The 52751-nt window shown below is 64.8% G+C and carries 65 protein-coding genes and 1 pseudogene (1 of these 66 cut by a window edge); 35 read left to right on the top strand and 31 right to left on the bottom strand.

The window, feature by feature from the left end; translation table 11 throughout:
• Positions 1-434: 434 nt before the first annotated feature.
• The 6 genes from AC1DNG_RS02185 to AC1DNG_RS02160 all read right to left on the bottom strand — a co-directional run bounded on the left by AC1DNG_RS02185 (position 435) and on the right by AC1DNG_RS02160 (position 4276).
• Entirely contained in the window at positions 435-773 is a 339-nt protein-coding gene (locus AC1DNG_RS02185) for a YciI family protein (RefSeq protein ID WP_476849201.1), read from the bottom strand.
• A 48-nt stretch (positions 774-821) separates the two neighbouring features.
• Positions 822-1802, bottom strand: coding sequence for a TIGR03086 family metal-binding protein (locus tag AC1DNG_RS02180; protein ID WP_476886513.1), 981 nt, complete (start codon positions 1800-1802; stop codon positions 822-824).
• Complete coding sequence (locus tag AC1DNG_RS02175) at positions 1799-2170, bottom strand: ArsR/SmtB family transcription factor (RefSeq protein ID WP_476858495.1); 372 nt, start codon at positions 2168-2170, stop codon at positions 1799-1801. Before AC1DNG_RS02175 ends, AC1DNG_RS02180 begins: the two co-directional genes overlap by 4 nt.
• A 214-nt stretch (positions 2171-2384) precedes the next feature.
• Complete coding sequence (locus AC1DNG_RS02170) at positions 2385-3002, bottom strand: TetR/AcrR family transcriptional regulator (RefSeq protein WP_018772833.1); 618 nt, start codon at positions 3000-3002, stop codon at positions 2385-2387.
• 145 nt (positions 3003-3147) lie between these two features.
• A complete protein-coding gene (locus AC1DNG_RS02165; RefSeq protein ID WP_476849203.1) occupies positions 3148-3825 on the bottom strand; it encodes a PAS and ANTAR domain-containing protein in 678 nt (225 codons plus the stop codon).
• A 64-nt stretch (positions 3826-3889) separates the two neighbouring features.
• Positions 3890-4276, bottom strand: coding sequence for a hypothetical protein (locus AC1DNG_RS02160; protein WP_476858762.1), 387 nt, complete (start codon positions 4274-4276; stop codon positions 3890-3892).
• A gap of 420 nt (positions 4277-4696) precedes the next feature.
• On the opposite strand from AC1DNG_RS02160, the gene AC1DNG_RS02155 reads away from it, so the two are divergent.
• From AC1DNG_RS02155 to AC1DNG_RS02125, 7 genes and pseudogenes are all read left to right on the top strand, one after another.
• Positions 4697-5059 (top strand): ArsR/SmtB family transcription factor, encoded by a 363-nt coding sequence (locus tag AC1DNG_RS02155; protein ID WP_476886512.1) that lies wholly within the window; start codon positions 4697-4699, stop codon positions 5057-5059.
• An 81-nt stretch (positions 5060-5140) separates the two neighbouring features.
• On the top strand, positions 5141-5575 hold the full coding sequence (locus tag AC1DNG_RS02150; protein ID WP_223916232.1) for an SRPBCC family protein: 435 nt from the start codon (positions 5141-5143) through the stop codon (positions 5573-5575).
• A gap of 105 nt (positions 5576-5680) precedes the next feature.
• The gene (locus AC1DNG_RS02145) at positions 5681-6448 is read left to right on the top strand and encodes an SDR family NAD(P)-dependent oxidoreductase (RefSeq protein ID WP_476849206.1); all 768 of its coding nucleotides are present in this window, start codon (positions 5681-5683) and stop codon (positions 6446-6448) included.
• Positions 6449-6659: 211 nt separating this feature from the next.
• Positions 6660-7595 carry a polyphosphate kinase 2 gene (gene ppk2, locus AC1DNG_RS02140; RefSeq protein ID WP_028276283.1) on the top strand — a complete coding sequence of 312 codons (936 nt, stop codon included), beginning with the start codon at positions 6660-6662 and terminating at the stop codon, positions 7593-7595.
• Between the two features lies 1 nt (position 7596).
• Positions 7597-7686: pseudogene (locus tag AC1DNG_RS02135) on the top strand (hypothetical protein); the annotation flags it as partial.
• Entirely contained in the window at positions 7683-8210 is a 528-nt protein-coding gene (locus tag AC1DNG_RS02130; RefSeq protein ID WP_476886511.1) for a DUF427 domain-containing protein, read from the top strand. The pseudogene AC1DNG_RS02135 and the gene AC1DNG_RS02130, both read left to right, overlap by 4 nt.
• A 256-nt stretch (positions 8211-8466) precedes the next feature.
• Complete coding sequence (locus tag AC1DNG_RS02125; protein WP_476886510.1) at positions 8467-9480, top strand: patatin-like phospholipase family protein; 1014 nt, start codon at positions 8467-8469, stop codon at positions 9478-9480.
• A gap of 27 nt (positions 9481-9507) precedes the next feature.
• On the opposite strand, the gene AC1DNG_RS02120 is transcribed toward AC1DNG_RS02125, so the two are convergent.
• Entirely contained in the window at positions 9508-10572 is a 1065-nt protein-coding gene (locus AC1DNG_RS02120; protein ID WP_476886509.1) for a hypothetical protein, read from the bottom strand.
• 97 nt (positions 10573-10669) lie between these two features.
• On the opposite strand from AC1DNG_RS02120, the gene AC1DNG_RS02115 reads away from it, so the two are divergent.
• Together AC1DNG_RS02115 and AC1DNG_RS02110 are read left to right on the top strand one after the other, a co-directional pair.
• A complete protein-coding gene (locus tag AC1DNG_RS02115; RefSeq protein ID WP_476872476.1) occupies positions 10670-11488 on the top strand; it encodes an alpha/beta fold hydrolase in 819 nt (272 codons plus the stop codon).
• Between the two features lie 167 nt (positions 11489-11655).
• A complete protein-coding gene (locus tag AC1DNG_RS02110; RefSeq protein ID WP_476849211.1) occupies positions 11656-12291 on the top strand; it encodes a LysE family translocator in 636 nt (211 codons plus the stop codon).
• Positions 12292-12481: 190 nt separating this feature from the next.
• Here the strand turns inward: AC1DNG_RS02110 and AC1DNG_RS02105 are convergent, their stop codons facing one another.
• The 5 genes from AC1DNG_RS02105 to AC1DNG_RS02085 all read right to left on the bottom strand — a co-directional run bounded on the left by AC1DNG_RS02105 (position 12482) and on the right by AC1DNG_RS02085 (position 15862).
• Positions 12482-12634 (bottom strand): LPXTG cell wall anchor domain-containing protein, encoded by a 153-nt coding sequence (locus AC1DNG_RS02105; protein WP_028276278.1) that lies wholly within the window; start codon positions 12632-12634, stop codon positions 12482-12484.
• 40 nt (positions 12635-12674) lie between these two features.
• Positions 12675-13280, bottom strand: coding sequence for a cation efflux transmembrane domain-containing protein (locus tag AC1DNG_RS02100; protein ID WP_476886508.1), 606 nt, complete (start codon positions 13278-13280; stop codon positions 12675-12677).
• Positions 13270-13734 (bottom strand): DUF1232 domain-containing protein, encoded by a 465-nt coding sequence (locus AC1DNG_RS02095; protein WP_476886507.1) that lies wholly within the window; start codon positions 13732-13734, stop codon positions 13270-13272. The genes AC1DNG_RS02100 and AC1DNG_RS02095 overlap by 11 nt, the downstream gene beginning before the upstream one ends.
• A 5-nt stretch (positions 13735-13739) precedes the next feature.
• Positions 13740-14300, bottom strand: a complete 561-nt coding sequence (locus tag AC1DNG_RS02090) for a Chromate resistance protein ChrB (RefSeq protein WP_476849213.1) — start codon at positions 14298-14300, stop codon at positions 13740-13742.
• Between the two features lie 125 nt (positions 14301-14425).
• Positions 14426-15862 carry an MFS transporter gene (locus AC1DNG_RS02085; protein ID WP_476886506.1) on the bottom strand — a complete coding sequence of 479 codons (1437 nt, stop codon included), beginning with the start codon at positions 15860-15862 and terminating at the stop codon, positions 14426-14428.
• Positions 15863-16183: 321 nt separating this feature from the next.
• Here AC1DNG_RS02085 and AC1DNG_RS02080 point away from each other — a divergent pair, with 321 nt between their 5' ends.
• The 4 genes from AC1DNG_RS02080 (at position 16184) to AC1DNG_RS02065 (ending at position 18732) form a co-directional block, all read left to right on the top strand.
• Positions 16184-16777 (top strand): sulfite oxidase-like oxidoreductase, encoded by a 594-nt coding sequence (locus AC1DNG_RS02080; RefSeq protein ID WP_476849338.1) that lies wholly within the window; start codon positions 16184-16186, stop codon positions 16775-16777.
• 10 nt (positions 16778-16787) lie between these two features.
• Positions 16788-17525: an FAD-binding oxidoreductase gene (locus AC1DNG_RS02075; RefSeq protein ID WP_476872470.1), complete on the top strand. Its 738-nt coding sequence runs from the start codon at positions 16788-16790 to the stop codon at positions 17523-17525.
• Complete coding sequence (locus tag AC1DNG_RS02070; protein ID WP_243177459.1) at positions 17522-17869, top strand: DUF6510 family protein; 348 nt, start codon at positions 17522-17524, stop codon at positions 17867-17869. The genes AC1DNG_RS02075 and AC1DNG_RS02070 overlap by 4 nt, the downstream gene beginning before the upstream one ends.
• A 215-nt stretch (positions 17870-18084) precedes the next feature.
• Positions 18085-18732: a CG0192-related protein gene (locus AC1DNG_RS02065; RefSeq protein WP_476886505.1), complete on the top strand. Its 648-nt coding sequence runs from the start codon at positions 18085-18087 to the stop codon at positions 18730-18732.
• Here the strand turns inward: AC1DNG_RS02065 and AC1DNG_RS02060 are convergent.
• From AC1DNG_RS02060 to AC1DNG_RS02045, 4 genes are all read right to left on the bottom strand, one after another.
• Positions 18729-19886 carry a YihY/virulence factor BrkB family protein gene (locus AC1DNG_RS02060; protein ID WP_476849218.1) on the bottom strand — a complete coding sequence of 386 codons (1158 nt, stop codon included), beginning with the start codon at positions 19884-19886 and terminating at the stop codon, positions 18729-18731. The genes AC1DNG_RS02065 and AC1DNG_RS02060 overlap by 4 nt on opposite strands.
• Before the next feature lie 82 nt (positions 19887-19968).
• Positions 19969-20577 carry a DUF3618 domain-containing protein gene (locus tag AC1DNG_RS02055; protein WP_476870861.1) on the bottom strand — a complete coding sequence of 203 codons (609 nt, stop codon included), beginning with the start codon at positions 20575-20577 and terminating at the stop codon, positions 19969-19971.
• An 18-nt stretch (positions 20578-20595) separates the two neighbouring features.
• Positions 20596-20997, bottom strand: coding sequence for a phage holin family protein (locus AC1DNG_RS02050; RefSeq protein ID WP_043435594.1), 402 nt, complete (start codon positions 20995-20997; stop codon positions 20596-20598).
• Between the two features lie 8 nt (positions 20998-21005).
• The gene (locus tag AC1DNG_RS02045) at positions 21006-21845 is read right to left on the bottom strand and encodes an ATP synthase subunit B family protein (protein ID WP_476870862.1); all 840 of its coding nucleotides are present in this window, start codon (positions 21843-21845) and stop codon (positions 21006-21008) included.
• 316 nt (positions 21846-22161) lie between these two features.
• On the opposite strand from AC1DNG_RS02045, the gene AC1DNG_RS02040 reads away from it, so the two are divergent.
• The 8 genes from AC1DNG_RS02040 (at position 22162) to AC1DNG_RS02005 (ending at position 30103) form a co-directional block, all read left to right on the top strand.
• Entirely contained in the window at positions 22162-22665 is a 504-nt protein-coding gene (locus AC1DNG_RS02040) for a MarR family winged helix-turn-helix transcriptional regulator (RefSeq protein WP_476855806.1), read from the top strand.
• Positions 22666-22867: 202 nt separating this feature from the next.
• On the top strand, positions 22868-23134 hold the full coding sequence (locus AC1DNG_RS02035; RefSeq protein ID WP_028276267.1) for a GlsB/YeaQ/YmgE family stress response membrane protein: 267 nt from the start codon (positions 22868-22870) through the stop codon (positions 23132-23134).
• A 326-nt stretch (positions 23135-23460) separates the two neighbouring features.
• On the top strand, positions 23461-23907 hold the full coding sequence (locus AC1DNG_RS02030; protein WP_476849222.1) for an Hsp20/alpha crystallin family protein: 447 nt from the start codon (positions 23461-23463) through the stop codon (positions 23905-23907).
• A 159-nt stretch (positions 23908-24066) separates the two neighbouring features.
• Positions 24067-24414, top strand: coding sequence for a hypothetical protein (locus tag AC1DNG_RS02025; RefSeq protein ID WP_476858480.1), 348 nt, complete (start codon positions 24067-24069; stop codon positions 24412-24414).
• Between the two features lie 604 nt (positions 24415-25018).
• Entirely contained in the window at positions 25019-25978 is a 960-nt protein-coding gene (locus AC1DNG_RS02020) for a PRC and DUF2382 domain-containing protein (protein ID WP_476886504.1), read from the top strand.
• 239 nt (positions 25979-26217) lie between these two features.
• Positions 26218-28863: a PEP/pyruvate-binding domain-containing protein gene (locus AC1DNG_RS02015; protein WP_476886503.1), complete on the top strand. Its 2646-nt coding sequence runs from the start codon at positions 26218-26220 to the stop codon at positions 28861-28863.
• A gap of 215 nt (positions 28864-29078) precedes the next feature.
• On the top strand, positions 29079-29531 hold the full coding sequence (locus tag AC1DNG_RS02010) for a hypothetical protein (protein WP_476872465.1): 453 nt from the start codon (positions 29079-29081) through the stop codon (positions 29529-29531).
• A gap of 32 nt (positions 29532-29563) precedes the next feature.
• Positions 29564-30103: a dihydrofolate reductase family protein gene (locus AC1DNG_RS02005; protein ID WP_476855802.1), complete on the top strand. Its 540-nt coding sequence runs from the start codon at positions 29564-29566 to the stop codon at positions 30101-30103.
• 23 nt (positions 30104-30126) lie between these two features.
• Here the strand turns inward: AC1DNG_RS02005 and AC1DNG_RS02000 are convergent, their stop codons facing one another.
• Positions 30127-30717, bottom strand: coding sequence for a helix-turn-helix domain-containing protein (locus AC1DNG_RS02000; RefSeq protein ID WP_459384676.1), 591 nt, complete (start codon positions 30715-30717; stop codon positions 30127-30129).
• A 96-nt stretch (positions 30718-30813) separates the two neighbouring features.
• Here AC1DNG_RS02000 and AC1DNG_RS01995 point away from each other — a divergent pair, with 96 nt between their 5' ends.
• Positions 30814-31509: a class I SAM-dependent methyltransferase gene (locus AC1DNG_RS01995; protein WP_476872464.1), complete on the top strand. Its 696-nt coding sequence runs from the start codon at positions 30814-30816 to the stop codon at positions 31507-31509.
• Between the two features lie 37 nt (positions 31510-31546).
• On the opposite strand, the gene AC1DNG_RS01990 is transcribed toward AC1DNG_RS01995, so the two are convergent.
• Entirely contained in the window at positions 31547-31876 is a 330-nt protein-coding gene (locus tag AC1DNG_RS01990; RefSeq protein WP_476872463.1) for a hypothetical protein, read from the bottom strand.
• A 191-nt stretch (positions 31877-32067) separates the two neighbouring features.
• Between AC1DNG_RS01990 and AC1DNG_RS01985 the strand changes: the two genes are divergently transcribed.
• Entirely contained in the window at positions 32068-32493 is a 426-nt protein-coding gene (locus AC1DNG_RS01985; protein WP_476855800.1) for a GNAT family N-acetyltransferase, read from the top strand.
• Between the two features lie 123 nt (positions 32494-32616).
• Positions 32617-33339 (top strand): AAA family ATPase, encoded by a 723-nt coding sequence (locus tag AC1DNG_RS01980; protein WP_476872462.1) that lies wholly within the window; start codon positions 32617-32619, stop codon positions 33337-33339.
• A 101-nt stretch (positions 33340-33440) separates the two neighbouring features.
• Here AC1DNG_RS01980 and AC1DNG_RS01975 read toward each other — a convergent pair whose 3' ends face one another.
• Positions 33441-34235 carry an MBL fold metallo-hydrolase gene (locus AC1DNG_RS01975; protein ID WP_476872461.1) on the bottom strand — a complete coding sequence of 265 codons (795 nt, stop codon included), beginning with the start codon at positions 34233-34235 and terminating at the stop codon, positions 33441-33443.
• Between the two features lie 441 nt (positions 34236-34676).
• On the opposite strand from AC1DNG_RS01975, the gene AC1DNG_RS01970 reads away from it, so the two are divergent.
• Positions 34677-35351 (top strand): ScbR family autoregulator-binding transcription factor, encoded by a 675-nt coding sequence (locus AC1DNG_RS01970; RefSeq protein ID WP_476870871.1) that lies wholly within the window; start codon positions 34677-34679, stop codon positions 35349-35351.
• Between the two features lie 451 nt (positions 35352-35802).
• Here AC1DNG_RS01970 and AC1DNG_RS01965 read toward each other — a convergent pair whose 3' ends face one another.
• From AC1DNG_RS01965 to AC1DNG_RS01955, 3 genes are all read right to left on the bottom strand, one after another.
• Positions 35803-36291 (bottom strand): GNAT family N-acetyltransferase, encoded by a 489-nt coding sequence (locus AC1DNG_RS01965; RefSeq protein ID WP_476849240.1) that lies wholly within the window; start codon positions 36289-36291, stop codon positions 35803-35805.
• Between the two features lie 202 nt (positions 36292-36493).
• Positions 36494-36814 (bottom strand): hypothetical protein, encoded by a 321-nt coding sequence (locus AC1DNG_RS01960; protein WP_476886502.1) that lies wholly within the window; start codon positions 36812-36814, stop codon positions 36494-36496.
• A 78-nt stretch (positions 36815-36892) separates the two neighbouring features.
• Entirely contained in the window at positions 36893-37225 is a 333-nt protein-coding gene (locus AC1DNG_RS01955; protein ID WP_476849242.1) for a hypothetical protein, read from the bottom strand.
• Positions 37226-37365: 140 nt separating this feature from the next.
• Here AC1DNG_RS01955 and AC1DNG_RS01950 point away from each other — a divergent pair, with 140 nt between their 5' ends.
• Complete coding sequence (locus AC1DNG_RS01950) at positions 37366-38418, top strand: S66 family peptidase (RefSeq protein ID WP_476849243.1); 1053 nt, start codon at positions 37366-37368, stop codon at positions 38416-38418.
• A 46-nt stretch (positions 38419-38464) separates the two neighbouring features.
• Here the strand turns inward: AC1DNG_RS01950 and AC1DNG_RS01945 are convergent, their stop codons facing one another.
• The 5 genes from AC1DNG_RS01945 to AC1DNG_RS01925 all read right to left on the bottom strand — a co-directional run bounded on the left by AC1DNG_RS01945 (position 38465) and on the right by AC1DNG_RS01925 (position 43039).
• Positions 38465-39838, bottom strand: coding sequence for an FAD-binding oxidoreductase (locus AC1DNG_RS01945; protein ID WP_476886501.1), 1374 nt, complete (start codon positions 39836-39838; stop codon positions 38465-38467).
• Positions 39839-39898: 60 nt separating this feature from the next.
• Positions 39899-40348 carry a cupredoxin domain-containing protein gene (locus AC1DNG_RS01940; protein ID WP_230009278.1) on the bottom strand — a complete coding sequence of 150 codons (450 nt, stop codon included), beginning with the start codon at positions 40346-40348 and terminating at the stop codon, positions 39899-39901.
• 115 nt (positions 40349-40463) lie between these two features.
• Positions 40464-41225, bottom strand: coding sequence for a MerR family transcriptional regulator (locus tag AC1DNG_RS01935; protein ID WP_476886500.1), 762 nt, complete (start codon positions 41223-41225; stop codon positions 40464-40466).
• Positions 41226-41335: 110 nt separating this feature from the next.
• Positions 41336-42526 (bottom strand): Fic family protein, encoded by a 1191-nt coding sequence (locus AC1DNG_RS01930; RefSeq protein ID WP_476855790.1) that lies wholly within the window; start codon positions 42524-42526, stop codon positions 41336-41338.
• Positions 42527-42649: 123 nt separating this feature from the next.
• Positions 42650-43039: a VOC family protein gene (locus AC1DNG_RS01925; RefSeq protein ID WP_476855789.1), complete on the bottom strand. Its 390-nt coding sequence runs from the start codon at positions 43037-43039 to the stop codon at positions 42650-42652.
• Between the two features lie 361 nt (positions 43040-43400).
• On the opposite strand from AC1DNG_RS01925, the gene AC1DNG_RS01920 reads away from it, so the two are divergent.
• The 4 genes from AC1DNG_RS01920 (at position 43401) to AC1DNG_RS01905 (ending at position 47248) form a co-directional block, all read left to right on the top strand.
• Positions 43401-44690 carry a DJ-1/PfpI family protein gene (locus tag AC1DNG_RS01920; RefSeq protein ID WP_476886666.1) on the top strand — a complete coding sequence of 430 codons (1290 nt, stop codon included), beginning with the start codon at positions 43401-43403 and terminating at the stop codon, positions 44688-44690.
• Positions 44691-44808: 118 nt separating this feature from the next.
• Positions 44809-45195: a hypothetical protein gene (locus AC1DNG_RS01915; RefSeq protein WP_476857036.1), complete on the top strand. Its 387-nt coding sequence runs from the start codon at positions 44809-44811 to the stop codon at positions 45193-45195.
• A gap of 230 nt (positions 45196-45425) precedes the next feature.
• Positions 45426-46562: a sensor histidine kinase gene (locus AC1DNG_RS01910; protein ID WP_476886499.1), complete on the top strand. Its 1137-nt coding sequence runs from the start codon at positions 45426-45428 to the stop codon at positions 46560-46562.
• A 71-nt stretch (positions 46563-46633) separates the two neighbouring features.
• Positions 46634-47248: a response regulator gene (locus AC1DNG_RS01905; RefSeq protein WP_476857092.1), complete on the top strand. Its 615-nt coding sequence runs from the start codon at positions 46634-46636 to the stop codon at positions 47246-47248.
• Positions 47249-47296: 48 nt separating this feature from the next.
• On the opposite strand, the gene AC1DNG_RS01900 is transcribed toward AC1DNG_RS01905, so the two are convergent.
• The 3 genes from AC1DNG_RS01900 to AC1DNG_RS01890 form a co-directional block, all read right to left on the bottom strand.
• On the bottom strand, positions 47297-47689 hold the full coding sequence (locus AC1DNG_RS01900; protein WP_476886498.1) for an SHOCT domain-containing protein: 393 nt from the start codon (positions 47687-47689) through the stop codon (positions 47297-47299).
• A 171-nt stretch (positions 47690-47860) separates the two neighbouring features.
• The gene (locus AC1DNG_RS01895; protein ID WP_156945122.1) at positions 47861-48016 is read right to left on the bottom strand and encodes a hypothetical protein; all 156 of its coding nucleotides are present in this window, start codon (positions 48014-48016) and stop codon (positions 47861-47863) included.
• A 94-nt stretch (positions 48017-48110) separates the two neighbouring features.
• Positions 48111-48644 carry a VOC family protein gene (locus AC1DNG_RS01890; protein WP_476886497.1) on the bottom strand — a complete coding sequence of 178 codons (534 nt, stop codon included), beginning with the start codon at positions 48642-48644 and terminating at the stop codon, positions 48111-48113.
• Between the two features lie 82 nt (positions 48645-48726).
• Between AC1DNG_RS01890 and AC1DNG_RS01885 the strand changes: the two genes are divergently transcribed.
• On the top strand, positions 48727-49170 hold the full coding sequence (locus tag AC1DNG_RS01885) for a DUF3054 domain-containing protein (protein ID WP_476886496.1): 444 nt from the start codon (positions 48727-48729) through the stop codon (positions 49168-49170).
• Positions 49171-49258: 88 nt separating this feature from the next.
• Complete coding sequence (locus AC1DNG_RS01880; protein WP_028276733.1) at positions 49259-49540, top strand: Lrp/AsnC family transcriptional regulator; 282 nt, start codon at positions 49259-49261, stop codon at positions 49538-49540.
• 74 nt (positions 49541-49614) lie between these two features.
• On the opposite strand, the gene trpD is transcribed toward AC1DNG_RS01880, so the two are convergent.
• Positions 49615-50676, bottom strand: a complete 1062-nt coding sequence (trpD, locus tag AC1DNG_RS01875) for an anthranilate phosphoribosyltransferase (RefSeq protein ID WP_476858457.1) — start codon at positions 50674-50676, stop codon at positions 49615-49617.
• A 148-nt stretch (positions 50677-50824) separates the two neighbouring features.
• Between trpD and ctaE the strand changes: the two genes are divergently transcribed.
• The 3 genes from ctaE to qcrA all read left to right on the top strand — a co-directional run.
• Positions 50825-51463, top strand: a complete 639-nt coding sequence (ctaE, locus tag AC1DNG_RS01870) for an aa3-type cytochrome oxidase subunit III (RefSeq protein WP_230009034.1) — start codon at positions 50825-50827, stop codon at positions 51461-51463.
• 85 nt (positions 51464-51548) lie between these two features.
• Positions 51549-52337, top strand: coding sequence for a cytochrome bc1 complex diheme cytochrome c subunit (gene qcrC, locus AC1DNG_RS01865; protein WP_476849256.1), 789 nt, complete (start codon positions 51549-51551; stop codon positions 52335-52337).
• A gap of 100 nt (positions 52338-52437) precedes the next feature.
• A protein-coding gene (gene qcrA, locus AC1DNG_RS01860) for a cytochrome bc1 complex Rieske iron-sulfur subunit (protein WP_028276730.1) crosses the window boundary here: on the top strand, positions 52438-52751 show its 5' portion. 760 nt of this gene lie beyond the right edge of the window; 314 of the gene's 1074 nt are visible here — the first part of the coding sequence; it begins with the start codon at positions 52438-52440; its stop codon lies beyond the right edge, outside the window.

Here is a 52751-nt window from a genome sequence, read left to right as displayed (position 1 = left end):
GTGCCCACCATCAGAGCAGAGTCGAATCCGTTCCGCAGGTGCCTCGACACCCGAGGAAACCGCGCGTAATCCGGCGACGGAAACAGCCATGGACGCACCCCCGGTACCCGATCGGACGCAGCGCGAAGCAGTCCGTAACAGGGCAAGACTCACGCGGTCATTTGCGCCCATCCTGGGACACACCCGTGCCACACCGGCCCGGCACTGTGAAGTCTTGGTGACGCCCGGCGACGGCGCGTGAAGGGGCCGGCGCCGCGCCACTGTCGTGCATGGGACGAAAGATTGCTGGAGATGTGGCCGAATGTTGCGCGCCGGCGCGGTACCGGCGGTCAGGGCCCAGCACGACCAGGCGCACAACAGGACGAATAAAGGCGTGTCCGCCGCTGCTCTTAAGCAGCGGCGAACACGCCTTGAGCATCGGGCCGAGCCGCTGCTTACATTCCGGGGATCTGCTGCGCCTCGTGAACCTCGATTTCGCAGCCGCCGGGCATGTTCAGGTGCGGGTGCACCTTGGCCAGTTCCACGGCCGCCTCAAGGCTGTCGGCCTCGATGATGCTGTATCCGGCGACTTCACGCTGGCTTGGCGCAGTGGCTCCGCCCGCGGAAACGCGGACACCGTTGGCCAGCGGCGTTCCGAAGTCGATCAGGCCGTTGCCGACCTTGGCGGCCCAGTTGTTCCACTGTTCCATGGCGGCTGCCATGTCATCCGGCGCGGGCGGCGCGGCCTCGGCGGGGGTCATCGGGGCGTGATAGAGGAAGACGAACTTGGTCATGTTGCTCCTGCTTTCCTGGCGGTCTTGACGGGCTTAGGTTGGAAAACTTCAGACGGCGACGGTCCGGCCGGTGAACGCGATCAGGCGCTCCAGGCTGCTCGCAGTCTCCGCGACCGGCTGGACAGCGGCGAAGCTGCCGCTGGCGCGGACCTGGTCCGAGATGGTCACCAAGGCCAGGGCCTCAACGTGATCCGTGACGACGTCGGAAACTACAAGTTCCTGGCCGGTGGCCTTCGCGAAGTCCCACGCGTGGACGAGCAGCTCGAGGTTGACGATCCCGGCGACGACTGTCGCGGGCAGCTCGGCGAAGCCCATGTCGATGGTGCCTTCGAAGCCGCGGCGGCTGAACGCCTCCAGGGTGGCCTGCGCGAGTCCGGCGATTCGAACTTCCGGGCCTGCCCCGGCGTTGTCGCTTACGTCCGCGCCCAGCGCCCCGCCGATCTGCTTCAGCGAACCGGCCAGGTGCTCCAGCAACTCGTGGGCCGTGAAATTTTCGCAGGGAGTGGCTTTCTCACGGTCCTCCGGGGTGAGCTTGCGCAGCACGCCCAGGAGCACGGCGAGCGAAGCCTCGGCCGAGCTGAGGTGATCGATCGGGTCCGGGGCAGCCGACCATGCGTCCGGACCGGCGCCGTCCGGGGAGGAGGTCTCGGCGATCAGGCGGCCCAGGTAGTGGTTCCAGCCTTCGGCATGTGCTGCGGCCTGTTCGGCGTTGAGGCCGGCATGGACCAGGCGGAGCGTGGTGCCCCCGGCGTCGGGCTCCAGCGTGATGGTCACGGTGGACGCGCCCGGCGCCAGGTCCATTCCGGACTCCCAGCCCCAGGTGAAGACGATGCGCTTGCCCGGCTCGATCTCCTGGAATGTGCCGGCGGCGTGGTGGCCGGGAGTGACGGTCCAGCGGTATTCGCCGCCTATCCGAAGGTCAACGCGGGCCGCCACCGTTTGCCAGCGGCGCAGACGTTCCGGCTCGGTGATGAGCGCAAAGGCCTCGTCGGCGCTGACGGGCAGGTGAATGGTTTTATCGAACGTCATGAGAGTGGTCCCTTGTCTTGAGGCGAAGCATCGGAAGTGGTCGTGTGATGTTGAGGGGGCCGGTGACGCTGGGCGGCAAGTGCGGCCGCATCTGATGCCAGCAGGTCCAGTTCGTAGGTCCAGAACTGTTCGACAAGGTCACGCAGCCGGCCCATGCCGCCTGGGTCGAGTCGGTAGTACCTGTTCCGGCCCTCTTTGCGGGCAGATACCAGGCCGGCCTGCTCCAGGAGCAGCAGGTGCTGGGACACCGCGGAGCGGCTGACCGTGAAATGGGCGGCCAGCTCCCCGACAGCCTGTTCGTGGCTGGCGAGAAGATGCAGCAGGCGTCGCCGGTTCGGCTCCGCAGCAATCTCCAAGGCATCCAACACAACTAATACGTTAGTGATCACTAACGTATTCCGCAAGTGCCCAGCAGTCAGAGGGATCAGGGAACGCAGGCCGGCACCCTTGCGGATCGCGGCCCGGGCATGGCGCAGCTGTTATCGGAGCGGTTTGTCAGGGCGCTATGGCGCGTGCCGGGTTACCGCGTCCCGGGTTAAAGAGATGCCGGTAACCGGGACGGGGAATCCCCGGGCGCAGCGGCTAGAGGCCCCGGTGGTGCTCGATGAGCCATCGCGCCATCTGCTGGGCGCGCTTGGAGGCCAGCGCGTCCCCTTCGGTGGCGGAAATGATGGAGCCTTTCATCAGGATGTGCCAGGACCGGGCAAATTCCTCGGGGCGGTCCAGCCCGGCTTCTTCGGCCAGCGCCTGGATATGCCCGCGGATGCGGCTGAGGTAATCGATGCTCGCCTTGCCCAGCGGGTGCCCGGCGCCCATTTCCAGCAGCACATTGATAAACGAGCACGCCTCGAAATCCTCGCGCTGGAACCAGTCACCGAACACGTCAAAGACGGCGAGCAGCCTCTCCTCGGGGGTGTTGCCCCGCCGGCTGGCCTCGGCCACGATCAGGTCCACGGTCCACACCTGGTCGCGGAGTTCCAGGAAGGCCAGCACCAGGGCGTCCTTGGACGGAAAGTGCCGGTAGAAGGTTGCCTTGGATACCCCTGAACTGCTGATCAGCTCATTGACCCCTACGTCGCGGATGCCGCGGCGGGAGAATAACTCGTAAGCAGTGGCGAGGATACGGTCCACCGGCTCGTCGCGTCCGGCCATGGCTGTGGCGGGCAGCAGCGTAGGACCCTCGGCGTCGTTGACAGTCATGATAAAAAAATTTTACACCGGACCGAGGCGTACAGACCGGTCTGCCTCGGAGTGTGCTATCAGTCTCCGCCGGATTCCACCGGCGCTGTCGGCCAGCACGACGCCGGCGGGCCGGCCGAGGACCCGCCCGGCGCCTTACCCCCACCTAGGGATGCAGAACCCGGTCGCCATCGCGGCGTTGTGAGAAACGACCGTCCAGTGCGTGGACGAAGCTGCGGAGGGTCGCGGATTCGTGCGTGCTGTTGGCCAGCCGGACGATGGCCGAAGCCGTGTGGGCCAACTTGATGTTGTGGTGCTGGCTGTAGGCGGAAAGCCGTTCGAAGGCGTCGTCGGAACCGATGTGGAGTATTCCCATCAGGATGCCCTTGGCCTGTTCGATAAGGCCTCGGGTGCCGATGGCTCCGGCGACGGCCTCGCGGGCGGACCGGTCCGTTTCAAGTTGAACTGTTCTGGTGAGGTCCAGGATGAACCCGTCGACGAACAGCAGCTTCCCGTCACTGTCCAGCACGCCCTCCCCCGCCGTCAGGACGCGGCGTTCACGCCGGCGTGCGTCGAAGAGACGATGATAATTGGCGAAAAAACCTCCGCCACGGCACACATCCTCAAAGATTTCCCTGCACGGCTTCCGGTCGTCAGGATGCACGTGCTGCATAAGAACACCCACCGTGGGCACCACCTCGCCGCGGTGATAGCCGTGGATCTGGTACATCTGCTCGGACCACTGCAGCTCCCCCGAGGCAGCATCGTAGCGAAACGTCCCGGCGAGGCAGCCCTCGGTGGCCAGCGCGCTGGAATAGGCCTGCAACGCCTTCAACTCCGTCATGGCCGGGCCTGCCTGCCCGGCCCGCCGGCGGCGGCGGCGGCGGACGCCCTGTCCCGGGACACGGTCAGCACGAACTGAGCCCAACCTGCGCAGTCCGCGTCTCCAATGCCTGCCGCCACCGCACGATCAGCTGCTGGTTCCGGGTCCCTGCGAGTCGGCCCAAGAAGCGCGCTGCGGACGGGATGCGGAGGCGCGGCGGCCCTTCAGGAGACCTGGGCGCCCAGCCGCGGGCCGGTCTCGCCCGGGCGCGCTGGCCCTTCACGTGCGCTTCGTGAACTCCGCGCCTCTGAGCGCTGGGTTCCACGGGAATGCCCTCGGCTACGGACTGGAGCAGCGCGTCATCTCGCGGTGCCGAAATTTCCGAGACCAGCCCCATGCCGGCATACTCCCGTACTGCTGCGATCCCGGCCACCGCCGCCGGCAGGTCTGGAAAGGGCCTGGAGAGGGCCATGACGGTCCCGTCCGGGGCCGTAAGTCGAAATCGGTAGGACGTGTCGGAATCGGTGAACAGTTCGAACATGCCTGTCATAGAACCCTCCTGGAAGCCGGGACCCGATTGTTCCCGGCGACGCCGTTGTCACCGGGAACAGCCTGAATCCACCCGAACGATGCCAGTCACTCGTACCGGCCGGATCGAATTGATGAATTCATGAAAGTCTGAACTATGCAACTCACCTGCGCAAGAGGTACCACCCTGTCCGGCGGCGGCGACGACACTGCAGCGGTCCGGCGCTACGATATGTAAGCGGGCTGACCAATTGATGGGTGTGCAAGACAGACTTTTCTGTCTTGCACGTGCTAGTTTTCCTGTCGCCGGGGTCTGCACAGACGCACGGTTCAGAATAGTTGAATGTGAAGGAGGGAGGCACCGATGCCGGATGATCTTCCTGCAAGTCCGGTCCAGACCGATGTGAAGGCAGAACTGTTCAAGGCCATGGGCCACCCTGCCCGAATCCAGTTGCTGGAAATGCTCGCCGACGGACCAGTTGCCGTAAGCCGACTGCGCGACAACACGGGCCTTGAGCCGTCGAACCTCTCCCAACATTTGAGCATTCTCCGCCGCCAGCGCCTGATTGTCCCCTCACGGCGCGAGGGCAGGTTGTTCTATGAACTGACCAGCCCTGAGGTTAATGTGCTGCTCGCGGCCGCCCGATCCCTGCTCGGATCTCTCCTGGTCACCACCCGGATGACCCTGAGCCCCATGGCTGAAGAGCCTGAAGAAGCAATCCGCTAAATGCCGGCGCACGCCGGACTGTATGGACAACATCGATCGACCGGCCTGAACGCGTCCGGACTAAAACCAGCAGGGGTAGCAATGGCTCACGCCGAGAACGAGACCACCATCAACCGATCACCGGAGGACGTCTATGCGTTCCTCGCGGATGGGCTGAATAACCGCGCATGGCGCTCCGGGGTTCAGGACATAGCACTGAAGAGTGGAACACCCGGGGACCTCGGTGCCGTGTACAGCCAGACCCTCTCGGGCCCCGGCGGCCGGCCGATCGTCGGGGACTATGAAATCACCGCGGCGGACCCCGGAAAGCTCCTGGGCTTCCAGGTGGTGGCCGGTCCGGCCCGTCCGGCCGGTGCGTACCGGCTCAGTGAAGCGCCGGGCGGAACGACCGTTCGTTTCAGCCTGGACCTGGAGCCCAAGGGACTCATGAAGCTCGTGGGCCCGGTGATTGTCCGCACCATGAATGCCGAGGTCGCTCAGTTGACCAATCTCAAGAACGTTCTCGAATCCGCCTAGATGAGGGCGCAGGGCGTTCATTCTTGAGTGTGACCCGTCCCAGCTAAGGCCATCAAGTGGCAAGCAGCAACCTTCATAGGTAACGGTGAAGAAAGGACCATCCTCATGGCTCGGATTTTCATCACAGGCTCCACCGACGGACTTGGCCTCGCCACCGCCCGGACGCTCCTGAACGGCGGCGACGAGGTCCTGCTGCACGCCCGCTCCAGGGAACGCGCCGCCACCCTCGAAGAACTCGCGCCGCTTGCCATCGGCATCGTGATCGGTGACCTCAGCAGGGCCTCCGAAACCCGGGAACTGGCCGCGCAGGTGAACGCTCACGGGCGGATGGACGCCGTCATCCATAACGCGGGCGTCTACCTCTCGCCGGGGCGCGTCGCGACCCCGGAGGGACACTCCCGCACCCTGGCCATCAACGTTCTGGCCCCTTACATTCTCACCGCGCTGATCGAGCGGCCGCACCGCCTGATCTACCTCGGCAGCGGGATGCACCGCGCGGCCGGCGGAAACCTTCAGGACATCGATTGGACCCGACGGCGCTGGGACGCCAGCGCCGCCTACTCCGAGAGCAAGCTCTACGTTTCCGCGCTCTCCGCTGCCGTCGCCCGGCAGTGGACCAACGTGCTCAGCAACTCCGTTGACCCCGGCTGGGTGCCCACCAAGATGGGCGGCGCCGGCGCCCCCGACGACCTCGCCCTGGGCCAGGACACCCAGGGCTGGCTCGCCGTCAGCCCTGACCCGGTCGCCCAGGTCTCCGGAATGTACTGGCACCACCGCCGGCCGCGGAAACCGGCCCCGGAGGTCACCGACGCTGATTTCCAGGACAATCTCACCGACAAACTGGCCGAACTCACCGGCATCACGCTCTTCTGAAGCGAACCATCGACCCGGCCCGACCGGCACGCAAGGGTAGGTAGTCCCTGCCGGCAGGTCAGGTGGCGGAAAGTATCCCCCAGCCCGTCCCTATCGTGAGCTCCACTTGTCGGCTTAGGCTGGTCGCATTCTATGAACGCAGTTGAGCATCGAACACCGCCGGCATCTGGAAGGCCGGCAGCTGGTTCGAGGGGGCCGGAAGGGGGCCGGGATGACGCCGGCGGACAGGACATGGACACCCGAGGACCAGGGCTGGCTCCGGGAAAACCTGCGTGAGGCCATCGACCACCTGGTGGAGATGGGGTACACGGTGCGCGGGGGGCAAGGCGAAGATCCGGAACTGATTCACCCCGGCGGCTCGGCCGTCCAGACGTGGCGGGAAGACTACCCCTACGAGCAACGGATGTCCCGCGAAGAGTACGAGCTGGAGAAATACCGACTGCAGGTTGAACTGCTGAAGTTCCAGTACTGGGGCCAGGACCAGGAGCTCAGGCACGTGATCGTCTTCGAGGGCCGGGATGCGGCCGGCAAGGGCGGAACAATCAAGCGCTTCACCGAGCACCTGAATCCCCGCTCGGCCCGGGCAGTGGCATTGAGTAAACCCTCTGACCGTGAACTGGGCCAGTGGTATTTCCAGCGCTACATCCAGCACCTGCCGACGGCCGGGGAGATCGTGATGTTCGACCGCTCCTGGTACAACCGGGCAAATGTGGAGCGGGTCATGGGCTTCTGCACGGAGCAGGAGTTCGACACCTTTATGGTTCAGGCCCCGCTCTTCGAGCGGATGCTGGTGGATTCCGGGATCCACCTGACCAAGTTCTGGTTCTCGGTGACCCGCCACGAGCAGCGCACCCGTTTTGCGATCCGGCAGATCGACCCGGTGCGGCGCTGGAAACTCTCGCCCATCGATCTCGCCTCCCTGGACCGGTGGGAGGAGTACACGGCCGCCAAGGAGGAGACGTTCCTGCGAACCGACACGGACCATGCGCCGTGGATCACCATCAAGTTCAACGACAAGAAGCGGGGTCGGATCAACGCCATGCGCTACTTCCTCAACCAGTTCGACTACGAGGACAAGGACACGTCAGTGGTCCACAGCCCCGACCGGCTGATCGTGCGCCGCGGCCGCGAAGCCGCCGGCGACTAGCGGCTGGCTCGCGGTCGGCGTATTCGCTGTCGCACGGCTGCGTCGCGCTCACGGTGGGATCCCAGCAGAAGATGGCACCATGGGGACATGACTCCTGCACACGGTTCTTCCGGCCTTTTCCGGCGGCCCCAGCCCATCAAACCCAAGGCGGGCCAGGAATCGGTGTGGGACTATCCGCGGCCGCCGAGGGTCGAGCCCCGATCCGAACGGGATATCGTGCGGCTTGGCGGGCAGGTGATTGCCGACACCACCGATGCGGTGCGCGTCCTGGAGAAAAGTCACCCGCCTGTCTACTACTTGCCATTGGACTCATTTCCTGCCGGTGTACTCGTCCCGGTAGGGGGCACCAGCTTCTGCGAGTTCAAGGGAGAAGCGCACTACTTCGACGTCGTTGCCGGCGGAGTCGTCGTTCCCCGTGGCGGGTGGACCTACCCCGAACCCACCCGGGGTTTCGGGGCGCTTAGCTCCCGAGTGGCCCTCTACCCGGCTCACATGGACTCCTGCCAAGTCGACGGCGAGCAGGTGACCTTCCAGGAAGGTGACTTCTACGGCGGTTGGATCACCACGCAGATCGTTGGTCCTTTCAAGGGCGGCCCGGGCACGGCCGGGTGGTGAGCACATCGCGCTTACGCCGGCAAGACTTGCTGGCGGTGCGTGTGGCGACTCAGCCGGTGCTCGCTCTGGCGGCTTGAAGCCCGTTGTGCCCCGCCTTGCCGGCGTGATAGCTTTCCGGTGATCGTGATCAATCTTCAGGAGGTGAGACCCATGAACGCAGTTTCCGTAATGGGCGCTCCCCCGAAGTCCACGGTCGCGCGACTGAAGTAGTCGTCTCCGGGAGTGCCGCAAGGCAAATTCGCGAAAGGCGACTCCCATGAACACAACATCTTCTTCAACTCCGCGCATCCGTTCGACGACCGCATCCGGTGCCGTTGCAGTGACGCGGACACCACAGCCCGGAAATTGGCCCGTTCCCGGCCAACAGAACGGCGCCGCACGACGGACCGGCAACACACACACGCGGGCCTTGGTGCTCGCCGGCGCCGGAGCGGCAGGCAATGCGTGGGAACTCGGTCTCATCGCCGGCCTGTCCGATGCCGGCATCGATGTCACCGAGGCCGATCTCATCATCGGGACATCGGCAGGATCGACAGTGGCTGCCCAGATCACCAGCGGGACACGGCCGGCCGAACTGTACGCCGCCATCCTCGCCGAGGTGCCTCGGCCACAAGCCGGCCACTCCGGACCGGACAGGGGACGCGCTCCGAATTTCTCGGGGCAGACCTATCTGGAGTGGTCCAACGGAATCATTGGTTCTGCTGCGGATGCCACCGACATGCGCCGCAGGATGGGCGCCGCGGCACTCGAGATGGAAGCTTCGGACGGCTCTGCCCAGATGCGCTGGCGCGACATCGTCGCGGCCCGGCTTCCCAGCCGGCACTGGCCGCAACAGCCCGTGCTGATCGCGGCTGTTGATGCGGATACCGGGGAACCGGTCGTGTTCGACCGCCACAGCGGAATCGATCTGGTGGACGCCGTCGCCGCCAGCACCAGCAACGGCTACCGCATCGGCGGGAGCCCGTACATCAACGGCGGCTATCGACGCAGTGAGAACGCCGACCTGGCGGCGGGATACGGGCTTGTGCTGGTGCTGTCACCCTTCGGCGGCAGGTCGCGGATGCCGCTCGAGTGGGGCATGGATCTCGCCACCCAAGTCGACGAACTGCGCGCCGGGGGCAGCAGGGTCCAAACTATCTTCCCGGATAGCGCCGCGGAGCACATGTTCGGCGCCAATGCGATGGATCTGTCCTTGCGTCCGCCTGCGGCTCGAGCTGGTTACAGCCAGGGCAGAGCCCTCGCGGAGCTGGTCGCCGAAATCTGGCGGTGACGGCCGAAACCTGTCGGTGTTCGACTGTTACGGCGCGAGAGTCCAGGGGTCGCCGTGCGAGGCGCGGTGCCATGCCTGCCGCGGGCCACCCGATTCGTGCGCGACATCTGTCAGCCAGATCGTGCTGTCCGGGGCCCATCCGGCGATGACCGTCGCCGTTTCGGCGTCGACCTGTAGTGGGCGCGTCGCGCCGTCGAGGTAACCCAGGACGGAGAGGTGCGCGGCGTCCCACTCCCCTGCCACTTGTTCCCAATCCGGGATGACCCACCGGCCGTCGCGTCCAGTCAGGCGGAACCAGTCGTGTCGCCGGGATGCAGTGACCTCCATTGGGAACCTGCGGCACAGCGTTATCCAGTCTTTTGCTGTGCCGATCTCAAGTGTCCGGCCCGCTCCCTGAACTGGAACCGTGGTCGCCTGCTCCCAGCCCAGGGAATCTTCCACGAGGCTCAGTGCGGCCGGGACCTGCCCGACGGTGTGGACTAGCCCGTGCGGTATCGACCACCAGGTTCCTGACCAGTTGGCGCGAGGGTCGCCCGGGCGTTCGCGCGCGGCCCGCAATTCACCGGCTCGTTCGTCTCGGCCCCACCCAGCCAGTGTTTGTCGCGGATTCTTCGGCAGCAGTGCCTGGCCGTCTGTCGATCGCCAGTCGATGGCCCACTGCTCCGCCCGGCGAGGCTGCCAGAACCACTGGATGTCGGGCAGCGCCATGACCTGTTCCGCGACGGGCGACAGGGCCGCCGTCACACCCGGGAGATCCGCGAGCACGTCCTCTCCATCGGGTGCCTGCCAGTACCTTGCAGCGTCCACGGACCGCTCGAGGGCCGCCTGGACCAGGTCGCTGTCAAGGTCGGTAAAATCCAGTGAGGCGAGCCTGGCAGCCAGCTGTTCTGGTGACGCGGCAAAGGCCGGCGTCGCGGTCTCCCCGGAGGCAGCAGCGCTCAGCAGGATCCGCGAGGTCCCCGGTCCACTATCAAGTTCGTATCCCAACCAGAAGGCCGCCGTTTTGACCTCCGGATCCAGCTGCATCGCCAGTTCGAGGCACAGACGGCGCCCCCGGGGCCCCCGCAGAAATACGTCCACACTTGGCGTCATCAGATCATCCTCCCACCACAGCGCAGCTTTATCTGGAGCGGTCTCAGGTGCCGTCGATGATGGCGGGTATCGTCGCAACGCGTTTTACCATAGCGTGATGGAGACCACGGTTAGCGGAGTTTCTGTGCATTACGCCGAGTACGGCAGTGGCACGCCGGTTCTCGCTCTGCACGGCGCCGGTGTGGATCATCGCGAGATCGCCGGTGCCCTTGAACCGATTTTCGACGACGTGCCTGGCTACCGGCGCCTGTATCCGGACCTGCCCGGGATGGGCCGGACCCCGGCGCCTGAGACGATCACGAGCAATGACGACGTCGTGGACATTCTGCTCGGCCTTATCGCCAGCACTATTGGTGATGAACCGTTTCTTATCGTGGGTCAGTCCTACGGCGGCTACCTGGCCCGTGCGATTGCGAGTCTGCGACCTGATCAGGCCGTCGGGCTGGCGCTAATCTGCCCTGTTGGCCAACAGACGCGCGACGTGCCTCAGCACGAGGTCCTTGTTTCGTCGGTCGATCTGACCGGTGCACTCGGCTCGGATCTCGAGGCTACTTACCGCAGCTACTTCGTTGTGCAGACGCCTGAAACGCTGCGTCGGTTCCAGGCGTATGTGGCTCCCGCAACGTCCCTGGCTGACGAGTCGAGCCTGATGCGGATCTTTTCGCACTGGGAGTTGCGGGATCGGCCGGAAGCCGCGAAAGCCTATCCTCATCCGGTGTTGGTCGTTGCCGGGCGACAGGATGCCACCGCCGGGCACACAGGACCGTCGGAGCTGATCCTGCACTACCCACGCGCTACGTTGGCCGTACTCGACCGCGCCGGCCACGCCTTGATCCATGAGCAACCCAACCTCGTGCGAGCCCTTGCCGCCGACTGGCTCATGCGCGTGCGTGAGGCGTCAGACGACAAAAGCTAGCGGGCAGTGGCGCCCGCATGCGGACGGAATCCCTGTGTCATGGCTCCGCCGAAGAAGGGCAAGGCGATGCGTCCGCGGCGTCCAACCGGCGTCATGCAATGCCCGGTAAGCAGCAAACCATCGCGACGGATTGCAGTCGGGCGGCCAGCGAAAGGACAATGGTGCCCATGACCGCCGTGACCCTCCTGGCCTTTGCCGGGCTGTGCCTGCTGCTTTCCGTTACCCCCGGCCCGGATACCTTCCTGGTGCTGAGGATCTCGCTGCAAAGTGCCGGGGCCGGCCTGGCGGCGGCGCTGGGCTCAGCTCTGGCATCCCTGGTCTGGGCCGCGCTGGTGGGAGTGGGGCTCGCCGCCGTGCTGGAGGACTCGGCGGAAGTGTTCCGTTGGCTGAAGATCGCAGGCGGGTTGTACTTGCTGTATCTGGGAATCTCGTCGCTGATCCGGGCGCGCCGCACAACTGCATCCCCGGCGGCCGGGCACGCTCCCCGCCGGAGCTACAGCCGAAGGACCGGCTTCGGCGCCGGCGCGTTCTCCACACTGCTCAACCCCAAGGTCGGCCTGTTCTACCTCGCCGTCGTGCCGCAGTTCATTCCACACGGCGGCAACACGCTGGATACAGCCATGGTGCTCGGTGCCATCGAAAGCGCCATTGGATTCCTCTACCTGGCGGCTGTAGCCGTCGCGGCAGCGAAGGCGATGGCCTGGCTGCAGCGCCCCCGGGTGAGCAGTTGGCTCGAACGCGGCAGCAGCGGCATCATCGCCGCGCTCGGCCTGGGTGTACTGGCATCCAGCACCAGCTCGTAGCGGCGCGCCGGACCTCGACGGACAGGTGCAGTTCCCTATCCGGTAGAACGCCAACCCGCTCAAGAGCCGAGCTGGCTATCCGTCTTCCTCCTCTGGACATTCAGTTGGCTCATTGACTCCGCGAATTTCACGAAAACGGCGGCCGGTCCTGAAGAGGACCGGCCGCCGCCGAATGAAGATCAGGGTTGCGTCAGGCCTTGGCCTTGCGCTTCACCCAGCCCCATACAGCCGTAGCCACCAGGAGCACCAGTCCGATGATGGCCAACCAGAGCAGACCCTTCACAGCGAAGCCAAGGATCGAAAGAATAAGCCAAATGATAAGCAGTGTGATTATTAGTCCCATACGGAAAGCCTAAGCCACCCAGGTGGCTGCTTCCGAACGATCAGTGATCGTGGCGGAAGATGGCCACGGCTTCGCGGACCGCGTAGTAGACGATGACCATACCGGCCACGGGGTCGGCCCACCACCAACCGGCAAAGGTGTCCAGCAAGATACCGGCCAGCACGGCGGCCGCCAGAAGACCGTCGATAAACGTCACCTTGCCCTCTGCTATCAGAACGGGATTGCCCAGCGCCATGCCCGTGCGGGCCTTTCCGGCTGAGAGGGCGAACATGACCACTGCCGTGACAGCCGTCCAGATAATTCCGGCGGGGCTCGGCCGTGCGTGGTGCCCGGCCGCCAAGGCAAGTCCGGACTGGATGAGCAGATAGAGGGCCAGGGCAACGAACGCCCCGGCGATCAGCCTCAACGCAAACCGTTGACGCCGTTCCCCGGTCCCGGAGAGTTCCCAGATCACCACGGTGCTGGCACCGATCTCGATCAGGCTGTCCAGGCCGAAGCCGGCCAGCGCCACCGATCCGGCCGTGATGGAAGTGACGGCAAGAACTGCCACTCCGACGACGTTCCAGCCCAACGTGATGCCCTCAAGGATGAACCCGCGACGTCTCAGGCGCGCCATCTCAGGGCGCTTCAAAATTTCAGGCAGCATCTGTGCTCTCTTTCCCGGCGCCCCCGGCGTTTCCGGCGATGGGTGCCGGCAGGCCGGCCAGCCGTTGGATGACGGCAAGCCCGGCCGGGGTGCCCGGCCAATGCCGCCGCAAAGACTCCGGACCCGCGGAGCGGATCACGGAACGAAGGACCAGGGCCATGATGATCACGTCATCGGCATAGCCAATCAGCGGGAGGAAGTCCGGGACAAGATCCAGCGGCAAGAGCAGATATCCCAGCAAAAGCAACAGCTTGATCCGGGCGCCGCGGGATACCGCCGGGTCGGCCGCCAAACGCCTCAGCACGCGCAACACATCCGGCAGCAGCCGCAACGCGTCCCGCATACCCACCGTCTCCGGATGGGACCTCGCATAGACCCACAACCCCAGCAGAAGAACCGCGTAGACGCCAACGAGCCCGGCCAGGATACCCAGCGCCGTCTGCCACCACTGCACGGCCCCTACTCCCCGGCCTCAGGCAGGCCATGGCCTGCCGGGGCATGCAGAGTCGCGTAGACCTTCTCGGCGTACTCGTCGAATACAGCGGAGCACTCGCGCAACCGCTCGTCGGCGGCCTGCGCTTCCGGCAGTTCCAGAACGTCACGGCTTTTCAGATCACGGTACCAGCGCCGCAAGCGGTCCAGGCTCTGCTCTTCCTCTTCCAGCTCCGCCAGAGTGAACTTGCCGCTTCGGGTTTCCTTGGCGATTTCGGCCTCGAACGCCCCGCAATCGCCGGAGAATTCCTTCCACTCATCCAACCTGAGCTCCTCGAATGCCGAGCGCAGGCCTTCCACTCCCGCATCGCCGCTGCCCGGCGTGGGCAGGACAAGGACGCTGCCGGTTCCGCGGCCGGCCAGCTCCACGACCCTCGGCACGGCTTCCGAGAAGAACGGCGTGTCCGGAACGGTCCACACCCCTGAGGCCACTGGCGCAGCACCGATCCTCCGGAGCTCCCGCCACACACCGACCCTCGTCCGTGAGGCCTCACCAGTCAACCGGACAACAAGAACCAACCAATCCATGCGCCAATCATATACTGCTACAACAAGGTAAGTAACAGCTGTTACATCACCCACTGCCCTGGACGGCACAGATACCCGAGGGCCTCGGCCGGTACGTTCGGTCGGTCCGATGGAATCCCTTAGCCCTATCGGCCCGGTCTGAAAATACGGTAGCTCCGGGTGCCTTGGGATGGGACTTTCTGCCTGGCCCGAAGTGCAGGCCGCTTAGGCGGGTTCTGGATACCGACGGCGGAAACGATGCCCCCGAGGATGAGCAACACCGCCGTCACGGTCACCACCCGGTGAAATCCGTCGAGATCAAGTTTGCCGCCCATGACGAGGCCCACCAGCGCGATGCCGATCAGACCGGCAACCCTGCTGACGGCGTTATTCGCTGCCGAGCCGATGCCGGCCTGCTGTTCCGAGACCGAACCGAGAATGGCGGCGGTGAGCGGTGCGACTGTCGCCGATAGCCCGACTGCGAACAGGAGGATCCCGGGCATCAGCTGGGTCCAGTAGTTGACCGGGATTTCCGACGCGAGCATTAGGAGGTAGCCGCCCCCGGCGAGGGCAGGTCCGAATGCCATGAACCACCGCGGGCCGAACCGCCCGGCCAGTGAGCCAAACCATGACGCCAGGAGGATGTTGACGAGGCTGACGGGAAGCAAGGCCAGAGCGGCCGACGTCGCCGGAAAACCGGCAACCTGCTGCAGGAAAAGCACGATGATGAACCCGCCGATCGACAGCGCGGCGTAGACGAAGGCCGTAGCCACGTTGCCTACGGCAAAGTTTCGGACGGAGAAGAGGCTGAGCGGCAGGAGCGGGTACTTCGCGGTCTTTTCCCGCCAAATGAACCCGGCGAGGCACAGGATGCCGAGGGCGAGGGGCATCAGAATGAGCGGATTCCCCCAGCCGTAGTTGCCTTGTTCGATCAGCGCGTAGACCGGCCCCGCCAACCCGAGCACACAGAGCACGGCACCCGGGTAGTCGATGCGCACGCCCTCCTTGCGAACGTCCTTGACCCGCAACACGGCTAGCAGGTACAAGGTCACGGCAATGGGCAGGACGTTGATTCCGAAGATCCAACGCCAGCCCACCGAATCAACGAGCACTCCGCCGAGCAGGGGTCCCGCGATGAAAGCCACGGTTGTACCGGCAGTCCACTGGCCGATTGCCTTCGCCCGGGGCGCTTCGTCGAAGTTTGATGTGATCAGAGCCAGGGAACTGGGCACCAGCAGGGCGCCTGCGACGCCTTGAAGCGCCCTGGCCAGGACCAGCCAGTCCGCTGTCGGTGCCAGCGCACACATCACTGATGTCGCGCCGAACCCGATCAGGCCTGCCCGGAGAACGACAACCCGGCCCAGCAAATCAGAGAGCGAACCGGCGACAAGGACCAGTGACCCCAGGGTGATCAGGTAGGCATCGACAACCCATTGCTGCGTTGTCAGTCCGCCGCCCAGTTCACGGGAAATGGCTGGCAGCGCTACGTTGATGACGCTGCCGTCGAGAAACGACACAAAGGACGCGAGAATCGCGATCCACAGCACGAGCCTCTGCGTACGCGCCGACGGTAGGGAACTCATCCTTCAAGCTACACCCGCCCCGGCGGTTGCCGGACTCACCTATGGAAGGACGTTCAGCCCGTCGCTCTGGCGACAGACGACGCCGTCGGCTCCGTTTACGTACTCGGCGTATCCTGGCGGCTCCGCGTACGCGTAGGACTAGAAGGCCCCTCCTCCCCACGTCTGGCCACAACCGTCCGACCAATGATTCAACCGCGGAGTGAGCGCCAGACCGATGCGGCACCGGAGTATATTTTTATGTCTGGTCTCTGTCCCGCCGTTGCCCTATCGTTGGGGCACCGATTACATTCGACCGGCGGAGTTCCGCTTCGGAGGTACATGATGGGAATCATCTCGTCTGGTTTTCATGGAAAACGGCGCACCGGCAATCCAGCGTTACCACCCGGCCAATACGAGACGCCAAGCTTTCCCGTACTGACGGCGGGCCCTGCACCTTATATCGCCCGGGCTGACTGGGAATTCTTTATTACAACGGAAACTGGGCAGCGCCGCGCCTGGTCCTGGGATGAGCTCTTGGCGCTACCGCAGATTGATATCCGGACCGATATTCATTGCGTGACCAGCTGGTCCAAGCTGGGCACCTCGTGGCGCGGGGTGTCCCTGGACACCTTGTTCGCGGATGTGGAAACAACCTCCGAGTTCACTACCGCTCACTCCTACGGCGGCTATTCGACCAATGTCCCGTTGCAGGACCTGCTGGACGGCCAGGCATGGGTGGCGTGGCAATTCGACGGTGAACCACTGGAACGGGCCCACGGTGGCCCCGCCCGCCTGCTGATACCCCACTTGTACTTTTGGAAGAGTGCGAAGTGGATCAATGGCATCGAGCTGATGCCGCACGATGTTCCCGGCTTCTGGGAATCGAACGGGTACCACATCTACGGCGACCCGTGGCGCGAGGAGCGTTACTCATGAGGCAGGACAGATGAGCACCCTGTGGCGCGTCGCCGAGGTGATTCGTGGCGTTCCAGAAACGGAATCCTCCAGAACCATCGGCCTGCGCGTGGACGGGCTGAACGGCAACCTTGCCGGCCAGCACATCGATATCCGGCTCACGGCGGACGACGGATACACGGCAGTGCGGTCCTACTCAGTTGCCACAGCCGGCATGGACGAACTCCTGGAGATCACGGTCGACGAACTGGCCAACGGAGAGGTCTCCCCCTACCTGGTCAGAGACCTGATGGTCGGGGACCAGTTGGAGATCCGGGGGCCTGTCGGCGGCTGGTTCGTCTGGCTTCCGACCGACCCCAACCCGGTTCAGCTGATCGCCGGGGGATCCGGCATTGTCCCGCTCATGTCCATGATCCGCGCCCACGAGGCATCCGGGAATCCTTCACAGTTCCGGTTGCTGTACTCACTGAAATCGCCCGAGGCAGGGTTCTATCGGGAGGAGCTGCTCACCTTGAACCAGGGATCTCCCAAGCTGACGGTCGACTATGTCTACACACGCAAAGTTCCGGAGGGCTGGCCAATGGCCCCGAAGCGACTCACCGCTGAAACACTGTTGGCAAGCATCCTGCCGGCGGACATGGCACCCGACATCTTCATCTGCGGTCAGACGATGTTTGTCGAAACGGTCACAGAGTGGATGGTGCAGGCGGGCTACCCGGCCTCCTCGATCAAGACCGAACGCTTTGGCGGAACGGGAGGAATACGGTGACTGGCAACAACGGCTCCGCTTCCCCTGGTGCTGAGGACCCGCGCCTCGAGGACCAGGACATTGCCGGGACCGCAGGCAATCCGATACCTCATCTTGACGGGAACGCGGCAGCGGGACCCTTGTGGGAACTGTTCCGCATCGACATCATTGCAGCGATCGGTCGATGCAAGAATTGTGGCGCTGTCAGGGTCTTCGGGGAAGCAGCGGTCTATGCCGATGCCCCGGGAATGGTTGTGCGCTGCAGTTCCTGCGGGGGCGTCCTGCTGCGTCTCGTAGAGACTCCGACCAAATTCTGGCTCGATGTCAGCGGACTCAGCTACCTGCAGATCGACCGGGAGACCTAACGCGCTGCTCTGCTATCCGCACCCCGCCGTGCTCAAGACCGCAGGGGGCGTGAAGAGGTAGTCTGCGACGATGCTGAACACCCTCAACGCTTCATCATGGGCGCCAGTGGATCTGGAACAACGACACTCGGCCGGGCGATCGCCAACCAGTGGTCAGTGCCTTTCCTCTAGTTATTTGATCAACGTGTCGCCAGTGCACGGTTAGGCTTGCAGTCATGGCGATCATCCACCAGGCAGAACTGCAGCCGACGAAACTTGAACTTCTCGCAGAGTGGCTGCCCTGCCAGCCGTGGTTCACGCAACCCGGCACGGCAGCGCTGCACAAAGTAGGCTCCTACCGGTTCGACGACCCCGCCGGCGAGGTCGGCATAGAAACCATCATCGTGTCGGTGGGCAACTCCACTTTTCAAGTCCCACTCACGTACAGGGCCCAGCCCTTGGCCGGAGCGGAATCCTGGTTGGTCGGAACCATGCAGCACTCGGTTCTCGGCCCGAGGTGGGTTTACGATGCCTGCGCCGATCCAATCTACGTGGCAGCGCTGGCGGCGAGCATCATGCTGGGCCGGCCGCAGGCAGAGCAATACCTCCAAAAGGGGGAAAATCTGGAACTTCTGGCCCAGACGGTCTTCGTGCGAAGCACCGGACCGAAACTCGAGGCAGTCCCTGACGTCTCTTCAGCGGCACCGCGCGCCACCGACGCCGGCACCGCCATCGAGACTGCTGACCTTCACTTGCTTGTTATCCGGCGGCTGGACCTGGATGAGCAACCGGTCGGCCCGCTCGCTCTGACCGGCACCTGGGAAGGTCAGAAGGACAACGTCAAACTCGCCGCCTTAGTGATGCCTGACAGTTCCGCGGGTTAGGGGCGCCCCACTCCGTCCGTGTTCCGGGGTTGGGTATTGCCTTCCTGCCGTTCAGGCTGGATCCCGTGCTGTTCCCGCAGTTCGCGCCCGCGGCGAATGTCCTCTTCTTCGCGGGCCTGGAGCTTGTCGCTCTGTTTCGTGTCCCGTGGCGGCAATTGGATGGTCTCTTCGGCCTCAATGCCGGCCTGGAGTTGGCGTCCACGCTCCATCTCGGCGTCGAACTCGGCACCGAACAGCAACGACATGTTCAGGATCCAGAGCCACAGCAGCGAGATGATGACGCCGCCGATCGCACCATAGGTCTTCTCGTAGCTATTGAAGTTGGCCACATAGAAAGCGAAGGCCAGGGACGCCAGCAGGAAGATGACCAAGGCGATAGCGGAACCCAGGCTCATCCAGCGGAACTTGGGCTGCTTCACGTTCGGCGTAGCGTAGTAAAGGATGGCGATCGCCAGAATCACGAGCAACAGAATCACCGGCCACTTGAGAATGTTCCACGCCGTCAGGACGGCCCCGCCCAAGCCGATCGCATTGCCGACGGCCTCGGCCACCGGCCCGCTCAGCACCAGCATGGCCGAAAGCACAAGAACGATCAGCACGGTGGCAATGGTGACGGCGAGCATCGTGCCCCGAAGTTTGATGAACGGCCGCCCCTCGTCGATTTCGTAGATTCGGTTCATGGCCCGGCCAAAGGCTCCGACATAGCCGGAGGCGGACCAGAGGGCGGTGAGGATGCCGAGTACCAGGGTGAGTCCGGCAGCGGAGGAACTGCTGAGCTGCTCGACTGGTTGTTTGATCGCCTGCACAGTTTCAGCAGGCGCGAAACCCTGGACGACCTCCAGAAGCGCGGACGTGGTCTTCTCTGCCTGCCCGAAAATGCCCAGCAAAGACACGAGTGCCAACAGCGCCGGGAAAATTGAGAGAACCGAATAATAGGTCAGGGCTGCGGCGAGATCCGGGCACTGGTCCTTGGTGAACTCACGCAGGGTCTTCTTGGCGATGTACTTCCACGAGGGCTTAGTGACGTCGGCCGGACTGTCCGGTTTACGGGAGTCGTCCGGGGCAGGTGCCGTGCGGGCCTTGGCGGTGCTGCTCTCGTCCGTTTCGGCGTCGGTCATGGATTCATTTTCTGCCTTGGTTGGGTTCTTGGCCATGGAAATTCCTTCGGGGGGTTAAGGGAAATGACCGGCCGCCCAGCGCATCAGCGAGGGCAGCCGGCCGTATTCAGACGCGGCCTCAGGCCTGCTGAACGTTGTCCTTGGCTTCTGCAGTCCGATCCTTGACGTCCTCCACAGCGGCCTGCCCGTCTGCCTTGAGGTGATCGGTTGCGTCCGCGGCAGTGGCCTTGACGTTCTCCATGGCTTCCTGGGCGGGCGCCTTGAGGCCTTCGGCCACGTGCTTGGCGGCGTCCGTCAGTTCCGTGGTGAGTGGCTCGGCCGCCGATTTGAGGGCATCAGCGGCTTCACGCTCCTTCTGGCTGGCCGGGATCAGGGAGGAAACGAGCAGGCCGGCACCGAAGGCGATCAGGCCGGCAGCCAGTGGGTTCCCCTGTGTGCTGTTCTTCAGCTGGCCCGGCGCGCCCGCAACTGCGGAGCCGGCGTCGCTCACATGCGAGCCGACGCTTCCGGTGGTGGAGTGGACGTGGTCGGCGGTGTGGTCTGCGGCTCCCATGACTTTATCCTTCACTCCGAAGACGGCGTCTTTGACGTTCTCTTTGACTCTGTCCGTCTGCCGCTGGACGATATGCGACGGCGTGACTTTGTCAGCGACGGCGTCCACGTTTGTGCCCAGGCGGGCACGGGTTGCTTCAATATCTGCTCGGATGACATCCGGGTTTTCACTCATCGTGTTTCCTCGCTGAATCTAGGAGTTGGGTTTTAGGGTGGGCGGGATTTCCTGGAGGGTTTCAGCCGTCCTCGGCATGCCCTTGATCGCGTTCAGTTCCTTGCGGCCCATGGCTGCCAGAACGGCGGCCACAACTGCCCAGATGACGGCGACAACAACGCCGGACCAGCCCAGTCCCATTACGATCCCCAGCGCCCACCAGAGCGCCAAAGACAGGAACAGGAGCACGAAATGGCCAGCGACGCCGGCGCCGGCGAGCATGCCGGTGCCTTTGCCTGCCCGGGTGGCGGACTGCTTAAGTTCGACCTTGGCCAGTTCCACTTCCTGTCGCATCAGGGTGGACATGTCCCGTGTGACCTCACCGAGGAGGTCACCCAGGGAAGTCGATTCAGCCTTTGCCTGCGCGGCTGTGGGGGGCATTTCGCTGCTCATCGACGGCCACCGTCAAAGGGGTCATCGCGCAGCGGATCAGCCTGCTGCAAGGGCTCACCGGCCACGGACTCTGAGGACCGGCGGCCCTGCCCGGCGTCGCGGAGCGGATCGGGGGTTCCCAAATCGGAGTCCAGCGGATTCGGCGGGTAGGTGTCGGCTAGGCCCGCCGTCGTGGTTTGCGGAGCGGGCATCTGTACCGGCGGCGGCGGAACCGCTACCCCGGTATCGGGGATCCGGCCGCCATTGGACGTGCCCGTAGCGGTAGCGCCCGTCGCTTCGGGGGCGCCGGCGCTCAAGCTGCGGCTGAGACGCCCGGCCAGAACACCGGCTCCGGCCGCGAGCAGGAGGAAGGTTCCCGGGCGCTGGCGGGCAAAGGACTTAACCTCGGTCAGCAGCGAACCCGGATCCCGGCCATCGAGCCAGGACGCAACAGCGGAGGACCGCTCGGCAGCTTGGCGGACAAGGTCGGTGGCCACGCCGGGCTGGTCGGAGGCGGCAGCCATGGAATGCAGTTCGCCGGCGACGGACCGCAGACCTTCGGCGACCTTCTGCTGCTGGGTTCCTGCCTGCTCGGTGAGATCGGACTTGGCCTGGTGAAGCAGGTCCCGGGCATTGGTCTTGACCTCGGCGGCAACGTTGACTGCCTCCGTCTTAGCCGTCTCGGCGACGTTCTGGGCAGCATCTGCCGCGTGCCGCGTTACGTCCGCAGCTTCGTCCTTGGCCGCTTCCTGTTTAGAGTCAGCGCGTCCCGTGCCTTGTGGGGGCACAACTCCAACGCCGGCGTACCGGTCCGGGGAAGCTTCGGGTGCTGCCTGGGCCCATGGGTTCTGTGTCATCGTTGCTCTCTTTCAGGAATGGTCCGCTTGGGATCGTGACTAGCGCTACCGGATGAAATTAGTAAGCACGGTTACTAACTAAATACTAAGCACACTTGCTATATGTCGCGCAAGGCCTCGATCGAAAATCGGACGGGCCGCCTCCCGCCCGCCTGGTGACGCGCGGCGCGCACTGCAAGCCGCGCGTGAAAAATAGTAAGCATACTTGCCAAAAAGGAGTCCGGCATGCATATGGTGGGGGTCCAGCGTCGGCGCTTTGTGCCGCCGTCGCAGGTAGCGTGACTTTCGTTGCCACCCAATCAGGAAGGTCGTCTTCGTGATCCTCGCCCGCGAGCCCCACGCCCGGGACGTTTACCGGCTTCTAACCGCAGCGGCCCGTTTAGTGCAACGCCTCCACGACGATGCCCTGGCGCCACTGGGATTGACGCGTGCCGCCGTCATCGCACTGGAAGCCGTGGCTCCCCGCCCCATGTACCAGGAACAGCTCGCCGCAAGAGTTCATGTCCAAAGCCAAACGCTCGGCCGCGTCCTTGCCCGGCTCGAGGACGCGGGTCTGGTCACCAGGACGCGCAACCCGGACGATCGGCGCCAATTTCAGGTCGAGATTACCGACGCCGGCACAGCCGCACTGCAAGCAGCCTCCCAGGCTGAGCGCGCAGCCGTTCCTGCCGACTTCGACGGGTGGGAGGCCCTGTCTGAGCAACTCGCCCGGTTTGTGGATTTCTTCCAGGCTCCACGGCCCGGCACCCAAGGCTCCACGACCGGGAACTCCAGGCTCGACGTGCCCTCCCCTGCCCAAGACGGCCTCCGGCGCCAATGAACTAGCCGCCCGCGGCTGGGTGCCTCTGGGCCTCCCCCGCCCGGCGCCCACGGGCAGTCGGCGCTTCCATTGCAGTTCGGACCGGCAAGGGGCGAGCAAGACAGAAGGCCCATGAGCCGGGTATTGCGCGTTACTATGCATGCTGATTAAATCGCCGTTACGGCCGCATTCCACGACCGGTCTACCGAAAGGAAGTACAAAGATGGGAATTCTCGCTTTTCTCATTCTCGGCCTTATCGCTGGAGCTATCGCCAAGGCGGTCCTTCCCGGCCGTCAAGGAGGCGGCTGGCTGATTACACTCGTTGTTGGCGTCGTGGGCGCAATCCTCGGAGGTTGGATCGGCTCGTTGATCTTCGGCGGAGGGCTCGCTGACTTCTTTGACCTGCGGACCTGGCTCCTCTCCATCCTCGGGGCCGTTATTGTGCTCCTGATCTATGGGGCTCTTGCCGGTCGGAGGACCAGGGCGTAGCAGCCTCGATCCTCCGGATGCAGGGCTGCCACTGAGGACGCCCTGCGACTTCTGTTAGACGGCTGCGGGCCGCTGCTGAAACACCCCGGGAGGAACCACCCGGCGTTTCTCGGCCCGCGCCGCCGAGTCCAACGGCATGACGGTTGACCTCATGCCGGGCGCCCGCCCGCAACGCTTCGTCGAGAACAAGCTTTGAAAGCCTCCGGGCGCAGCCCCGGCGGCCGGTTCCGCTGTCGTAAGTAGTAATCGCCAAAGCGGCAGAAGTCATTGCTCCGCGCGCATCCGACACCATGCGACCAGAGATGCTAAACAGCAAGGAGATAGACATGGACAACCTATTCCGCCGCACAGGCATCGACGTGCCCGAACCAGTCCGGCGCTTCCTGCAAGGCGAGACGGACACCTGGCTCAGGGTCGAGGAATACCGGGACGGAAACACCTTGGTGGTCAGAACCGATATCCCCGGCATCGACCCGGACAAGGACATCGATATCACCGTCACCGAGGGCAACTTGAATATCGCTGCCCGGCGCACCGAGCCCGCGCACAAGGATCAACCGGGTTACCGAAGCGAAGTGCGGTACGGCGAATATTCGCGAAGCGTCCCGCTGCCCCGCGGCGCGGACCCCGACACCGTCGAGGCCAGCTACATCGACGGTGTCTTGGAAATCCGCGCCCAGATCCCGGAGCAGTCCGGACCGTCCGCCACGAAAGTCCATGTCTCCCGCGGTGGAAACCAGTCACCGGAAGCACCAGAGAACTTCGTGACCTGAACGGCATTTTCGGCACTTGACTCGCCCGGCACCGACCAGCGACCACGGGCTCCTTCTGGCATGGCGTAGGGGGCCATCGGTATTCTTTCCGGTGCCCTGCGTCGCCACGGCCTCCGCAGCCCCCGCCTCCGAAAATTGCCACAGAGCGGAAACCATCTCATGACTATCAAGATCAACGACGCGGCGCTGCGTCATGCTCGGCAGCTCATCAAGGACTCGAGGTTTGCCCGGGATACCCGTGACGATTGGAGCGAGCACGCGCCCGACGCTGAGACAGAAAATGCATTCATCGACAAGCACGGGTACAAGGAGTACGGCACGTGGCATCTGGGCGAAGACGCCGAGAAGACGCACGACACGAAGGGGCGCTACAGCTTTCCCTTCGGTGATTTCCGCCGGCTGCATCGCTGCGCGATTCTCGCCATCGAGAGCCGGGCCGCCCAGAATAACCACGACGACGTCGCCGCCGCAGCGAAGTCCCTACTCGACGAACTGGACCAAGACTAGACCTGGGCCAGCACAATTCTCTTTCCGCCATCGCCTCGCGCAAGGCCCCACCTGTACGGCCCGGAATGCCCGCCGCGGGTGTCCTCACCGGGCCGTCTCCTGGGCGCCCGGGCTTCCCCCGTGTGCCCTCCGGCGGAGCCCAACCACCGGGAGATCACCTATTCATAAGGGGGCTTCCTAATCTAACCGGGCTCGTGATATAACACGAAAAACGGCGCAGGAGAACTCCCTGCGCAACGGGACCGGTCCCAGCCTCCTGATCGAATGGCGGCGCATTCCATTGGACATTTCCCACCGGCTCCAAGCCGGACTGGCGGTGGCGACAACGTTCATCCCCAGTCTGCGCTCCCTTTCGACTTCAGGCCCCCGCTCGCGAAGGTCTCGCGCAGGACCCCAACCTTGCCAGAACTGCGGGTCGGCCTCGGAAAACCTCAGCTGAGCGCACTGCCGACTAATCATCGCCCCCTCCCGTGGTTCGCATTGCCGCGTACGCTTCCCAAGCACCGGACAGCACCAAAGCGACCTGTCCGGTACCGGTCGGGCGACCCATCAAGGGCTCCCGATCGGACCCACTATTTCAACCTAAGAGATCCAAGGAGACGTCATGCTCACCACCGAACAAATTAACCGTCTGCTCAGCCAAGGCGCAAATGTCCTGTCGGGAGACGGAGAAAAGATCGGCTCCATCGGCCAGGTGTTCGTAGACAACGAAGCCGGCCAGCCCAGCTGGGTAACCGTCCGTACGGGCCTGTTCGGGATGTCCGAATCATTTGTTCCCCTCGAGGGTGCTCGGCTGGAGGGCAATGACATCGTCGTCCCGTACAACAAAAATCAGGTCAAGGACGCGCCAAGGATCGACGCCGATCGGCCTCTGGAGCCTGCCGAGGAAGACCGGCTCTACCAGCATTACCGGATGGACAGCGGACGCGCCTACACCGACGCGGATACAGCTGACGAAGCATCCGCCACACGACAGGACGCCTCCAGAACGGACCGCGCCGAGACCCGCGACGCCACCAGCCCAGCGGGATACGGCACAGCGTCACCCACCACCGACGCCGCAACGCCACCCACGACACGGCAGGAAACCCCCGAAACCGACCGCGCCGAAACCCGCGACGCCGCCGGCACAGCCGGATACGGCACCACCACGCCGGCCACCGACACCGCCCCTACCCCAGCCACACCACAGGACACCGATAAGGACCGCGCCGAAACCCGCGACGCCACGGGCCGGGGGCGCCTGCGCAAATACGTCACGACGGAAACCGTCACCAGGACGGTGCCAGTGCAGCGCGAAGAGGTTCGTATCGAGCGGGAACCGATTGCCGAGGAAGACCGCGACGAGGTCTCGAACCGTCCGGCCAGCGACGACGAGGTAATCCTTCACGAAGAGCGAGTCATAGTGACCAAGGAGACCGTCCCGGTTGAACGGGTCCGCATCGTTACTGAAACGGTCGCAGATGAAGTCACCATCCGTGAGAAGGTCCACAAGGAACACTTTGACGGCGAGGACAGCGAGGGATCAGAGGGCTCCGAGGGAACCGACGCCAGCCGCGGCTGAACATGCGGATTGTTTTAGATGCCCGGGGCAAGGGCTGCGACCCATAGCCCCGGGCATTTTGTTGTCGGAACGGGGGTGCGAGCGATTGGTGGCCCCCCGGCCACACCCCTCGGCCGGTTGGATTAACTGGATCCCCTGCCCACCGGTACGGCTATGGCCTCTCGCCTGCGGCAGTGCCAGTATGTTGGGAATCAGGCTGAACCACGGAGCCTGGCTCCGGGCGGAAAGGACTCGAGGTCATGACCTACATCAACAACTTCGGCGATGTGGGGCGCGGCGACGTCGCCGTGGCAGGCGGCAAGGGCGTCGGACTGGGCGGCCTCAGCCAGGGAGGGCTCCCGGTCCCGCCGGGGTTCGTGCTGAACACCGCAGCCTACGCGGACTATGTGACTGCCAACCATCTCGAGGCCGGCATCCATGAACTTGCCGTACTGTCGCCACACGCGGCACCACAGGACTACGAGGAAGCCTCGAACCGGATCCGCGCCCTTTTCACCAGCGGCACCATGCCGCACGCCATCGCGGCGGAGCTCGGCGCCGCCTACGGCAGGCTCGGCGACGGAGGCACAGCCGTGGCGGTGCGCTCCTCCGCCACGGCCGAGGACCTCGCCTCAGCCAGCTTCGCCGGGCAACAGGAAACCTACCTCAACGTCCGGGGGACGGAGGCTGTGGCCGCGGCCGTGACCGAGTGCTGGGCCTCCCTGTGGACGGCGCGTGCCATGGCCTACCGCGCCCGTGAAGGCATCGACCCGGACACGGTGCGCCTCGCCGTCGTGGTCCAACAGATGGTCGACGCCGAGGCCGCCGGGGTGATGTTCACCGCCAATCCGGCCAACGGGCGCCGCGACCAGACGGTGATCAGTGCCGCGTGGGGCCTGGGCGAGTCCGTTGTCAGCGGATCGGTCACCACGGACGACGTCGTCGTGGAAGCGGGGACGGGCCGTGTGCTGTCGCGCCGGACAGCTGACAAGGAGGTCATGACCGTCTACGCGGAGCGCGGCACCCTGGAGCAGCCGGTGACGGCGACGCGCCGCCGGCAGGCCGTATTGGACGACCCGGCGGCGGCTGAGCTGGCCGGCTACGGAACACGGATCGCGGAGCATTTCGGGACGCCGCAGGACATCGAGTGGGCACGCGCCGGTGGCGAGTTCTTCATCCTGCAATCCCGGCCCATCACCGCTCTGCCCGAACCGGCAGCCGACATCCCGGACACCTGGCCGGTGCCCTACCGGCACGGGCTCTACTTCCGGGCAAGCATCGTTGAACAGCTGCCCGATCCGCTCTCACCGCTGTTCGCCGACCTCATTGACGGCTCGGTGTCACGGTCGCTGAGGGCCCTGATGGCCGGCGCCGTCGGCAAGGAGGTCATCCGCGAGGACGACGTCGGGCTGCCCACTATCAACGGCTACGCCTATTACTACTACCGCAACTCGGGAATGTGGCGGGTGATGGGCAAGTCGCTGACGGCGATGCGTGCGCTGGCCCGTGGCAAGGCGCATATGGGAGTGGCCGGCTGGCGGGAATTTTCGCATCCCCGCTACGAGCAGGTGATCAAGGACTGGTCCGCGAAGCCCGTCGGGGATCTCTCCGGAGAGGAACTGCTGGCGGGTGTTCAGACGCTGCTTGACGCCGGCACGGTGTACTACACGGCCGTGCAGTCCATCATTCCGATCGCCGCAACAAGCGAAATCTCCTTCCGGGCCTACTACGACAAGTTCGTTCGGCGCGACGGCGATCCCCCCGCCCAGACCTTCCTCCTTGGTTACGACAGCGAACCCATCCGCGCAGAGAAGTCGCTATACGACCTCGCAGCCTGGGCCCGGGACGTCCCGGGGCTGGCCCCGGCGATCCTCAACGCCCCCACCGCTGCGCTGGCCGGGCCGCAACGCACCGGGTCCACGCCTGCCGGAGTGGACCCGGCACCCTGGCAGCAATGGCAGGCCCGCTTCCAGGAGCACCTCGGCCGGTTCGGCCATGCGGTCTATAACCTGGACTTCGTCAGTCCGGTGCCTGCTGACGATCCCTCGCCGCTGCTGGAGACCGTGAAGTTTTACCTGCGGGGACATGGCAATGACCCATACGAGCGCCAGCGGCTCTCGGCCGCCCGCCGCGAAGATGAAACCAGCCAAATCATCGCCCGGCTCGGGCCGCGGCGCCGGGCCGCATTCCTCCGGCTGCTTCGGTGGGCGCAAAATGCGGCTCCGATCCGCGAGGACGCCCTTGCCGACGTCGGACTGGCGTGGCCGCTGCTGCGGCGGATGCTGTTCGAGCTCGGACGACGGCTCGTCGGCTCCGCTGTCATCGCCGAGCCCGCCGACGTGTTCTGGCTGCGCCACCGAGAGTTGCGCAGCGCCGTCGAGTTCGGCCTTGCCGGGTCGGGCACACCGGCAGCCGTGGCAATTACCGGGGCAGACCGGCCCGTCCGCGCCGGCGCCGTCGAGGGGCGCAAGATGCTGTGGCGGGGCCAGGCCAAGGCCGCTGCCCCGCAGCTGTTGCCGGAGAGCCGGTGGATGGAGCGGGCCTTCGGCTCAATGATGCCGGCAGGCCCACAGGACCAGCTCGGCGACGCCATCAAGGGCGTCGGCGCCAGCGCCGGCCGGGTCACCGCCCCGGCCCGCGTCCTGAGGGGCCCGCAGGATTTCGGTCTGATGGAGCCCGGGGACGTCCTGGTAGCCCGCATCACCACCCCGGCCTGGACCTCGCTGTTCGCGATGGCCTCCGCCGTGGTGACCGACGTCGGCGGGCCGTTGAGCCACAGCTCGATCGTGGCCCGCGAGTACGGCATCCCGGCCGTGCTTGGCACCGGTGTGGCCACCCAGCGGCTCACCAGCGGCCAACGGATCCGCGTTGACGGCGACGCCGGCACCGTCACGGTCGCAGACTGACCGCGTTCTCAGGACAGTTCCCCGAGTTCCGCCGACCACGGAGGCCAGCCAGAATTTCAGCAGAACTGACGGCAACAGCGCGGGGTTCTGCACTCTCCGCCCCGGGGCGCGCGAGCTGGTCACCATGGCCCGGCGGTGGGCATCGGCGGTAGATTGTGGGCATGGGACAGGCTTCCTCGGGCCGCCGGGATTTATTCGCTGATCGGATCTTGGGCGTGGCGGAGTTCAGTCACGCGCATTGGTTTTTCGGCAATCTATATGAGGTCCTCGTCAAAATCCCGCACCGCGTCGCGGCGGCGGAAGCAAGCCGTGAACTGCCCCGCTCGCCCTTTGGGGCGGGAAGCCCGGGCCGTTATTACGCACCGATTGCACCGATCAATGCGCCGGCGGCAATCGGTGCCCTCGTGGCAGGCTGGAATCATGCCGACAACAGGCCATGGCTGCTAGTCGCTGCGGCCAGCTCGACGACGGGTGCGGCCGCGACCGCCTATCTGCTCCGGTCCATCAACCCCGACCTGTTCTTCAGCCCGCAACCGCTCAGTGAGACGCGCCGCAACCCCCTGCTGAAGCGGTGGTACAGGGTCCACGCCCTCAGGCTCGCCGCCAGCGCAGTTGCCCTGGCCGCCATCCACGAGGCCCGAACACTCCGGCTCCGAAACCGCGGATAATAGCCAGGCGCCGCAACCTGAAGGAGATCTTCATGGGCAAGCTGACAGTGACGGCTTTTTCCACTCTGGACAACGTCGCCGAGGAGCCCCAGCTCTGGTCGGGCCCGTTCTTCAGCGACGCCACCGTGGCCTACAACGAACAAGTTCTGGCCGGGGCGGATTCGATGCTGCTCGGCCGGGTCACCTATGACGGCTTCGCCGCCTCCTGGCCGTCGCGGTCGGGCGACTTCACCGCCGACACTTTCAACGCGATGCCGAAGTATGTCGTGTCGACCACACTGGACCACGCCGGCTGGAACAACAGCACGATTATCGCCGACGACATACCCGGCCAGGTCCGCGAGCTTCGCGAGCGGGAGAACGTGCTCGTGTGGGGAAGCCCGACGCTGACCAAGACGCTCATGGAGGAGAACCTCGTGGACGAGTACGTCCTGCTGGTCTCCCCCATCGTGCTCGGGCGTGGCAAGAAAATGCTGCCGGAGGACGGAACCCGGCACACATTGCGGATCGTCGAACTTGAACTCCTCGAAGGCGGGATGCTGGCCCTCCGAATGGCGCCGGCAGGGTCCTAAGGAGAGCACATCAGAGGATGCGCCTAGCTATCGCGCTTGGGTGCCGCCCGGACATGGGTGCGCTGACCTTGTTTGCCGATAAGGCTGAGGAATTCGACCGGACCGGCGCTGGTTGCGCCGAACCAGTGCGGGGTTCGGGTGTCGAACTCCACGGCTTCGCCGGGCCTCAGGATCAGGTCATGTTCACCGAGGACCAGGCGCAAGGTGCCATTGAGGACATAGGCCCAGTCGTAGCCTTCGTGGGTACGCAGCTGAGGCTCCTGCCCATCCCTGCCCTTGGGGAGGATGAACTTGTAGGCCTGAATGCCGCCCGGGCGGCGCGTGAGAGGCAAGATCGTCGACCCGTCCGGACCGGCGACGGGACGCAGATTGAGCCGGGGGTCGCCGGTCGGCGGCGCATCGACGAGTTCGTCGAGGGTTACCCCGTGCACGCGGGCCAGCGGGAGCAGCTGCTCGAGAGTGGGCCGCCGCAGGCCTGCTTCGAGTCTGGAGAGTGTGCTGGCGGAGATGCCTGTCTGCTCGGCGAGGTCTGCGAGGGTGACGTCCCGGCGGAGTCGCAGGCGCTTGAGGCGCGGCCCGACGGCGCTGAGTGTGTGGTCGAGATCGTCATTCATGAGGCTATTTTGCCATTCGGCAATACCGCTTGCACATCCACCTGCCGGCCCGGGAGCATGGAATCTGAAGGCACATCAGATCGCAAGGGGTTCCACATGGCCGGGACGGCAAAGACATCGCCAGGGGAAGCAGCGGGCGGACGCGACGGTGACGCGATGACGCACAGCTTCGACAAGGACTACTGGCAACAGCACTGGGAGCATGCCCACGATCCCGCCCAGGCAGATTCGGGAGGGGCTGCCCCGAACCCGCATCTCATCCGCGAAACCAGCGGAATCGCACCGGGAACGGCGCTGGATGCCGGGTGCGGGACAGGGGCAGAGGCGACCTGGCTCGCCGCGCACGGCTGGCAGGTCACCGGCGCCGACATCTCCGGCGCTGCCCTCGCCCAAGCGGCCGAGCGTGCCGAAGGGCAGTCTGTGTCCGGCGCGGTGACCTGGGTCGAGGCGGACCTGACGTCATGGGCACCGGGTGATCGGTTCGACCTTGTGACCACCCACTACGCTCACCCGGCGATGCCGCAACTTGCCTTCTACGAACGCATTTCGGATTGGGTAGCCCCCGGCGGCACGCTGTTGATCGTCGGGCACCTGCACGCTCCCGCCTCCCCGGGGCACGGGCACCGCCCTCCCCCGGAAGCGACTGTCACCCTCGCGGACATCACCGGGGGTCTCAACGCTGCCGTATGGAGCATCACGAGTGCCGAGGAGATCACGCGGACACTCCCCGGACCCGGTGACCGTGCGTTGCCGCTGCACGACGTCGTCGTGCGTGCCACCCGGCGCGGGTGACCTCACAGTTTCCGCCGCGCTGCACCCCCGGTGTTGCTCAGTCCGGCCGGCTGGCATCTACCGGGTAGGTCATGAACGCCGGCGTCTCGTACGGATGAACGGACAACGCGGCATTGACGACGGCGTTACGCCGGGAGCGGGGGAAAATGGCCTCGATCCGGGTTTCCGGCACCTCCTCGGGGGAACCGACGACGCCGACGGACGGGTTCGCGCCGGGCAACGGGGTAAAACGCCCGGTGCCGTCGAGGCTGAACGAGCAGTGGGAGTAATTGCCCAGCCTGCCCGCCCCGGCGTCGCCAATGGCCTGCCGGACCGCGGGCGCAGAGTTGGTGGGGACGTAAATGACCAGACAATCCATGGGCTCCATGGCAGAAAGTCTGCCACCGGGTGCCTCTCAGCGCCGAGGGTTCCAGCTAATCAGAATGTGGATGCTCCGGACCCGCCGAGCGGGTCCTCGCGCTCGATCTGGGCGACCTTCGGATCGTTCTCGTCGGCGCCGTAATCGGAGTTGCGCACGGTGTCCATGAACAAATGGCAAGGCCATGCAACACTGGTCGGATGCCGGCGTTCAGCATCCTCACATCCAACGAGTTTTCCGATGCCGAGGTTCTCTCGTTGTACGAATCTGTGGGGTGGGCCGCCTATACCCGGGATCCGGAACTGCTCGCCAGAGCGATCCGAAGTTCCTCGTTTGTCGTGACGGCCCGGACTGCGGATGGTGAGCTTGTTGGCCTCGCGAGGGTTGTGTCCGACGATGCGACCATCTGCTATCTGCAGGACATCCTTGTACGGCCGCCTTTCCAAGGCACGGGCGTAGGCCGGGCTCTGGTCGAGCACGTCACGGCACGATACGCGCATGTCCGGCAAACAGTACTCATCACTGACAATGAACCGGGGCAACGCGCCTTCTACGAAGCCATGGGTTTTACGGAGGGGTCGAACTTCGCTCCGGAACCCGTGCGTGTCTTCGCTCTATTTCGGTAGTCCCGGAGTTTCAGTTCGAAATGACTGGTATGTTCCAGGACCTTTCGTAATGAGCCGCTGCGAACTCCCCAGTGACCCTGCCCGGTGGGGCAGGACCGCGAGAGGTGCCTGTAAGAATGGGGCATGCCCCCGCCTAGCTTTCCGATCAGACGGTTGGCCGAAGACCCGGCCCACGTCCTCGACCGCCGTCGGTGGCCAGGCAACCTGCTCCCTGTCGCACAGGTTCTGGACCAAGGGCTCGACCTGACCCCGGCCACAATCTTCGTAGGCGAAAATGGGTCGGGAAAATCCACTCTCGTGGAAGCCATCGCACTGGCTTATGGCTTGTCTCCAGAAGGCGGATCTACAGGCGCCCGCCACAGCACCCGATCCACGGAGTCCATACTTGCCGATCACCTGCAGCTTGTCCGCACCGCCGGCGCCACAAGACGCGGCTACTTCCTGCGCGCGGAAACCATGCACGGCTTCTTCACCTACCTCGAGAAGAACCCGAGCACCGCGGGTCCGGACATCTCGTTCCACGACATGTCACACGGTGAATCGTTCCTGGAACTGGCCGTGGATCGTTTCCGGGGACCCGGATTGTGGGTGCTCGATGAACCGGAATCAGCGCTGTCCTTCGCGGGATGCCTCAGCCTCCTTGCGGTCTTGAAAGATCTCCTCGCCGAAGGCTCCTCGCAAGTCATCATGTCCACGCACTCCCCAGTTCTTGCAGCGCTTCCAGGCGCGCAGATTCTCGAAGTCGGCCCGTGGGGACTTCGGCAGCAGGAATGGTCGGACCTCGATCTGGTTTCCAACTGGCGATCATTCATGGACTCCCCCGAAAGATACCTGAGACACCTATAAGGCCGGCCCGGTCGGGGTTGAACTAACGGCGTCCCCGAACGGAAAATGCCAGACAACGCCACAGGGGAAAAACGAACCGCCGACCGCGGTCAACGCTCATGTCATGTGTCGAGCTTTCCAGACTTCCTTTGGGCGAGGCGCTGGAGTTGCCGTGCGTGAACGCCGCTCACCCAGTCCCACCCGGGAGCGGCCGATGGGCCGACCCGCGGGTCGCTGGGCTCATGGGCGTCACGCAAGGCGTGCACGTACGCCCGATCCTGGTCGATCCGTGCGTGTACCTGTTCAGCTCCGCCGACGGACCCGTGTCCGGGGACAAGGACATCGACGTCGCCCGCCACGCCCTCGAGCAGCCGCAGCGCGGCGAGGTAGTCCTCGATCGGGTCTTCGGTGTCGTTCAAGTCGAGCATCGGGATCAAAACATCAGAAAGCATGTCGCCGGCGACGAGAACCCCACGTTCCTCAATCAACAGCGCCGCGTGGCCCGGGGCATGTGCTCGATGCTCGAGAATGCGGACTTGGGGCCCATCCCAAGGAATCTGCACCGTCCCGACGGGCAGGCCGGTAATAAGGCCGAGGAGGTCCAGCGGTACCTGTTCGGGGATGCCGGCCGCCTTCGCGACCGCGTCCACTCCGCCCGACAGCCGATCCCGGGCGGTAGCCGCGCAGCGCGCGGTGCCGTAACGGGGAACCGCGCCGAGCCCGGCGTGCCAAAGCAGGTGGTCCCAATGAGGATGCGTCGAGAAGCCTGCCACAACGGTCTGGCCCGAATCGGACAGATCCTTCGCGAGGCAGTCCATTTCGTAGCCGTGCACCCCGGCGTCGATGAGCAACACGCCAGCCCGGCCCTTTACGACGACGGCGTTACTCTCGCAGAACTCGCTCTCGTGGATCAGCACACCCTCCGCGACCTGCCTCAACACGAGCTGGCCTCGTTTACATCGCGGACGGCGTGGTTGTCCCCCGGAACTTGCTCGACCCGCAGCTCGGCGGAGACATTCATCCAATGGTCGATGCGGCCCATCATCTCCTCTTCCTAACAGTGATAGGTTCTGCAACTCATATATTGAGGACTAAATACCTGTCAAGGAGGAATCGTGGAACCTCGGTCCCAGTACACCGTCGCCAGCTGGGGCCTCGGCTGGCGCACCAAGACGGTTGACCGTTTTGCTAGGATCGGACCAGTCTTTCGTCCCCTACCTTTCAGTTGGCGGCCGGTGGATCCCGGAAATGCGCGCCAGGGTGCTTCAGAGAAGGCCAGCGGAACTCCCGATCAACTCGCGCAGCGGGTGGGTAAAGATCCTGCTTCCACATCCCAGAGTTGAAGTTGAGGTTCACAGATGGTCATTCAGGATCGCGCGAAGGCCACCCGCGGTGCCATTGTCGTCGGTGCCGCTGCGGTCTTTGAGGAGCACGGCTACGGCAGTGCCAGCCTGACCCAGGTCTCTGAGACAGCCGGGGTGACCAAGGGCGCCCTCTATTTCCACTTTCAGTCCAAGGAAGATCTCGCCAGGGCGGTCATCGAGGAGCAGCATCGGATCGTCGTGGCCGAAAGCGAGAGCATCCTTGCCGGGGATTGGCCAGGCCTGACGGCAATGATCCTGCTGTGCCGCGCTTTCGGTCTTCAGCTCGTGCACGAGCCAGTTGTCAGGGCCGGCATCCGATTGACGTTTGAAGCGACGGCTTTTGGTCCGCCCGTGCGCGGCCCCTACGAGGACTGGATCGCCGTCATGGAGCAGCTTACCGAACGGGCCAAGGCAGAATTGCAGGTCCGGCCCTCCGTCGACGCCGGGACATTTGCCCGATACCTTGTTGCTTCGTTCACCGGGGTTCAGATGGTCTCCGGAGTACTTACCGACCGAGCGGACGTCATGCAACGGATCGAAGAGATGTGGGAGATCGTGCTGCCGGGGATCATGCATGACGATTTCAACGGTGACCCCCATGCTCTCTCCGGACTGGTTTCCGCTGGAAGCCCCAACCCGCCGCGGAATCCCACCCCACCAGCACCGTGACGGGCTCACACGGCCACCGAGTACTGCAGCCCCGGGCAGGTGGCGCCTTGCTTGCCATCCGCGGGACTTTCAGCGAGTCCACCTCCCATAAACCGGATGACCGCCTTGTTTTAGGGTGAGTGGTCATTTATTCTTGTCTCGGATCCATCGGGGACTCCGCTCGGAGAGCGGCTGTGTCGGCGCGCATTTTTTGGGGGGCGCCGGCACGGACCCCTGGCCTGGACTGTCCGCCATGGCGATCCAAACGTGACGGCGGCGGCCGCCGCCGTCACGTTTGAACTTGAACAGGCCTCCGCCTATGGTTGTGGGTGGCGCCCCGATGCATCCCCCAATAGCATCGGGGCGCCCCCATGTGCCGAGGCGTGAAGCGGGACGAGTGAGGCCGTTCGAGAGCCCTTCCCTAGGCCACTACCCACGCCAAAACTGCGCCGCTTACCGTCGAGACGCAATCTCAGAGGGGCAGTTTGAAGCCCACGTGCGACGCTTCGAAGCCAAGACGCTCATAGAACCGGTGTGCTGCGACCCTGGACTCGTCAGACGTGAGCTGAACCAGCCTTGCGCCACGCCGGCGCCCTTCAGCGATCGCCCACGTAATCATCGCCCCTCCAAGGCCGTTGCTCCGGAGGCTAGACCGGACCCGCACTGCCTCGATCTGCAGTCGTGTCGCTCCGCCTCTGGCGAGGCCGGGAATGAATGTCAGTTGCATGGTCGCAACCACTTCATTTTCGGTTGAGACAACTACGAGAAGAAGCTGCGCGGGGTCCGCATCAATTGCCTGGAAAGCAAGATCGTAGGGATGCCGGTGCTCGTCTGCAATCGAGTCGACAGAGGCCCGGAGCTGGTCGGCAGCCAGAAGCCCAACAATCGAAGCCACATCACATGATTGAGCTTTCCTGATGGTGAATGGGCCGCCAGGCAGTTCCAGTTCAGCGAGAGTCATTTCCCCAGTATTCCAGCCATCTCGAATCAGTCAGGCGCCGGCCTCCGTCGACTCGAAACTACGTGGTGAATTCTGGACTGCCGCTGGCCAAAAAGCCGCAGGCTGGAGCCACGCGACATTGCGGCTCCAACTTTCGGGCCACCGTTTCACGAGTCCATTTGGACGTTCGGAATATCGGGCCGGGAGCCCCAAGTGGCAAGGATCAGGCGATAGCGGACGGATTTCCGGGCTGCGTGGCGTTGGTCCGCCGGCGTGAGGCCAGCACGCCAATGATCGCGGTCATGACGACGACAAACGTTGCCAAAACTGACGCGTTGAGGACGAGCGAGAGTTCCATTTGGTGCGGGAGAAGCATGGATTCGTCCCACCCTGCATTGTCGGCGCGATTGATGAAGTCTGCGTCGATCGGATTCCACAGGATGGCCGCGACACTGGTTGCCACCAACGCGCAGAGACTGAGGGCCAGCTGGACGACGGACCATACTGACGGCTTTCCCTTGTGGCTTAACGGGCGTTTGTCCATAGCTTCCCCCTTTAGTGTCTGCAGTGGCCGTTGCGGCCGCCGTGAATGCATTGCCCGTTGCCCACCGCCGGGGCGGCGTCAGCCGGCCCGGTCGCTTCGATAAGCCCTGAGTGCGTCTTCTCTGATCCACTTTCGGGTCAGGAAAGCGTCCAGAACGCAAGAAACGCCGAGGATCGTCCAGGAAGTCCAAACCGGCGCAAGTCCGGCAATCACCAAGACCCCGACAGCAACAACGAAGCCGACGGAGACGTAGCCATAGATCCGGCGTGCACGGGTTGCAAATCGTGCCTCTTGCGTTTCGCGAAAGTAGTTCAGCATCAGTCCCCCAAGGTTCGAATCGGAGCCTACAGCACTGGCTGCACCAAATACCGAAAATGGGTGCGCGCCAGATACGGCTTTGACCCACACCATTTCTGAATCACGGAGTTATCGGGCGTGTCATCGGCACCGCTATTTGGTCTGCTCCTCTCCGCAGCACGTTAAGGATCCTGCACCGGCACGTCGGGTCGTCGAGATGCCTCGAACCGCGTCCCGTCTGGTTCGATGAGTGCATGGATCATTCGCAACTGAAGCTGTCCGCCCCGAAACTCAATGCGGGCGATCGAGTCGCGGTTCTCTCCCCGTCGTTCGCCGCCCCCGGGTTCGCCCCGGCCGTGCATGAGCAGGCGATGCGGCGGCTTACATCGGCTACGGGTTTGATTCCTGTGGAATTCCCGACGACGCGCAAGCTCGGATCCAGCCCCGAGGAACGGGCGGCGGACATCAATGCGGCGTTCGCCGATCCCAGCATCCACGCGATTCTCGCCACGATCGGCGGCGACGACCAGATCACGGTCGTACCTCATCTCGACGAGGCGGCCGTCCGGGCGAATCCAAAGATCTTCGTCGGATACAGCGACAACACCAACCTGCTGAACTGGCTGTGGTCACTCGGGATACGCGGATATTATGGCGGTTCGACCCAGGTCCACCTCGGCGCCGGACCGGGTGCTGACGACGTCCACCTCGCTTCCCTGCGGGCCGCGCTGCTCACTGGAGGCGAGCTCGAGATCACCGATCCCGGGGAGTCGGAGGACTTCGGGCCGGATTGGCTCGAGCCGCGGGCACTCGTCGACTACGGCGACCGCGAACCCACCGAACCCTGGACGTGGACAGGTCCCGAACGCACGGTCTCCGGTTACACCTGGGGTGGCTGCATCGAAGTCCTCGACCAGCTCGCCATCGCCGACAGGCTGCCCGCCGTCGACGCGCTCCGGGGCACAATCCTGATCCTCGAATCCAGCGAACTGCTGGTTCCCGCCGATTGGGTCAAGCGATGGGTTCGAGCGCTCGGCGAGCGTGGTGTCCTGGGGGCGGTCGACGGCGTGATGGTCGCCAGGCCTCCAGTCAGCAGCCACGGGCAGGTTCCGCCTGCCGCCGAACGGGCTCGGCTCCGCACCGCACAACGCGATGTGGTCAGCACCGAAATCGCACGATACAACCCGGACGCCGTCGTGTGCGTCGGGGTCCCCTTCGGACACACCCGGCCGCAGTGGATCCTCCCCTACGGCGGTCGAATCCAACTCGACGGCGAAGCCAGGAGGGTTACAGCCAGCTATGCCTGATCGTGGCAGGCAGTGCCGTGAGCACACGTCGGATCATCATCATTTCCTATGCGGTCGGACGCACGTTCTGATTTGACCGGAAGAGGTTGATGGGGTCGTATGCGGCTTTGACGGCGGCCAGCCGGTCGTAGTTGGCGCCGTAGGCTGCCCTCACCCGCTCCTCCCCTTCCTGGCCAAGATCGTTGACGTACACCCCGCTAGCAGCAAAGGGCTGCATCGCTTCGAAGAAGGCGCGGGCCCAGCCGACGTGTCGCTCCGTTTCTGCCGGATTGGACCACTGGGCCAGGATGAGGAGTTCGCTCTGTGACCGGCGATGGGGAAATGCCGTGGCCGCAGGGGGAACCCGAGCGGCCACACCGTGCAGTTGTTGCATTCCGATGCCGCTCGCCGTTGAAGGCATCTCGGCCGCAAACTGGAGCAGGACATCGATGGCGTCGGCGGTGAGGTCAGTCAAAAAGCTCGATTTCCAATAGTGGTGCCGGCCCGACGGAAAGCCGCCGTCGTGGGCGCTTTGCCAAACGCCAAAGTCGGTGGGCACCACCGCGTCCACATCTGGGCCGAGGTCGCGCAGGGGCCGGAGCGCCAGCTCCGCCTCATCATGCCCGCCGCTCCAGCAGACGCCGACGCCGAAGACAGGGCGTCCTGAGGCGTCACACCCCAGACTGGCCGACATCGAGAGTTCGTCGGGGCACGAAGCGGCGAATCCGGGATAAAAGCCCAGGACCTCCCTTGTCCGTTCGGCCGGGAATGAGAGCGCTCCGGCAAGAACCTGTCCGACCGGATGCAAACGATAGGTGAAAGACGTGACAACACCGAAGTTGCCGCCGCCTCCGCGGATGGCCCAATAGAGGTCTGCGTGTTGGTCGGGGCTCGCCGTCAGCAGCCTGCCATCAGATGTCACGATGTCGGCGGCCAGCACGTTGTCGCAAGCGAGCCCGTGTTTGCCGTTGAGCCAGCCGATGCCACCTCCGAGGGTCAAACCGGCGATGCCGGTAACCGACACGACTCCGAGCGGCGTGGCCAGGCCGTGCGCCTGGGTGGCGACGTCAAGGTCGGCCAGGAGCGCACCCGCTCCGGCCACGGCGACGCGCCGTTCGGCGTCGACCTGAACGTTCTTCATGCCGGAGCAATCCAGCATGAGCCCATGGGCGCCGACGGCGTTCCCTGCCACGTTGTGGCCGCCGCCCTTGATGGAGACAGGGAGATCATTTTCCCGGGCGAAGGTCACGGCACGGCGAATATCCTCGGCGTCGGCAGGGCGGACAATGACGTCCGGCCGGCGGTCAATCATCGCATTGAAGACCTTCCGGGCTTCGTCGTAGCCGGCGTCTCCGGGCCGGAACAGCCGGCCCCGGAGCGCCGAGCCCAGGCCATCGACGGCGGATGGGTCAAGCGACGGTGCGGAGGTCCCGAAAGCCACGCCACGGCACCTTTCTCGTTCGAGATCGTCAAGGACGCGCGCCGGCCGGCGGCGTCGCGCTCATTTGACCGTCAATGAGCCGTGCATGTTGGGGTGGTAGTTGCAGTGAAAGGCGTAGGTCCCCGGTTCGGAAGGTGCCTTGAATGTGGCCGTCCCGCCGTTTTCCTTGACCTCGACATCAAAGAGGGTCGCATTCTGGTCTGCGGTTACCGTGTGCTCTGCGGTGTCCATGTTGATCACCTTCACCTCCGCGCCGGGAGCCACCGCACCCGGTATCTCGTAGGCGAAGTTGCTGATCGTGATTGCGGCGGCGGCGGCGTTTGCCGCCCCGCTTCCCGGCCCCGAAGCGGTGGAGCCGGCCGGGGCAGACGGTTCCATCGACATGCTGGGCGAGGTCCCGGCGGTCGTGGCGGGCGCCGACGCCTGCGTTCCGCCGCCTCCGGCACAGCCGCTCAACCCGATCAGTACCGTCGCCAACACAAGTGCAGTCCGTGTCTTGTTGCTCGTCATGATGTGCCGTCCTCGACGCTGGAGGGGGCTGAGAAATCAGCCCGGCTTCCTTCCATTCTGCATCCGCCACCATCAAAAAGCACCGCTGAAAAGCTCCGACAGAGAGCACGGGCCATCAGGGCTGCGTCCTGGACTCTTGCAGGTAGGCCATGAGTCCGGCCAGTTGCTCAGGGGTCCAGGGCAGACCGGCACTGAGGGCAGTCCTATTGTCCTGCCACATGGAACGGGCAGCGGCTTTGGTCTCTTCGCCTGCGTGGAACATGGATCCGATCTCGTCCCATGCCGTGGCCCATTCCCGGATGGACGGATCGGATGCCGGCGTCCCGTTTTCGACGTGCCTGAGACCCTCCTCGACCAATGCGGCCCACCGGACTTTGGCGGCCTCGATGCTGTCGCTGCCAAGTTCGGCCCTGCGGCCGGCCAGTTCCTGGCGCTGTTCTGGGGTGAAGTAGTCTTCGAGCATAGTGATCATCTCCAAAGTTGCCATGAACTGTTCCGGCGCCGGCATGGCGGCCCCGTCGATGCGTGAAAGCAGGTCGCGTATCCGGTCCTGCACCGCCCGGACCTGCTCGGCGTGCAGGCGCAGGTGCAGCAACTGCCTTTCCAGGAGCGTGCGCAGCGAGCCCATGTCCTCGGCAGGGGTTCCCAGTGCGACGCCGATTTCGGCCAACGGGAGGCCGAGCATCTGCAGCGACCGGATCCGGTAGAGCCGCCGGACGTCTTTCTCGGTGTAGCGGCGGTGGCCGGAAGCCGTCCGCCGGCCTGCCGACAACAACCCAATCTCGTCGTAGTGATGGAGCGCCCTGACCGTTACGCCACACGCTTTGGCAAGCTCGCCGATGCTCCATTGATCCGCGGCACCGCTCGTCTCTGTCATGGGAACAACCGTAGATCCTCACCCCGCGTGAGGATCAAGACCCTACGCCGGCCCCGCGTGCCGGCCGCCGGCCCCGTCCCGTCCCGTCCGGTCAGCCCGTCTTCCCGGCGTCAGCCAGCCTTCCCGACGTCGGCCAGCCGGTTGTTCAGCCGGTCCACCTCGTCGAGGACTTCGGTCGCCGCCCAGGCACGGCTGCGCTTGGACTGGGTGACGGGGGTAATGACCCCGGCGGCGGAGAGCCGCTGCAGTGCGGCGTACACGGAGCTTTCGGCGACGCCGGCAATGTGGGCTGCGCTGTGGGCCTCGAACACGGGCCGCTCCAGCAGCCACGGAATGATCTTCTCGTCCGCGGATCCTCTGCGTGGCCTGGCCAGCTCCAGCCACATCGCCGGCAGCGCATCGAGGGCGGCGACGGATTCGCGGGCAGCATCCGAGGCACGGACAGCGGAACGGGCCAGGTAGAGCACGAACGGATCGGCATCACCGGAGCGGTAGTTATTGACCAGGCTGAAGTAGGTGTCGACGTCGGCGACCATCGCCGACGCGATAGGGGTGACGGTGTTCCTGGTGAGCCCACGACGCCGGGAAATCGCACCGATGAGTGCCCGCCCAATCCGGCCGTTGCCGTCCGTGAACGGGTGGATGGACTCGAAGTGGGCGTGCGCGATTGCCGCCTGCGCCATGATCGGCACGTCGCGGCGGTTGCAGAAGACCATCAGGTCTTCCATCAGGTCCGGCACGAGCTCCGGCGGGGGCGGGACGTGGATGGCGCCGCGTGGTGAATGGTCACTGCCACCGATCCAGTTCTGAACCTCCCTGAACCGGCCGGCGTGTGGGCCGTCCATCGGGTCGTCCTTCATGAGCGTGCGATGGGCGGCCAGCATTGCCTCCAGCCGGATCTCGCCGGTTCGCCCGGCGTCGTCGATCATTCCTTGTACGGCGTCGGCGGCCGCCACCATGGAGCGGGCGTCGTCACTGGCCTTGAGCCCGATCATGGCCCGGGCGTAGTCGTCGCGGTTGGCGTTGACGTGCTCGATTTTGGAGGAGGAGACCGCCTCGCTGCGGAGCAGGAACCCGCTAATGGCGGCCATCCGCGTGCCGGCGGTGACGTCCAGGGACGCGATGGCGACGGCGGCCTCTTCCAGGGCGACGATGGTCTCACGCCCCGGATCGAACCAGCTCCCGGCGATCAAGGGTGGCAGCGAGACCACCACCTCGGTGAATTCCCGGTCTTCGCGCGGCGGCCGCCCGGACGACTTCCAGGGCATCATCTTGCTGCCGTGCGCGGGCCAGCGGGTCATGGATCCTCCGGAAGTCTAAATAGTCACCCTACTATTTAGATTTTAGGGGCTAAACATGAATAACGCGACGCGTGCTTCGGAAAACCTGCCCTGGCGGGGCGCGCTGCCCTCGATCGTCCAGCCCTAGGAGCCGGCTTCCCTCACGTCCGGCCGCGTGGCTTCCTGCAGCACCCAGCGGTTGCCATCCGGGTCGCTGAAGTAGGCGAAGGCGATTCCACCCATGTCCTGGACTTCGCTGATTTCCGCTCCCCGCCGAAGCAGCTCAGCCCGCGTGGACGCCATATCGGGGACCACCAATTGCAGGCCCTCCAGGCTGCCCGGCGGCATGCTGGTCATTCCGGTACCGACGACGATAGAGGCGGCGGAGCCCGGTGGCGTGAGTTGCACGACCCTCATTCCCGGGATGTATTCGACGTCGTGGTCCAGAACGAACCCGAGCCGGTCCGTATAGAACGACTTGGCCTGGTCCACATCACTGACCGGTACTTGCACTACCTCGAGGCGCATCTCCATGCGGCTCACAGTACCCCTGTTTCCAGCTGCGCACAGGCCGTGGATCAAAGGCGCGCCCTACAGGTGATGCCAGATTCTTGTCGGACACCGCGGAGTGGAACGTGCAACCTGCGGCGTACAGGAAGCATCCGATGGAGCGCCCGGGTAGTACCCAGGTACCACTTGTCCCTGTTCAGGAGTGTCCTCGGGGCCGATGTGTGTGGATTGGGCGATCCGTAGCGTGAAAGAACAACGCTGGGGACATGGACGGCACAAGCCCCGCAACTTCACACGGAATCGAGACTCACTCATGGCTCCCCTCTCTGGACGACTCCTTCACGCCGCTCTCTCGGTTGGCCTGTCCCTCTTAGCTGTGACCGCGATGGCTTTCGCGGGCGCGGTGGTGGCGGACGCGCAAAGTCACGTCCGCCCCGCCGCTCAAGAACTGACCAACCTGCCCACGAACCGGCCCTCCTCTTCCGGCGCGATAGTTGTCGCCGTTGTCCTGGGATCGTCAGGCACCGTGGGAAGTGACGTTCTGGCCCCCTACGAAGTGTTTGCCAGTTCCCCGGATTTTTCGGTCTACACAATCGCAGCGCGGGCCGTCCCTGCCGCCGTCGACGGGGGTCCGGCGATTGTGCCCACGTACACGTTCGAGGACATCCGTTCGGGCAGGGCGCGGCAGCCTGACCTGGTGGTGGTCCCGGCCGTCGGCGCCCCGGAGAGCACAAAAGAAGCACCCATGCGGGACTGGATCGCGGAACAAGCGGGGCGCGGCGCCCGCATCCTTGGCGTGTGCAGCGGATCAATGGTCCTGGCCGAAGCCGGTGTGCTGGACGGGCGTAAGGCTACGAGCCACTGGTCCCGCCTGGGTGCGCTCAAGCGGAGCCATCCCGAGGTCCAATGGATGGGAGGCCTGCGATTCGTTCAGGACGGCAGGATCACCACCACGGCCGGTGTGTCTTCCGGCATCCCCGGTGCCCTGAAAGTCTTGGAGGACCTGGCCGGCACGGCCGAAGCCGAGCGAGTCGGCCGGCTGATGAATTACCCGGGTTGGCAGGTGGCGGCGGCAGCCCAGATACCTGACCAGTCCTTCGCCGCCTCGGATATTCCCGTCGGGCTCAACGCCCTCCTCCCCTGGTTCCGGCCGACGATCGCCGTCGGCCTCTTCAACGGGGTGGGTGAAATCGACGTCGCCAGCGCATTCGAGGTCTACAACATGTCATTCGCTGCCCGGACGGTGGCGGTTGCCGCCACGGACACGGTCACCACCAAACACGGGATGATTCTCCTGACCGTCCCGGAACACGAGGCACCTCCGGTGGACAACGTCATTGCCCCTGGCGCGGCTGGGGACGAGGGCATTGATCCGCAATTGCGCGGCTGGGCCGCGTCCCGCGACATTCCCGTGGATGCTTTTGCTGGCGCCGGCGGGGTGCTCGGGTTCGACGGCGCCATCACGTATCTGGCGCAGCACACCGACCGTACAACCGCTGTATCGGCAGCTAAGATGATCGACTACCCGACGGCGCACCTCAACCTTCCGGCCGGAGAAGCTTCTGGCCGGGTTCCCGGACTGATCGCGCTCGGCCTCCTGCTCGCCACCTTGATCGGTTCAATCCCAGCGGTCATTCGAAGCGCCATCCGGCGCCGAAGGGAAGGGCGCGGCTAGCGGGTCCCGTAATTGCCTCGGATTCACGAATATGCTCTCCACAGCCACCACAAGACGGCGTGCATCGCACGGCGCAACACGCGTTGCTGCCCAGGACTCGACAAGGGGATGGATCCAGATGCTGTTGGACCAGCTTTCCGCAATACTCGCCTGCGCACTCTTGGCCGGCCTGGCTGTTTTCCAGGTGGCGCTGATCGCGGGAGCACCGCTGGGGAGAATGGCATGGGGCGGACAACACCGCGTCCTCCCGGCCAAACTCAGAATCGGGAGCGCAGCATCCATACCCCTGTACGCCCTCTTCGCTTATGCGGCGCTGGCCAAGTCCGGCTTTGTCCCGCTGTTGGTCAGCGAATCATTTACTGCGATCACCGTGTGGGTGCTGACGGCATACTTCGTGCTCGGAGTCCTCATGAACGCAATCTCCCGGAGCAAACCCGAACGCTTCGTCATGACCCCCACCACGATGGCCCTGGCAGCCCTCTACCTGGTCCTCGCACTCCACTGATCTCGTGCCAGCAGCTCCAGGAGCGGCAACCTGGCAGTACTGGCCGCACGCCAACAACGCCACCATCGCCATGACCCAAGGACCCTCATGCATTCCACGACCGGTACAGTCCGGAGCATGACCGACGCAGGAACACTGCGCACCCCGCAACACTGCCGGGTGTGGCCTTGACGTCGCCGGTTTCGTCGGACGAAGCGCTTCGGCTGGGCGGATGGCGCCCTGGTCCGCGTATGACAGACGTCCTGGCCGCCGTCGCATACACAGGGCCGGCCCTGGCAGCAGCCGTTGCCGTTCCGACTGCCGACGGCCCAGCGTTGGTTCTGCCATTGATGGCGGCGGTGGTTTCCGGCACCGCACTGCTGTTCCGCCGGCAGGCTCCGATGTCTTCTTTCGCCGCCACAGCCGGCATCATGCTCATCACGTTCTCGGTTCCGGCCAGCTTCGCAGCGGTGGCGACAGCCATGGCGCTCTACGCCGTCGGCGTTTACCGGTCCGCACGGCACGCCGTCCTTGCCCTCCTGGCCATCAGCGCAATTCTCCTTGCCGCAGCGGCCCAGCAACCCCGGTCGATGGTGGACCTTGGCCAAGCCGTCCAGGCGATTGCCGTACTAGTGATCGCGACCCTGCTCGGGCTGAACGTACGCATGCGCCGCAACTACGTGTCCGCCCTGGTGGACCGTGCCGACCGGCTGATGCATGAACGCAAGTATCTGGCCAGCATTGCGGCCGCCGCCGAGCGCAACGCGATCGCCCGGGAGATGCACGACATCGTCGCTCATGGATTGGCGGTGATGATTTCCTTGGCCCATGGTTCGGCGGAAATCGCCCCGACCGACCCTGCCCGCGCCGTCCAAGCCATGCGCCAGGTCGCCGAGACAGGCCGCGTTGCGGTGACGGACATGCGCCGGATGCTCGGAGTCTTGAACGAGGACAACACCGGCGAATTGGCCGGCGCGGCAGCACCATCGCCGGGGGTGGGCGATGTTCCCGCACTGGTGGAGCTTTTCCGCTCTGCGGGGCTTCCCGTGGTTCTGCAGTCAGCCGGAGTCGCTCCCGCTGACCCCGGGATCCAGCTGGCTATATATCGGGTCATCCAGGAAGGGCTCACCAACGCGCTCAAATACGCGCGCGCCGCAACAGCTGTCACGGTTCGCTCGCAGTTCACCGGCCAGGAGATCATGGTCTCGGTGACCGACGACGGCCAGCCCGTGGACGCCCCTGCCGACCGTGCTGGGCACGGCGTGGCGGGAATGCGCCAGCGCGTCGCACTCTACGGCGGTACATTGCGCGCGGGACCCCTGACCAACGGTGGATGGTCCGTGACCGCACGGTTCCCGCTGCCGGAAGGAGCCATTTGGAAGCCGTAGCTGCCCCGTCCACGCGCCCGATCCGGGTGCTGCTTGTCGATGACCAAACACTCGTCCGGGCGGGCTTCCGCATGGTCCTGGAAGCCCAGGACGGCGTGGAAGTCGCCGGTGAAGCCGCTGACGGCAGCAGTGGCGTCGACATGTGTCGAACTCTGGCACCGGACGTCGTGCTGATGGATGTGCGAATGCCCGGCACCGACGGGATTGCCGCGACCCGGCGCATTGTCGAGGAGTGCCCGCACTCACGGGTCATTGTCCTCACGACGTTCGATCTCGACGAGTATGCCTTCGCGGCCCTCCGGGCCGGTGCCAGTGGTTTTCTGCTCAAGGATGTGGGGCCAGCTGAGTTGCTCGCTTCCCTTCGGGCCGTCGCCGGAGGAGACGCCGCCATTTCCTCCCGGGTCAGCCGCCGGATGCTGGACCTCTTCAGCCAAAGGCTTCCCTCCGGTCCCCCGGCCGCGGGCGATGAAGCGGTGGCATCACTGACACAGAGGGAACGGGAAATACTCTCGGCCATTGCGCTGGGACTCACAAACACCGAGATCGGGGAACGCCTGACCGTGGCGGAATCAACAGTCAAAACCCATGTGGGCCGCATCCTCATGAAACTCGGGCTGCGCGACCGTGTGCACGCCGTCATCTTCGCCTACGAACATGGCCTGGCCAGCTACCGGCGGCCGAACTGACCGGTGGTCCGAGGGCGGGAAATGCATATACAGGACGCAGCGGGACGGTCAGGCCTGGCTCAGCGCCTTGGCCTTGATGGCGTCGAATTCGCTCTGGGTCAGGGTGCCGGCGTCGAGGAGTTCCTTGGCCTTGGCGATTTCCTGGGAGGGGGACGCCTTGGCCACGGAGCGGATGTATTCCGTTGTTGCGGCTTCGGACTGCTGGGCACTGCGGGCCTGGCGCTCGGCCATGCTGCGGCCCCGCGCGATCAGGTACACGAGAACCGTGAGGAACGGCACAAAGACCAGGAAGATGATCCACACAGCCTTGAGCCAACCGCTGAGTTCGTGGTCCCGGAAAATATCCGAGATAACTGCAAACAGCGCGAAAAGATACGCGATGAACGCGAATGACCAAAAGAACAGCCAAATGAAGTTCCAGAATTGCTCCACGGGAGCCATCCTTCCGTTCTGAGGAGGCCCTGCTGGCATCCTTAAGCGCCAAACTAGCCCCCCCGGGCCGTGCCCCGTTAGGACCAAAGGGCCCGAATTCGGCGCGGGAGCGCCTCTCTGCGGGGTCACCAGAAGGAACTGTGGAGCAGGCGCGGGATGGCGGAACCGGAAGCGGCGGGCCTAGAAGAAGTGCAGCTCACTGGCCGCGTCCGGCGAGGGGTGCACCACGGGAGCCTGGCCAAGTTCGAGCAGGATGTCGTTAATGCTCAGCTGGCCGTCCAGCTGAGGATCCAGCTGCACCGGAACACCAGCCTCCGGAACGGCGTCGCTACTCATGCCACGATCATATGTGCGGACAGTCCCTGGGCCGGGGGGCCACGCCGACCGGGGTCACGGACAGGGGCACCGGACGCCACGCGGACCAGGGGCGTCATGCGCCGTCGTAGGCCTCCTGCAAGGCGGCGATGTCCAGCTTGCGCATGGCGAGCATTGCCTGCATGGCACGCCGGGCGCCGTCGGGGTCGGGGCCGGCGATCAGTTGTCCCAGCACGGCCGGCACAACCTGCCACGAGACCCCGTACCGGTCCTTGAGCCAGCCGCACTGGCTTTCCTGGCCGCCGTCGGTCAGGGCCGACCAGTACCGGTCCACTTCTTCCTGCGACGCGCAGTCGATCACAAAGGACACCGCCTCATTGAAAGTGAAGGCCGGACCCCCGTTCAATGCCGTGAAGGTCCGCCCGTCAAGCAGGAACTGAACGGTGATGGCCTGGCCGGCAGGCCCGGGACCGCCGTCGCCATACCGCGAGACATCGAGGATTTTGCCGCCGTCGAAGATGGAGACGTAGTACTCGGCGGCTTCCTCGGCCTGGCTGTCGAACCACAGGCAGGTGGTGATCTTTTCGCTCACAGCGCTCCCCTTGCGTTTGCCGCGCCGCCGGCAGACTCCGGCGGCGATCAGCGGCATGGGGCCGAGCCTAGCCCGGAGGTGACTTCACACACAACGGTCCCCGCCCGGAGCCCATCCTGACGGGACTAGGCTTGGATGTATGCCTTCTCCAACCCCCAGACTCCCCCGCCCGTCCGCCCAGGACGCTCCCCATTCCGGCCTCCGGCCCGCGCAGACAGCAGCCCTGGCAGCATGCGCGGATGCACTCCTGATTCTGCTGTTCGCGGCGATCGGGCGCGACGCGCACCAGCGCGGGGAAATTATCACCGGCGTCTTTGCGACGGCGTGGCCGTTCCTGGCAGGCGCGGCACTGGCATGGCTGGCCCTGCGGCTGTGGCATGACCCCCTGCGGGTGTGGCCCGCCGGCGTCGCTGTCTGGCTCGGAACCGTCGGCGTGGGGATGATCCTGCGGGCCCTCACCGGGCAGACGGTGGTGCTGCCCTTCATCATCGTGGCCCTGCTGAGCCTGGCCGTTTTCCTCCTGGGCTACCGCCTTGTGGCCGCGGGCGTTCGGCGGCTGCGTTCACGCAGCCGCCAGGCCTAATGCACTAGGCTTGCAGAAGATGGCAGCGCCCGTGCAAGGGCCGCCGACAGGCCCGCAAACGGCGCAACCGATCCGGAAAGGTTCACACGTGGTCACCGCATTCGTCCTGATCAAGACAAACGCTTCACGCATCCCGGAGACCGCCGAGGAAATCTCCGCCATCGCCGGCATCAGCGAGGTCTATTCCGTAACGGGCGAGTGGGACCTGATCGCCATCGCCCGGGTCGCCAAGCACGAGGACCTGGCGGACGTCATCGCGGACAAGCTCTCGAAGGTTCCCGGCGTCGCGCACACCACAACGCAGATCGCATTCCGCGCTTACTCCCAGCACGACCTCGATGCGGCCTTTGCCCTCGGATTCGAGCAGTAGCGAACAACCGAATTACGAACAGCTCACATGAGACGGGCCCGGCAGAAATCTGCCGGGCCCGTCTCATGTGATCTTTAGGCTGTCTGCGACAGGGCGACCCACCTGTCCAGCACCGCGGCCGCGGCTCCGGATTCAATGGACTGCTCGGCGCGGTTGAACGCGGCGGCCATGCGCTCCGCCAGCGGACCCACGGCGTCGAGGTCGAACGCCACCAGCCCGGCCGCGGCGTTGAGCAGCGCCGCATCGCGGGCCGGCCCCGGCGCACCGCTGAGGACAGCCCGGACGACGGCGGCATTGGCCACCGCGTCCCCGCCGCGCAGTTCCTCCAGCGTGGCCGTCCGGATGCCCAGATCGCGCGGATCAAACATCGCTTCAGTTACCTCACCGTTGCGGATCTCCCACACCCGCGACGGGCCGGTGGTGGTGAGCTCATCCAGGCCGTCATTGCCGCGGAAAACCAGGCCGCGGCTGCCTCGCTTGGCCAGCACTCCGGCCACCAGCGGGGCCATTTGCTCATTGGCGACGCCCACCGCCGACGCCTGGACATGTGCCGGGTTGATCATGGGGCCCAGGAAGTTGAACGCCGTCGGAACGCCGAGTTCGCGGCGGGCGACGGCGGCATGCCGCATGGAGGGGTGGAAAACCTGGGCGAAGCAAAACGTGATTCCCGCCTCTTCGGCGTTGAGTGCCACGCGGGGAATGGGGAGATCAAGCCGGACGCCGAGGGCCTCCAGGACATCGGCGGATCCCGACGAGGACGACGACGCCCGGTTGCCGTGCTTGACCACCCGGGCACCCGCTCCCGCGGCGATAAGGGCGGCCATCGTGGAGATGTTGACAGTGTTCTGCTGGTCGCCGCCCGTGCCCACGATGTCCAGCTTCTCACCGGCAATGTCAATGGGGTTGGCGTTGGCGATCATCGCCTCCACCAGGCCGGCCAGCTCATCCACGGTCTCGCCCTTGGCGCGCAGCGCCACCAGGAAACCCGCCACCTGGGCCGGCGTCGCCTCACCGGACATGATGGAATTCATGGCCCACTCAGTGCTCCCGGCTGTGAGGTCGGCGCCGCTGATGAGTGCGTTGATGAGCCGCGGCCAGGTGTTGCCTGCCGCCTGTGCAGATGCCTGTGAAGTCACCTCCCGATGCTATCGAGGTCGGCCCCGCAAAGACCAATGTGAACCCCGCCGGGAACTTTTCCGCGCGAATTCGCGTCTTTGTAGAAAAAGTCCTCCGAAAACGCGGTTTGCGTTGGGCAGGACGGACTTTTATAGACATAATGTCTATGTGACATCTGCGACCCATGCCCCCAGTACCCCGGCGCACCCGACGCTGAACCGCCCGAACATGGTTTCTGTTGGAACCGTTGTGTGGCTGTCCAGTGAGTTGATGTTCTTCGCCGGTCTCTTCGCCATGTACTTCACACTCCGTTCGACTTCCGGACTGATGTGGGCCGAAGAGACAGCCAAGCTCAACTTCCCGTTTGCGCTCGTTAACACGATCGTCCTCGTGGCAAGTTCCTTTACTTGCCAGATGGGCGTCTTCGCTGCCGAGCGGCTCCAGCCGCGCCGGACCGGCGGACGCTTCAGCTTCACCCAGTGGGGGATGAACGGATGGTTCATCCTGACGTTCCTCATGGGTGCCTTCTTCGTCGCCGGCCAGGCGACGGAGTACGCCATGCTCGTTTCCGAGCATGTCTCGCTGTCCTCCAACGCCTACGGTTCGGCCTTCTACATAACGACGGGCTTCCACGGCCTGCACGTCATCGGCGGTCTGATTGCCTTCCTGCTCATCATGGGCCGCTCCTTCGCCGCGAAGAAGTTCGGACACTTTGAGGCAACTTCAGCGATCGTCACCTCGTACTACTGGCACTTCGTGGACGTCGTCTGGATTGGCCTCTTCCTGGTCATCTACGTCCTCAAGTAGTCAGCTTGACTCTTTTTCTACAAGAGGCAGAATTTCAAGAAGCGGCTCCCGGAGCCACCGCAGGATCGAATAAAGGAACCACCACGTGAAGGCACTCTCGCAGAAGCGACGTCACCCACTGGCAGCAATTGCACTGCTGCTGATGGGCCTCTTGGTCACGGGTGGGCTGTACGCCGTTGCCACCACCGTCAACCAGGCCAAGGCCGATACCACCACCTATAGCGCAAGCGACGTAAAGGAGGGCGGCAAGCTCTTTGCCGCCAACTGCGCCACCTGCCACGGCATGGGTGCCAGCGGTTCGCAGGCCGGACCGTCCCTTGTGGGCGTCGGCGCCGCCGCTGTTGACTTCCAGGTCGGCACCGGCCGCATGCCCATGCAGATGAATGGCCCGCAGGCCTACAAGAAGCCCGCCCAGTTCAACGAGGAACAGACCAAGCAGCTGGCTGCTTATGTTGCCTCCCTCGGCCCCGGCCCGGCCATCCCCGAGGCAGGCGTGCTCGATGAGAAGGGCGACGCCGCCAACGGTGGAGAGCTGTTCCGCACCAACTGCGCCATGTGCCACAACGCCGCCGCTGCAGGCGGCGCACTGACCCGGGGCAAGTTTGCCCCTGCCCTCGCGGGTGTCTCCGGGCAGCACATCTACGAAGCAATGGTCACCGGCCCCCAGAACATGCCGGTTTTCAGTGACGCGAACATCTCCCCCGAGGGGAAGCGCGACATCATCACCTACCTGAAGCAGATTGAGGCCAACGGTTCACCCGGCGGCGCCGATCTTGGTGCTTTGGGACCGGTCTCCGAAGGTCTCTTTGTCTGGATCGCCGGGCTGGGCGTCATCATCGCGTTCACCATTTGGCTGACTTCCCGCACTTCATAAGCGGACCTTGCACCTGTAAGAATTTTCTGCTGACCCGTCAGCAGTTTGAATTGAAACCTAACTCGGCACTCGCCGAGACGAGAGAAGGATGAGGCGAATTATGGGCAACCATAGTGACGGCGGTCCGAACGACTCGGGCACCGTAGCTACGGCTGGTCAGAATGAGGTGGAGAAGTTCCAGGATCCTGGAATTCCCCCGCACCGTTTGCGCCTGGCTGACACGGACCCGAAGGCCGCAAAAAAGGCAGAACGGCAGGTAGCCCTTCTGTTCGGCATCTCGGTCGTTGGCACCTTGATATTCCTGGTGGCGTATTTCGCGATCGATCTGGGGCAAGACTCCGCGATCGCCACGATCCGCCTCCAGAATGCCCTGCTGGGCATCGGCACCGCTTTCGCGATGCTGGGCATCGGCAC

Source organism: Arthrobacter sp. 01T425 (assembly GCF_056398725.1).
This window is presented reverse-complemented; position numbering and strand designations above follow the sequence as displayed.

Excerpts from the sequence above, each read along its gene's own strand:
- AC1DNG_RS02000 (WP_459384676.1), bottom strand. The coding sequence starts at position 30,717 with ATGAATGACGATCTCGACCACACACTCAGCGCCGTCGGGCCGCGCCTC.
- AC1DNG_RS02030 (WP_476849222.1), top strand. The coding sequence starts at position 23,461 with ATGGACAACCTATTCCGCCGCACAGGCATCGACGTGCCCGAACCAGTC.
- AC1DNG_RS01980 (WP_476872462.1), top strand. The coding sequence starts at position 32,617 with ATGCCCCCGCCTAGCTTTCCGATCAGACGGTTGGCCGAAGACCCGGCC.
- AC1DNG_RS02155 (WP_476886512.1), top strand. The coding sequence starts at position 4,697 with ATGCCGGATGATCTTCCTGCAAGTCCGGTCCAGACCGATGTGAAGGCA.
- AC1DNG_RS01885 (WP_476886496.1), top strand. The coding sequence starts at position 48,727 with ATGCCTTCTCCAACCCCCAGACTCCCCCGCCCGTCCGCCCAGGACGCT.
- AC1DNG_RS02035 (WP_028276267.1), top strand. The coding sequence starts at position 22,868 with ATGGGAATTCTCGCTTTTCTCATTCTCGGCCTTATCGCTGGAGCTATC.
- AC1DNG_RS02125 (WP_476886510.1), top strand. The coding sequence starts at position 8,467 with ATGAACACAACATCTTCTTCAACTCCGCGCATCCGTTCGACGACCGCA.
- AC1DNG_RS01920 (WP_476886666.1), top strand. The coding sequence starts at position 43,401 with ATGGCTTTCGCGGGCGCGGTGGTGGCGGACGCGCAAAGTCACGTCCGC.
- AC1DNG_RS02120 (WP_476886509.1), bottom strand. The coding sequence starts at position 10,572 with ATGACGCCAAGTGTGGACGTATTTCTGCGGGGGCCCCGGGGGCGCCGT.
- AC1DNG_RS02080 (WP_476849338.1), top strand. The coding sequence starts at position 16,184 with ATGGGAATCATCTCGTCTGGTTTTCATGGAAAACGGCGCACCGGCAAT.
- AC1DNG_RS01985 (WP_476855800.1), top strand. The coding sequence starts at position 32,068 with ATGCCGGCGTTCAGCATCCTCACATCCAACGAGTTTTCCGATGCCGAG.
- AC1DNG_RS02170 (WP_018772833.1), bottom strand. The coding sequence starts at position 3,002 with ATGACTGTCAACGACGCCGAGGGTCCTACGCTGCTGCCCGCCACAGCC.
- AC1DNG_RS02150 (WP_223916232.1), top strand. The coding sequence starts at position 5,141 with ATGGCTCACGCCGAGAACGAGACCACCATCAACCGATCACCGGAGGAC.
- AC1DNG_RS01900 (WP_476886498.1), bottom strand. The coding sequence starts at position 47,689 with ATGGCTCCCGTGGAGCAATTCTGGAACTTCATTTGGCTGTTCTTTTGG.
- AC1DNG_RS01940 (WP_230009278.1), bottom strand. The coding sequence starts at position 40,348 with ATGACGAGCAACAAGACACGGACTGCACTTGTGTTGGCGACGGTACTG.
- AC1DNG_RS01950 (WP_476849243.1), top strand. The coding sequence starts at position 37,366 with ATGGATCATTCGCAACTGAAGCTGTCCGCCCCGAAACTCAATGCGGGC.
- AC1DNG_RS02105 (WP_028276278.1), bottom strand. The coding sequence starts at position 12,634 with ATGGGACTAATAATCACACTGCTTATCATTTGGCTTATTCTTTCGATC.
- AC1DNG_RS01905 (WP_476857092.1), top strand. The coding sequence starts at position 46,634 with ATGGTCCTGGAAGCCCAGGACGGCGTGGAAGTCGCCGGTGAAGCCGCT.
- AC1DNG_RS02090 (WP_476849213.1), bottom strand. The coding sequence starts at position 14,300 with ATGGATTGGTTGGTTCTTGTTGTCCGGTTGACTGGTGAGGCCTCACGG.
- AC1DNG_RS01925 (WP_476855789.1), bottom strand. The coding sequence starts at position 43,039 with ATGGAGATGCGCCTCGAGGTAGTGCAAGTACCGGTCAGTGATGTGGAC.
- AC1DNG_RS02020 (WP_476886504.1), top strand. The coding sequence starts at position 25,019 with ATGCTCACCACCGAACAAATTAACCGTCTGCTCAGCCAAGGCGCAAAT.
- AC1DNG_RS02165 (WP_476849203.1), bottom strand. The coding sequence starts at position 3,825 with ATGACGGAGTTGAAGGCGTTGCAGGCCTATTCCAGCGCGCTGGCCACC.
- AC1DNG_RS02100 (WP_476886508.1), bottom strand. The coding sequence starts at position 13,280 with ATGCTGCCTGAAATTTTGAAGCGCCCTGAGATGGCGCGCCTGAGACGT.
- AC1DNG_RS02160 (WP_476858762.1), bottom strand. The coding sequence starts at position 4,276 with ATGGCCCTCTCCAGGCCCTTTCCAGACCTGCCGGCGGCGGTGGCCGGG.
- AC1DNG_RS02025 (WP_476858480.1), top strand. The coding sequence starts at position 24,067 with ATGACTATCAAGATCAACGACGCGGCGCTGCGTCATGCTCGGCAGCTC.
- ppk2 (WP_028276283.1), top strand. The coding sequence starts at position 6,660 with ATGACGCCGGCGGACAGGACATGGACACCCGAGGACCAGGGCTGGCTC.
- AC1DNG_RS02015 (WP_476886503.1), top strand. The coding sequence starts at position 26,218 with ATGACCTACATCAACAACTTCGGCGATGTGGGGCGCGGCGACGTCGCC.
- AC1DNG_RS01990 (WP_476872463.1), bottom strand. The coding sequence starts at position 31,876 with ATGGAGCCCATGGATTGTCTGGTCATTTACGTCCCCACCAACTCTGCG.
- AC1DNG_RS02005 (WP_476855802.1), top strand. The coding sequence starts at position 29,564 with ATGGGCAAGCTGACAGTGACGGCTTTTTCCACTCTGGACAACGTCGCC.
- AC1DNG_RS01955 (WP_476849242.1), bottom strand. The coding sequence starts at position 37,225 with ATGGTGTGGGTCAAAGCCGTATCTGGCGCGCACCCATTTTCGGTATTT.
- AC1DNG_RS02130 (WP_476886511.1), top strand. The coding sequence starts at position 7,683 with ATGACTCCTGCACACGGTTCTTCCGGCCTTTTCCGGCGGCCCCAGCCC.
- AC1DNG_RS02065 (WP_476886505.1), top strand. The coding sequence starts at position 18,085 with ATGGCGATCATCCACCAGGCAGAACTGCAGCCGACGAAACTTGAACTT.
- AC1DNG_RS01960 (WP_476886502.1), bottom strand. The coding sequence starts at position 36,814 with ATGGACAAACGCCCGTTAAGCCACAAGGGAAAGCCGTCAGTATGGTCC.
- AC1DNG_RS01970 (WP_476870871.1), top strand. The coding sequence starts at position 34,677 with ATGGTCATTCAGGATCGCGCGAAGGCCACCCGCGGTGCCATTGTCGTC.
- AC1DNG_RS01910 (WP_476886499.1), top strand. The coding sequence starts at position 45,426 with ATGACAGACGTCCTGGCCGCCGTCGCATACACAGGGCCGGCCCTGGCA.
- AC1DNG_RS02085 (WP_476886506.1), bottom strand. The coding sequence starts at position 15,862 with ATGAGTTCCCTACCGTCGGCGCGTACGCAGAGGCTCGTGCTGTGGATC.
- AC1DNG_RS01890 (WP_476886497.1), bottom strand. The coding sequence starts at position 48,644 with ATGCCGCTGATCGCCGCCGGAGTCTGCCGGCGGCGCGGCAAACGCAAG.
- AC1DNG_RS02145 (WP_476849206.1), top strand. The coding sequence starts at position 5,681 with ATGGCTCGGATTTTCATCACAGGCTCCACCGACGGACTTGGCCTCGCC.
- AC1DNG_RS01915 (WP_476857036.1), top strand. The coding sequence starts at position 44,809 with ATGCTGTTGGACCAGCTTTCCGCAATACTCGCCTGCGCACTCTTGGCC.
- AC1DNG_RS01895 (WP_156945122.1), bottom strand. The coding sequence starts at position 48,016 with ATGAGTAGCGACGCCGTTCCGGAGGCTGGTGTTCCGGTGCAGCTGGAT.
- AC1DNG_RS01965 (WP_476849240.1), bottom strand. The coding sequence starts at position 36,291 with ATGACTCTCGCTGAACTGGAACTGCCTGGCGGCCCATTCACCATCAGG.
- AC1DNG_RS01930 (WP_476855790.1), bottom strand. The coding sequence starts at position 42,526 with ATGACCCGCTGGCCCGCGCACGGCAGCAAGATGATGCCCTGGAAGTCG.
- AC1DNG_RS02055 (WP_476870861.1), bottom strand. The coding sequence starts at position 20,577 with ATGAGTGAAAACCCGGATGTCATCCGAGCAGATATTGAAGCAACCCGT.
- AC1DNG_RS02050 (WP_043435594.1), bottom strand. The coding sequence starts at position 20,997 with ATGCCCCCCACAGCCGCGCAGGCAAAGGCTGAATCGACTTCCCTGGGT.
- AC1DNG_RS02060 (WP_476849218.1), bottom strand. The coding sequence starts at position 19,886 with ATGGCCAAGAACCCAACCAAGGCAGAAAATGAATCCATGACCGACGCC.
- AC1DNG_RS02045 (WP_476870862.1), bottom strand. The coding sequence starts at position 21,845 with ATGACACAGAACCCATGGGCCCAGGCAGCACCCGAAGCTTCCCCGGAC.
- AC1DNG_RS02115 (WP_476872476.1), top strand. The coding sequence starts at position 10,670 with ATGGAGACCACGGTTAGCGGAGTTTCTGTGCATTACGCCGAGTACGGC.
- AC1DNG_RS02110 (WP_476849211.1), top strand. The coding sequence starts at position 11,656 with ATGACCGCCGTGACCCTCCTGGCCTTTGCCGGGCTGTGCCTGCTGCTT.
- AC1DNG_RS02185 (WP_476849201.1), bottom strand. The coding sequence starts at position 773 with ATGACCAAGTTCGTCTTCCTCTATCACGCCCCGATGACCCCCGCCGAG.
- AC1DNG_RS01935 (WP_476886500.1), bottom strand. The coding sequence starts at position 41,225 with ATGACAGAGACGAGCGGTGCCGCGGATCAATGGAGCATCGGCGAGCTT.
- AC1DNG_RS01995 (WP_476872464.1), top strand. The coding sequence starts at position 30,814 with ATGGCCGGGACGGCAAAGACATCGCCAGGGGAAGCAGCGGGCGGACGC.
- AC1DNG_RS02180 (WP_476886513.1), bottom strand. The coding sequence starts at position 1,802 with ATGACGTTCGATAAAACCATTCACCTGCCCGTCAGCGCCGACGAGGCC.
- AC1DNG_RS02075 (WP_476872470.1), top strand. The coding sequence starts at position 16,788 with ATGAGCACCCTGTGGCGCGTCGCCGAGGTGATTCGTGGCGTTCCAGAA.